Source organism: Methylorubrum populi, assembly GCA_036946625.1.
Classification (GTDB): Bacteria; Pseudomonadota; Alphaproteobacteria; order Rhizobiales; family Beijerinckiaceae; genus Methylobacterium; species Methylobacterium populi_C.
Genome location: JAQIIU010000003.1, coordinates 1,071,246 through 1,126,782 on the forward strand (window position 1 = coordinate 1,071,246; position 55,537 = coordinate 1,126,782).

Below are 55,537 nucleotides of genomic sequence, written 5' to 3' on the forward strand. Positions count from 1 at the left end.
GGGGCGGGCGGAACGCGTCGTCCTGCTGGTCGATCCGGACGACGCCCTGCTCGCGGCCGCGATCGAGGCCCTGGATCCCGACCTGATCCAGCTTCACGGGCGGGAGACGCCGGAGCGGGTCGCGGAGGTTCGGGCTCGGACCGGCCGGCCGGCGATGAAGGCGATCGGGGTCGCCTCCGCCGATGATCTCGCGAGCCTGCCGGCCTATGCGGCGGTGGCCGACCGCCTTCTGCTCGATGCGAAGGCCGCCCCCGGCGCGACGCTCCCCGGCGGCAACGGACGGACCTTCGACTGGGGTCTCTTGAAGTCTGCCGAATTCCCCCTCGGCACGATGCTGTCGGGCGGACTCGACGCCGGCAACGTCGCGGCGGCGCTGGCATCCACCGGACTCACGGCCGTCGACGTCTCCTCGGGCGTCGAGCTTCACCCGGGCGAGAAGGACCCGGCGAAAATCGCCGCCTTCGTCGCCGCCGCCCACGGCCGGACCTGACCCGCCGCGGCTCCCGGGCCGCACCGCGGGCTTCTTTTGACGGCGATTGTCCGGGCATGCCGCATTGCGGCCGCTCCGCCATGGGTCTAGCACGCACCCTGACGACAGATCTTCGCGAAGGACCCGTCCCCGTGACGCCGAACCCCGCTCCCAATTCCTTCCGCACCGGGCCGGACGAGCGCGGCCGCTTCGGCATCTTCGGCGGCCGGTTCGTGGCCGAGACGCTGATGCCGCTGATCCTCGACCTGGAAAAGGCCTATGCCGAGGCCAAGGCCGATCCGTCCTTCAAGGCGGAGATGGAGTCCTACGGCACCCATTACATCGGCCGTCCGAGCCCGCTCTACTACGCCGAGCGGCTGACCGAGCACCTGCGCGGCCACGCACCGACGGGGCAGGGGGCCAAGATCTATTTCAAGCGCGAGGAATTGAACCACACCGGCTCGCACAAGGTGAACAATGTGCTCGGCCAGATCCTGCTCGCCCGCCGCATGGGCAAGCCGCGGATCATCGCCGAGACCGGCGCGGGCCAGCACGGCGTCGCCACGGCGACGCTCTGTGCGCGGTTCGGCCTGAAATGCGTGGTCTACATGGGCGCGGTCGATGTCGAGCGGCAGGCGCCGAACGTGTTCCGCATGAAGATGCTGGGCGCCGAGGTGATCCCGGTGCAATCGGGCACGCGCACCCTGAAGGACGCGATGAACGAGGCCCTGCGCGATTGGGTCACCAACGTCGCCGATACGTTCTACTGCATCGGCACCGTGGCCGGCCCGCACCCCTACCCGGCGATGGTGCGCGACTTCCAGTCGGTGATCGGCATCGAGACGAAGCGGCAGATGCAGGAGATGGAGGGCCGGCTGCCGGACTCGCTCGTCGCCTGCATCGGCGGCGGCTCGAACGCGATGGGCCTGTTCCACCCGTTCCTCGACGACCGCGAGGTCGAGATCTACGGGGTCGAGGCGGCCGGCCACGGCGTTCAGAGCGGCCTGCACGCGGCCTCGCTGACCGGCGGGCGCCCGGGCGTGCTGCACGGCAACCGCACCTACCTGCTGATGAACGAGGACGGCCAGATCGCCGACGCGCACTCGATCTCGGCCGGTCTGGACTATCCCGGCATCGGCCCCGAGCACGCATGGCTGCACGAGATGGGCCGCGTCACCTACCTCTCGGCGACCGATTCCGAGACGCTGGAGGCGTTCAGGCTCTGCTCGGTGCTGGAGGGCATCATCCCGGCCCTGGAGCCCGCCCATGCGCTCTCCAAGGTCCTGGAGCTCGCCCCGACCAAGCCCGCCGAGCACCTGATGGTCCTGAATCTCTCCGGTCGCGGCGACAAGGACATCCCGCAGGTCGCCCAGATTTTCGGCCAGACGCTCTGAGCCGGATAACCTGCGCGGCCCATCGAACAGGCCGTTGACACCCGCGCGCCCTTCTCCCTATATCCGCCCCACCGGACGGTGCCGAGCGGGCGCCCTTCGTGGCGGCGGGGTAGCTCAGTTGGTTAGAGCAGAGGAATCATAATCCTTGTGTCGGGGGTTCAAATCCCTCCCTCGCTACCAATCATTCCGGTATTTCAGCTCGATATATTGAACCGGCTTCCGCGCCATCCGTGACTTGGCTCATGTGGGCGGTCGCAGCGATCGTGCGATGCGCCCCTGGTTCCGATCCCTCGACTTTCGCGTTCAGTCCGTTCGATCGGCCCAGGGCGAAGAGCCCTATCGAGTCGTGTTCCCTGGCGTGGTGTCGCGTCGAGGAGCCACCACGATCATCGGCAGGGCCGGTGGTTTGATCAGGCTGCCAGGGTGGACAGGCTGACAGCGGAGCCGAGGCCGGCATCCCGCCCAAGCGCAGCCGCAAGAGCCCGCGCTCCCATGCTCGCAGCCATCCCCATCCGGTCCGAATATTCAATTCCTCACGGCGCCCTGCGAAGCTTGGCTCTGCTCATCGTTCAGCCGAACTGAATTCGCAGTCAGCCGGTCCGATCGACTTCAGGGCCGAGATCAAGGTCGACTCACCGCTTCTCCGATGCGATCGTCAACTCGCCTTGGATCTCGCAGTCCGATCCACCGAGCGTCGGCGGCATTCGGCGCACCGGCAAGCGCATACCGTCGAACCGGTAAGGCGGCGCCAGAACGTGGGGGGCCGCTTCCGTTCCTTCGCTCTGCGGGACGACAAGACCGGCATCCCTCGCCCGCTCCGAGGTGAGGGCCTCGTGCAATCCCAGCACTTCGCCGCACGGAATGCCGGCTGCCGCGAGCCGGGCGAGGAGGTCAGCCCGGCTCCATTTATCGAGTTCCGCCTCCAGAAGCGGCACGAACGCGGCGCGGTTTCTCGACCGGTCGAGGTTCGTCGCGAAGCGCGGATCGGCGCAGAGATCGGGCCGCTCCAGCACCTGCTCGCAGAAGCGGCGGTACTGTCCGTTGTTGCCAACCGTGAGCACGATCGATCCATCGCGTACCTGAAACACGCCGTAGGGCACGATCGACGGATGCGCGTTGCCGAAGCGGGCCGGATCGTGGCCGCGCACCAGCGCCTCCAACCCGTAGTACGAGGTCAGCGCCACACCGCAATCGAACAGGGCGAGTTCGACGAGGCGTCCGCGCCCCGTGCGCTCGCGCTGGAACAAGGCGGCGAGCACGGCCTGAGCCGCGTACTGGCCGGTGAACAGATCGACCGCCGCGAGACCGAACTTGAGAGGCGGACGCTCGGCCTCGCCATTGAGAGCCATCAGGCCGGCCTCGCCCTGCACCACGAGATCGTAGCCCGGCCGCGTGGCCTCCGACCCGTCCGAGGCGTAGCCCGAAATCGTGCAGTAGACGAGGCGCGGGTTCTCGGCGGAGAGGGCGGCGTAGCCGAGACCGAGCCGCTCGGCACCGCCGGTCTTGAAATTCTGCACCACGATGTCGCTCCGGCGCGCCAGGTCGCGAACCATGGCGAGCCCCTTCGGATCGGTGAGATCGACACGGATCGAGCGCTTGTTGCGATTCACGCTGTCGAAATACGAGGTGCTGGTGGCTCCCGTCCGCAGGCCCCAGTCGCGCGTGTCGTCGCCGCGTTCGGGATGCTCGACCTTGATCACGTCCGCACCGAGATCACCCAGAACCTGGCCGCACCATGGTCCCGCGAGCACCCGGGACAGGTCGAGCACACGGATGCCGGCGAGCGGCAGATCGTCGGGATCGAATTGCGTCAACTCTCTCTCCTCGTTCCAAGCCTCTCCGCCAAGCCTCTCCAATCCCGATCGTGACGAGAGAGGTCCGACGGATGAGCGCCGTTCCACCCGAAGGCGCGGGATGATGGTGCGCCGGAACCGGGCCTCAGGCGCCCATCATCCCTTCGAAGCCGCGCACGGCCTCGATGAGCTTCGGACGCGCCACGTCCATCAGGAAGGCCGCGTCGGTGATGACCGTCGGCGCGCCGCAACTGACCGACATCGGCGGCAGGCCGCCGCCGGGGAGAAAGCCGACGGCGATCGCCGAGGCCGAGGCCTGCCAGTCGCCGAAGGAGGTGCAGCACCCGATCTCGCGGTGCTCCACGACAGCCTTGTCGAGGCCCGCGCGCAACGCCGGCCAAGCCAGCGGATCGTAGGCCTGAAGCTCCGCGTACAGCGCGGAGCGCTCCCCGTCGGAGCAGACCGCCACGTAGGCCCGGCCCAGCGCCGAGCGGCCGAGCGAGATGCGCGAGCCCGTGTCGATGTTGAGCGAGATCGCGGCGGGTCCCCGGTGGCAGTCGATGTAGCGCATGCTCAGCCGGTCCCGGACGCCGAGGGCCACCGAGGCGTTCGTCGCCTGGGCGAGGGAGCGCAGGACCGGCCGGGCGATCTGGCGCACGTCGAGTCCGCCGAGGGCCATGGAACTCAGAGCGATGAGCTGCATGCCGAAGCGGTACTTGCCCGATTCCTCGACGTAGTGCAGGTAGCCGAGCTTCGTCAGAGTGTAGGTCAGGCGCGACACGGTGGAGCGCGGCAGGTTGCAGGCCTCGGCGATGTCGTGGTTGGCCAGCATCCGCCGTTCCCGTCCGAAACAGGCCAGCACCGCGAGGCCTCGGGCCAGGGCCGTGACGAAATGCCGGTCCTCTTTCGGGCCACCCGCGTCTTCGTCGGGATCGATCGAAGGTTCGCTCACCGGTTCGGTCCTCATCGGGAGAAGAAGGCCGCGAAGGCGGCCTGCGCGGCAGGCGCCCGGCGCAGGGCCTGGAAGGTTTCGGCCTCGCTCGCGAAGGCGCGGGCCAACGCCGCCTCGTGGACGGCCCGCAACAGGCGCTTGGTGGCTGCGACCGAGGCAGGCGGCAGCGCGACGAGGGCCCGCGCCCGCTCCAGCGCGGTGCGCAGGACCGTGCCCTCGGCGACCACCGCGTTGACGATCCCGGCCTCCAGCGCCGCCTCGGCCCCAAAGGGCTCGCCCAGCATCAGCAGTTCGGCAGCGCGTTTCTTGCCGGCGACCAGGGGCAGCAGGTAGCTCGACCCCCCTTCGGGACTGAGCCCGAGGCTCACGAAGGGGAGGCGGAACCGGGCGCGCGTCCCCGCATAGGCGAAGTCGCAATGCAGGAGCAGTGTCGTGCCGATGCCGACGGCATGGCCCTCGACCGCGGCGACCACCGGCTTCGGGCAGGCGGACAGCACCCGCAGGAAGGACAGGCCGGGACTCTCCTCACCCGTATCCGCCGTATCGCGGAAATCCGCGAGGTCGTTGCCGGCCGTGAAGCATCCGCCCGCGCCGGTCAGCACGACGACGCGCACGGTGTCGTCCACGCCCGCCTGTCCGACGGCGGCCCTGAGCGCTCCGTAGGTCGCCCGGTCGAGGGCGTTGCGCCGAGCCGGGCGGTCGATGGTGAGGAGGCGCACGCCGTCCGTCGGGTCGGTGATGCGCAGGGTCTCGCTCATGGGTCCGGGTTCCTTCAGGCCGCCAGCCGGGCACGGGCTTCGGCATAGTCCTGCGCGAGGCGCGCCACGACCTCGGCCGTGGGCGGCACGTCGCGGATCGTGCCGACGCCCTGGCCCGCGCCCCACACGTCGCGCCAAGGTTTCACACGATCGCTGGCGAAGCTCATCGCGCTCTTGTCGGCGGCCGGCAGCGCGTCGGGGTCGAGCCCCGCGGCGCGGATGCTCGGGGACAGGTAATTGCCCGGAACGCCGGTGAAGAAGGACGTGTACAGGATGTCCGCGGCGCGGCTTTGCGCGACCATGGCCTTGTAGGCCGAGGCAGCGTTTGCTTCGGCGGTGGCGATGAAGCGGGTGCCCATATAGGCGAGATCCGCGCCCATGACCTGCGCCGCGAGGATCGCGGAGCCCGTCGTGATGGCTCCCGACAGGATCAGCAGCCCGTCGTAGAAGCGGCGCACCTCGCCGACGAGCGCGAAGGGGCTGAGGGTGCCGGCATGTCCCCCGGCCCCGGCGCAGACGAGGATCAGCCCGTCGACACCCGCCTCCAGTGCCTTCCCGGCGTGCTTCACGGTGGTGACGTCGTGGAAGACGAGGCCGCCATAGGCGTGCACCGGCCGCACCACGGCGTCCGGTGCGCGCAGGCTGGTGATGACGATCGGCACCCGGTGGCGCACGCACGCGTCCACGTCCTGCGCCAGCCGGTCGTTCGAGGCATGGACGATCAGGTTCACGGCAAACGGCGCGATCCTGGCGGCGGGGTCCGCCGCGCGCGCCGCGGCGAGTTCGCCGGTGATCCGGGTCAGACAGGCGTCGAGCGTGGCGGCCGGCCGTGCGTTGAGCGCCGGGAAGGAGCCGACGATGCCGGCGCGGCACTGGGCGATCACCAGTTCCGGCCCCGAGACGATGAACATCGGCGCGGCGACCACCGGCAGGGCGAGGTTGTCGCGCAGGATCGGCGGGAGGCGGCTCACGCGTCCTGCGCCTCCCGCGCGAAGTAGAGATCGTGCAGGCGATCGAGATCGACGTCCGCCGCCGGGGCGGTGAGACGCACCTGTCCGCCGCGCAGGAGATGCACGTCGTCCGCGACCGAGAGGGCGACGCGGGTGTTCTGCTCCACCAGCAGGATCGTCGTCCCGGCTGCCTTGAGGCGCGCGATGATGTCGAACACCTCCATGACGATGACCGGCGCGAGGCCGAGACTCGGCTCGTCGATGAGCAGGATCCGCGGCTGCGACATCAATCCCCGGCCCATCGCGAGCATCTGCGCCTCGCCGCCCGAGAGCGAGCCCGCCGCCTGGCCCCGCCGCTCGCGCAGGCGCGGGAAGAGGCCGTAGACCCGGTCGAGGCCGGCGGCGAGGTCGCCGCGGCAGCGCTTCGGGTAGGCGCCGAGACAGAGATTTTCCTCCACGCTCATGTCGCGGAAGACGAGCCGGCCCTCGGGCACCATGACGATGCCCCGGTCCGCAAGCTCCCAGGTCTTGCCGGTGAGCCGCTCGCCCCTCAGGCGAATCTCGCCGTCGTGCGGGATCAGGCCGGTGAGCGTGCGCAGCAGGGTCGTCTTGCCCGCCCCGTTCGGGCCGACGATCGCCGTGAGGGCCCCCTCGCGGAAACGCAGCGAAAGATCCCACAGCACCGTGATGTGGCCGTAGCCGGCCCGGAGATTCCGAAGCTCAAGCATGGACGGCCCCCGTATAGCTCTCGACGACGCGGGGATCGCGGAAGACCTGCGCCGGCGTGCCGTCGGCGATGACCTCGCCGAAGTTCAGGACCACGGCCCGTGAGCAGAGTCCCGAAATCGTTTCGATGTCGTGCTCGACGATGACGATGGTCAGTCCGAAACGCCGATGCAGTTCCCTGAGTTTGGCCGTGAACTGACGCTTGGCCTGGCTCTCCAGCCCCGCCAGCACCTCGTCGAGGAGGAGGAGCTTCGGCTCGGTGGCGAGCGCCTTGGCGATCTCCAGCCGCTTCAGTTCCTGGAGCGCCAGCGCACTCTCGGCCGGGCGGTCCCCCTGTTGCTGCAATTCCAGCACGGACAGGATTTCCTCGATGCGCCCCGGATCGCGGCGGCCTGCGCCGAAGATCTGGGCGACCGCGAGGTTCTCCCGCACGGTCAGGTGCATCATCGGCTTCGGGATCTGGAAGGTGCGGCCGATGCCGAGCCGGGCGCGCCGGTGCAGCGGCAGCTTCGTCACGTCGCGGCCCTGGAACAGGATCCGCCCGCGCACCCGCGTCAGCCCCGAGATGCCGTTGAACAGGGTGGTCTTGCCGGCGCCGTTCGGACCGACCAGGCCCACGATCTCGCCCGGCTCGATCGCGAAGGACACGTCGCGCAAGGCGACCAGCCCGCCGAAGCGGACGGTGACGGCTTCAAGCTGCAGCATCGCGGTCTCCCTTCGCGCGGATCAGACCCAGAAGGCCGTTCGGCGCGGCCAGCACCATGACGACGAGGACGATGCCCAGGATGATCTGGTGGCCGACCGCGATCAGCCCCTTCGCCACCACCTGATCGAACAGATAGATGATCACCGCCCCGCCGATCGGGCCGATCACGGTTCGATAGCCGCCGAAGATCGCCGCGATGATCGGCATCAGGCTCCAGATGCCGGAGAAGGCGTATTCGGGCTCCAGGAAGCCGATGATGTGGGCGTTGAGCGCTCCGAACACGCCGGCGATGAAGGCCGAGAGCAGCAGCATCATCGACTTCAGGAGGATGCTGTTGACGCCCACGACCCGTGTCGCATCCTCGCTCTCGGCGATGGCGCGGAGCGCGAGGCCGACCGGGCTGCGCCGGACCGCGGCATAGGCCAGCGCGCAGAGCGTCACGATCGCAACGAGCAGGAGATAGCTGCCGGTGCGGCTCGCCAGGTCGAGGCCGAACACGCTGGGCAGGCCGGGAATGCCCTGGAGGCCCGCCCCACCGCCGGTGAGCCAGGAGGCTTCGGTCGCGAGGATGCGGAAGATCTGCGCGTAGGCGAGGATCGCGAGCGCGAAGTAGGGACCGGAGAGCCGCAGGGCCGGCAGCATGGCGAGCGAAGCCGCCGCGGCGATCAGGCCGCCCGCCGGCACGGTGAGCAGCACCGGAAGATCGAGCTTGCCCGAGAGGAGGGCCGAGGCGTAGCCGCCGACCCCGAAGAACGCGGCATGGCCGAACGAGACCATGCCGCCGAGGTTGCCGAGCAGCGCCCAGGCGAGCGCGATGCCGGCCAGGATCAGCGCCGAGATCAGGAGGCCGAGCATGTAGTTACTCGCGCCCGTCATCACCGGCAGGAGCGCCAGCACGAGCAGGCCCGCGGCGAGGGCCGCTTTCCCGGGGAGCGCGGCGCGAGAGGCGGCACCGCCGCGCGGCAGGGCCGTGGGTGTGAGAGGGGTCATGCGGGCACCTCAGCCGCGGCGGGCACGGGCGCCGAACAGGCCGTTCGGCAGCAGGAACAGGACGAGGAGGAACAGCACCATGCCGACGAGTTCCTGAAGCGCGGAACTCGCGAGCGTGACGGTGAGCGCCTCGGTGATGCCGAGCAGGATCGCGGCGAGAAACACGCCGGGAATCGAGCCCACGCCGGCCAGTACGGTGACGATGAAGGCCTTGACGGTCAGCGCGTGGCCGAGTGCCGGCTGCACCACGCTCATCGTGAAGAGGGCCACCCCGGCAAAGCTCGCCAGGGCGCCCGCCACGAGGAAGGCGGTGAGTTCCGTGCGCACGGGGCTGATGCCCATCAGCGTGGCGGCCGCCCGGTTCGACGAGACGGCGCGAACGGCCCGTCCATACCAGCTCTTCCTGAGCCACCACCACAGGGCGACCATCAGGACGAGGCTCAAGGCGAAGGCGATCAGCTCGCCGTTCATGGCGTAGATCGGCTCCAGCACCGTCGCGTCCTGCAGGACCGGAGAGGACGTGGTGCGCACGTCGCTCGCGAAGACGAGCAGGATCGCGTTCGTCAGGACGATGCCGACCCCGAAGGTGAGGATCAGCGAGTTCAGCTCGCGATGGTCGCGGATGCGGTCGATCATCAGGAAGACGGCGGTGCAGACGAGCGTCACGACGACGAGTGCCAGCGGGATCGCGAGGTAGGGATCGAGGCCGGCGCGGGCCTCGACGACGTAGGCGCAGTAGGCGGCGAGCAGGACCAACTCGCCGTGGGCGAGATTGATGATCCGCATGGCGCCGAAGGAAATGGCCAGGCCGAGGGCCACCAGGGCGTAGACGCCACCGACGAGGAGGCCCGAGAACAGGGCCTGCAGGAGGAGTTCGATCATGTCGGCCTCACCAGGGGCGTGCCGGAAGGACGAGGTCGCCGGTCGCCGCCGATCGCGGCGAGACCAGCACGATCTTGCCCGCCCGATGCTGACCCATCGCCACCGAGAAGCGCGGGTTGTCGCCGGTCGCATCGAACTGCACGGGGCCGAGCACGGTCTTCCGATCGGTCGTCCGCATCGCTTCGGTCAGGCCGCCCGTCCGGAGCGTGCCGGCCTCGGCGGCCTTCGCGATGGCCTCGGCCAGGATCGTGGTCTCGACGAAGCTGAGGGTCGAGTGGTAATCGACGTCCTTGTCGTAGGTCTTCCTGTAGGCCTCGGCGAAGCCCTTGCCCTCCTCGTCCTCGATCTCGACCGGGAAGGGCAGGAATGACGCCCCGACGACGTTGTTCATCAGGTCGGGGAATTCCTGATACAGCTTCGGCACGGCGAGCGCCCACGCACCGACGATGAGTTTGACCGAGGGTTTCAGGATCCTGGCGGCGCGGATGATGCCGACGTAGTCGTTCTCGTAGGCCGCCATCACCAGGGCATCGGGCCGATCCTGCAGCTTGACCTTGTTGATGATCGGCTTGAAATCGGTGATCGCCGGGTCGAACTCGTGCAGCGTGACCTTGACGCCTTCGGCCGACAGATCCCTCTGAAGGCCCTTGGCGAGCAGCGACGGCGATTCCTTGGTCGAGGCGACGATCGAGACGGAGGCCGGCTTGAGACTCTTCAGCAGGCCGACCATGCCGCGCTGGTATCCGGCGTTGTTGTTGATCCGAAAGAAAGTCTTCAGGCCCCGCTTCGTCAGCTCGTCGCTCGCCGCTCCGGCCGTGATGTAGGTCGTGTCGAGCCGGTTGGCGGCGTCGGAGGCCGGGCCGACGATGTTCGAGCCGTAGCCGCCGATCACCGCCACGGCCCCGTCCGCGACGAGCTTCTCCACCGCCGAGACCGCCTTGGCCGGCGTGCTCTCGTCGTCGATCACTCGGAGACGGAGTTTGTGCGTCCCGGAGCGCGCGTTGAACATCTGAACCGCCACGCGCATGCCCTCGTCGAAGGCTTGACCCGAGCGCGCGAGGGAACCGGTGAGCGGCATGTGGGCACCGACGAGGATGTCGTCGGCGCTGGCCCGGTTCCCGCACAGGGCGGCGAAAGCGATCGTCGCGACCGCGACGGCTCTGCGAAGCATGGCAATTCCTCCCGGCGCAGGTGCGACGACCCGCGCGGCCATCTTTCGTTCCACGCGCGAAATCTTCGGTTCCGCGTCGGTTCCGTCGAATCGCGAGGCGATCCGAAGCGGCTCGTGACTGACACGCCGACTTCGGCTTTGTCAAATCAATGCGAACAGTTATTCTGCATTGCAGAATTATTTATGAGCGGGGGATGGCCGATCTCTACGAAGCGTTCTTGACAAAGCGGCCACAAGTGCGTGAAACGCAACTGAAATATTGATATTGAATTCTGCAATGCAGAACAACATGGAGGATCGCATGACGCGCCAGGAGGCTTCCGGGCAGCCCATCCTCAGGCAAGCGGTGCGGGATGGCGTCGCCGTGCTGACGCTGGTGAGCCCGCCGGTGAACGCGCTCGGCGCCCCCCTGCGCGCGGCCCTCGACCGCGCCCTGATCGACGTCCTCGCCGACGCGGCGGTGCGCGCCGTGGTGCTCGCGGCCGAGGGCCGCGTCTTCGTCGGCGGAGCGGACATCTCCGAGTTCGGCAAGCCCCCGAGCCCACCGCTGCTGACGGATCTCGTCGTCCGGATCGAGGCCGCCTCCAAGCCCGTGGTGGCGGCGATTCAAGGGGCGGCGCTCGGGGGCGGCCTCGAACTGGCGCTCGCCTGCCACGGGCGGGTGGTGGGTCCCGCGGCGAAGCTCGGCCTGCCGGAGGTGAAGCTCGGCCTGATCCCGGGTGCGGGCGGCACGCAGCGCCTGCCCCGTCTGATCGGTCCCGAAGCCGCCTTCGCGATGATGCTCGGCGGCGAGCCGGTGGATGCGCGGACGGCGGTCGCGACGGGCCTCGCCGATGCGCTGGAGCCGGGCGATCTCGTGGGCGGCGCCCGCACGCTCGCCCTGCGGCTGGCGGGAGAGGAGCGGCTGCCGCGGATCCGCGACCGCGCCGAGCGGATGGACGAGCCGGCGCGCACGGGCTTCGAGGCGCGCGCCGCCGAGGCCCTGAAGCGGGCTCCCGGCCAGCCGAACGTGGCGGCTTTGGTCGAGGCCGTGCGCGCCGGGTTCGAGCAGCCCTTCGACGAGGCCGTGAAGACCGAGCGCGCCCGCTTCCTCGCCCTGGTGGACGATCCGCGGTCGAAGGCTCTTCGCTACGCCTTCTTCGCCGAGCGCGAGACCGCACGGGTGCCGGGCCTTGCCAAGGACACGCCGCGCCGCGCGATCGCCTCCGCGGCGGTGATCGGCGCCGGCACGATGGGCGGCGGCATCGCGCTGTGCTTTGCCAATGCGGGCATCCCCGTCACGGTGATCGAGACCGAACAGGATGCCCTCGACCGCGGCCTGGCGCGGATGCGCGCCACCTACGCGGCCTCCGTCAAGCGCGGCTCGCTGACGGAGGCCGCGATGGCGGAGCGGCTGGCCCGCATCGAGGGCCGGGTCGGGCTGGAGCATGCGGCCGGGGTCGATATCGTGGTCGAAGCGGCCTTCGAGGAGATGGGGGTCAAGGAGACGATCTTCTCGGCGCTCGCCCGGATCGCCAAGCCCGGCGCGATCCTGGCGACCAACACCTCCTATCTCGACGTGAACCGGATCGCCGCGGCCACCGACCGGCGCGGCGACGTGCTCGGCCTGCACTTCTTCAGCCCCGCCAACGTGATGCGCCTCGTCGAGGTGGTGCGGGCGGAGGACACCGCGCCGGACACGCTCGCCACCGCCAACGACCTCGCGCGGCGCCTGGGCAAGCTGCCGGTGACGGTCGGCGTCTGCTTCGGCTTCGTCGGCAACCGCATGCTCGCCCGCCGCAGCGCCGCGGGCGAGCGCCTGCTGCTCGCGGGCGCGCTGCCGCACGCGGTCGACGCGGCGGTGACGGCGTTCGGCTTCCGCATGGGCCCCTTCGCGATGGCGGACCTCGCCGGGCTCGACATCGGCTGGCGCACCCGCAAGGCCACCGGCGGCAAGGCCCCGATCGCCGACGCGCTCTGCGAGGCGGGCCGCCTCGGCCAGAAGACGGGGCGGGGCTTCCATCTCTACCCGGAGGGCGCCCGCACGGGTGTCCGCGACCCCGAGGTCGAGGCGCTGATCGCGACCGAGTCCGAGCGCCGGGGCATCGCACGGCGGGACTTCTCGGCCGAGGAGATCGTCGCCCGGCTGATGCTGCCGATGGTCAACGAGGGCGCGCGCATCCTGGAGGAGGGCATCGCGGCACGCCCCGGCGACATCGATACGATCTGGCTCAACGGCTACAACTGGCCGGCCTGGCGCGGCGGCCCGATGCACTGGGCGGACGGGCTCGGCCTGGCCAGGGTCGCCGCCGATCTGGGGCGCTTCGCAGAGGAGGCCGGGGACGAATCCTTGCGCCCCGCGCCGCTGCTCGCCCGCCTCGCCCGGGAGGGCAGGGGGTTTTCCGAGTGGGACGCCCGGTGAGCGCGTCGCTCTCCCTCCCCCCAGGGGGGAGAGGTATCCAGCATCAGCCCATGGAGAGCTTCCGATGACCGACGCCGTGATCGTCGCCACCGCCCGCACGCCCATCGGCAAGGCGCATCGCGGGACGCTGAACCTCATCGGCGGGGCGGACCTCGCCGCCCACGCCATCCGGCACGCCCTCGACCGGGCCGGCGTCGAGCCCGACGCCGTCGAGGAGGTCGTGATGGGCTGCGGCTACCCGGAAGCCGCCACCGGCGGCAACGTCGCCCGGCACGCGAGTCTCGTCGCCGGCATCCCCGTGCGGTCGGCCGGCGTCACGGTCTCGCGCTTCTGCGCCTCCGGCCTCCAGGCGATCGCGGACGCGGCCAAGCGCATCCGGCTCGACGGGGTGCCGGTCGCAGTCGCGGGCGGGGTCGAGTCGATCTCGCTGGTCCAGCCGCAGGTGCGGCGCGAACTCACCCGCAACGCTTGGCTCGAGCAGAACCTGCCGGCGATCTACATGCCGATGATCGAGACCGCCGACATCGTGGCGGAGCGCTATCGAATCTCGCGGGAGGCGCAGGACACGTTCGCGCTTGCCAGCCAGCGACGGACCGCGGCGGCGCAGGCGGCCGGACTGTTCGACGCCGAGATCGTGCCGATCGACGCGGTCCAGGCGGTCACCGACAAGGCGACGGGCGAGACCCGCGAGGTCGCGGTGCGTCTGGCGCGTGACGAGGGCAACCGGCCCGACACCACGCTGGAGGGCCTCGCCAAGCTGAAGCCCGTGCGCGGGGAGGGTGCCTTCATCACCGCCGGCAACGCCAGCCAGCTCTCGGACGGCGCCTCGGCTTCGGTGCTGATGTCGGCGGAGGAGGCCGCACGACGGGGCCTCAAGCCGCTCGGGATCGTGCGCGGCTTCGCCGCCGCCGGCTGCGGGCCGGAGGAGATGGGGATCGGCCCGATCTTCGCGGTGCCGCGCCTGCTCGAACGCAACGGGCTCACCGTGGACGATATCGGCCTGTGGGAACTCAACGAGGCCTTCGCCTCGCAATCGATCTACTGCCGCGACCGGATCGGGCTCGATCCCGAGAAGGTGAACGTCAACGGCGGCGCGATCAGCGTCGGCCATCCGTTCGGCATGTCGGGGGCCCGCCTCGTCGGGCACGCCCTGCTGGAGGGGCGGCGGCGCGGGGTGCGCTACGCGGTCGTCACCATGTGCGTGGCCGGCGGCCAGGGTTGTGCCGGCCTGTTCGAGATCGAGCGGGAGTGAGACCGATGGACCTGCGCTTCACGCCCGAGGAGACCGCCTTCCGCCAGGAGGTGCGCGCCTTCTTCCGCAGCGAGATCCCGGCCGGGATCCGCCGGAAGGTCTCGGAGGGGCGCTCGCTGGCGCGTGAGGATTACGTGTCCTCCCAGCGCATCCTGAACGCGAAGGGCTGGGCGGTGCCGCACTGGCCGAAAGAGTGGGGCGGGCAGGACTGGGACCCGATCCGCCGCACCATCTTCATGGATGAACTGATGCAGGCGGCGGTGCCGCTGCCGCTGCAATTCAACTGCTTCATGGTCGGCCCGGTGATCGCGGCCTTCGGCGACGAGGCGCAGAAGCGGCGCTTCCTGCCGCGCATCGCCAATCTCGACGATTGGTGGTGCCAGGGCTTCTCCGAGCCCGGCGCCGGCTCGGACCTCGCCTCGCTGAAGACGAAGGGCGTGCGGGACGGCGACCACTACGTGGTGGACGGCCAGAAGACGTGGACCACGCTCGGCCAATACGCCGACTGGATCTTCTGCCTCGTGCGCACCGATCCGGCGGCGAGGAAGCAGGCCGGCATCTCCTTCCTGCTCGTCGACATGAAGAGCCCCGGCATCGCGGTGCGCCCGATCGTCACGATCGACGGGCGCCACGAGGTCAACGAGGTCTTCTTCGACTCGGTGCGCGTGCCGGTCGAGAACCTCGTCGGCGAGGAGAACAAGGGCTGGGACTACGCAAAGTTCCTGCTCGCCAACGAGCGCACCGGCATCGCCCGCATCGGCCTCACCAAGGAGCGCGTCGCCCGGGTGAAGCGGCTGGCGCGGGAAACCCCGGCGGGCGCCGGCACGATGTGGGACGACGCCGACTTCCGCGCCCGGGTCGCGACGATCGAGATCGAGCTGAAGGCACTGGAGATCACCCAGATGCGGGTGGCGGCGGCGCAATCCAGGCGCGACGCCTCGAAGCCCGACCCGGCCTCCTCGATCCTCAAGATCAAGGGCTCGGAGCTGCAGCAGGCCGCGACCGAATTGCTGGTCGAGCTCGCCGGCCCCCTGAGCCTGCCGGCGCCCGTACCGGACGACGCGGACCCGCTCGGCTGGGAGGCTTTCGCTACGCCGGCCTACCTCAACACCCGCAAGGTCTCGATCTACGGCGGCTCGAACGAGATCCAGCGCAACGTGATCGCCAAGGCGATCCTGGGGCTCTGAAGGATTTTTCGCGATGGATTTCGATCTCACCGACGAGCAGAGCCTCTTGAAGGACTCGGTCCAGCGCTGGGCCTCCGACCGCTACGGCAGCCTGGAGCAGGTCGAGGCCGCGCGCCGCAAGCCGCTCGGCTTCGACGAGGGGGCCTGGGCCCAACTCGCCGAGCTGGGGCTGCTCGGCCTCCCCTTCGCCGAGGAGGATGGCGGTTTCGGCGGCGGCCCGATCGAGACCGTGATCGCCGTCGAAGCGCTCGGCCGGCACCTCGCACCCGAGCCCTATCTGGCCAGCGTGGTGCTGGGCGGCGGCGCCCTGCGCCTCGCCGGCAGCGCGGCGCAGCGGGAAGCGCTGGTGCCGGGCATCGCGGAGGGGAGTCACCGCCTCGCCCTCGCGCACGGCGAGCGGCAGGCCCGCTACGACCGCGCCGACGTGGCAACGACGGCGCGCCGGGAGGGCGGCGGCTATCGGCTCGACGGCGCCAAATGCGTGGTGCTGAACGCCGACGCGGCGCAGACCCTGGTGGTGAGCGCCCGCACGGCCGGCGGGCGGCGCGACGAGGCGGGAATCAGCCTGTTCCTCGTGCCCGCCGACGCGCCCGGCCTGACCCTGAAGGCCTACCCGACGCAGGACGGCGGCCGGGCGGCGGACCTCACCCTGGAGGGCGTCGCGCTCCCCGCCGACGCCCTGCTCGGCGAGGCGGATGCGGGCCTGCCGGTGATCGAGCGGGTGCTGGACGAGGGAATCGCGGCCCAGAGCGCCGAGGCGGTCGGCGTGATGGAGGCGCTGCATGCGCTCACCGTCGACTACCTCAAGACCCGCAAGCAGTTCGGCACCCCGATCGGCAGCTTCCAAGTGCTGCAGCACCGGGCGGTCGACATGCTGGTGGCGCTGGAACAGGCTCGCTCCATGGCCCTCTACGCCGCCACGATGGGAGCTTGCGCGGACGCGACCGAGCGCGGGCCGGCGGTCTCGGCCGCAAAGGTGCAGGTCAACCGCTCGGCCCGCTTCGTCGGCCAGGAGGCGGTGCAGCTCCACGGCGGCATCGGCCTGACGCTCGAATATCTCGGCGCCCACCTGTTCCGGCGTCTCACCGCGATCGAATATCTGTTCGGCGACACCGCGCACCACCTGCGCCGGGTGAGCGACGCGGGCGGCCTGCCCGGCGCCGCCTGAGACGAGGAATCTCAAGAAGGACATGCGCATGAACGCCCCGACCCGCCCGCCCGGCTCCGCCGGCTTCGTCTGGGACGACCCCTTCCTGCTCGACGACCAGCTCGCCGGGGACGAGCGCGCGATCCGCGATGTGGCCCAGGCCTTCGCCGAGGAGACGCTGCGGCCCGGCATCGTGGAGGCCTATGCCGAGGAGAAGACCGATCCGGACCTGTTCCGGCAGATGGGCGCGCTCGGCCTGCTCGGCGTCACGCTGCCGGAGGAATACGGCTGCGCGGGCGCGAGCTACGTCGCCTACGGACTGGTGGCGCGGGCCGTCGAGGCGGTCGATTCCGGCTACCGCTCGATGATGAGCGTGCAATCCTCGCTCGTCATGTACCCGATCCACGCCTACGGCACCGAGGAGCAGCGCAAAAAGTTCCTGCCCAGGCTCGCGAGCGGCGAGTGGATCGGCTGCTTCGGCCTGACCGAGCCCGATGCGGGCTCCGACCCCGCCGGCATGAAGACGCGGGCGGAGAAGATCGACGGCGGCTACCGGATCTCGGGCGCCAAGATGTGGATCTCGAACGCGCCCTTCGCCGACGTCTTCGTGGTCTGGGCGAAGTCCGACGCGCATGACGGCGCGATCCGCGGCTTCGTGCTGGAGAAGGGCATGAAGGGGCTGTCCGCCCCGGCCCTGAAGGGCAAGCTGTCCCTGCGCGCCTCGCTCACCGGCGAGATCGTGATGGAGGGTGTCGAGGTCGGCGAGGACGCGCTCCTGCCCAACGTCTCCGGGCTCAAGGGACCGTTCGGCTGCCTCAACCGGGCGCGCTACGGCATCTCCTGGGGCGCGATGGGCGCGGCCGAGGATTGCTGGCACCGGGCGCGCTCCTATACCCTGGAGCGCAAACAGTTCGGCCGCCCGCTGGCCCAGACCCAGCTCGTGCAGAAGAAGCTCGCCGACATGCAGACCGAGATCGCGCTGGGGCTCCAGGCGTCCTTGCGGGTCGGCCGCCTGATGGATGCGGGCCGGATGGCGCCCGAGATGATCAGCCTGATCAAGCGCAACAATTGCGGCAAGGCGCTCGACATCGCCCGGACCGCCCGCGACATGCACGGCGGCAACGGCATCATGGGCGAGTACCACGTGATGCGCCACGCCCAGAACCTCGAGACGGTCAACACCTACGAGGGCACCCACGACGTGCACGCGCTGATCCTCGGGCGCGCCCAGACGGGACTTCAGGCCTTTTTTTGAAGGGTTTTTCTCGTGCCGTGATGCTTGGATCGATGGTGGACCGGAAGGAGGGGTCGGCGCGCACGTCGCGCCGATGAAGCGCTCGAGCTTCGGCCTGCGGTCCGTGACGTTGCTCAGCCGAGTGCCGGAGGTGGCACGGACCGCGGCCATGGTCTGCCGGGCGCGCGGCAGGTCGGGCAGGGCCCATGCTCGCGCTGACCACGCGGCCCGCCTGAGCCGTTGCAGGGTTCTTCGTCACTTTGCGTGGCGGCTCAGGCGGCGCCGAGGACGCGCTTCCGCAGCATCTCGAAGCCAGCCCGATCGTACATCTGACGCTTGATCGTCTTTCAGGCGGCTGATCTGGCCCTCCGCCGGGCCGGTCGACCACGGCAGAGCGATGGCGTTTTCGATGCCGTCGGCGAACCGCTTCAGCGCGCTCGATCGCGCCGCGGTCATTCGATCCTTCCTCAGAACGCGTAGCGTACGCGGCAATAGGGCATCCGCTCGGCGAGCAGGGCCTTGAAGCGGGCGAGCCATTGGCCCTTCCAGCCGGTGCGGTAGCGCAGGTTGTCGCCGCCGCCCTCCGAGCGCTTGGTCTCCTGGATGTCCGGGCGCCAGAGCAGCGCCTCGGCCTTGGGGTGCCAGCCGAGATTGACCGCGTGCAGACCGGCATTGTGGGTCAGCATGATGATCTCGCATTTGAGCTGGTTCTTGGCCGCATCCGAGATCGTACCGTCGATCTGCGCGAACAACTCCGCCCAGTCGGCCTCCCAGCCCTCGTAGAGGATGACGGGAGAAAAATTGACGTGGACCTCGTAGCCCGCGGCCAGGAAGTCGTCGATCGCGGCGATGCGCTCGGGGATCGGCGCGGTGCGCACGTCGACGACGCGGGCGACGCGGGCGGGCATCAGCGAGAAGCGGATGCGGGTGCGCCCCTGCGGGTCGTAGGCCAGCAGATCGCGGTTCACCGCCTTGGTCGCGAACGAGCCCTTGGCGTTGGGCAGCCCGCGGAACAGCGCGACGAGATCGCGGACGTTGTCGCAGATCATCGCATCCACCGAGAGATCGCCGTTCTCGCCGAGATCGTAGACCCAGGCTGCCGCGTCGATCTGGTCGGGCTCGGGCAGCGGGCCCTGCTTGGCCGCGTGGCGGGCGATCGCCGCGCCCACCGCCTCGACATTGACGAACAGCGAGATCGGGTTGGAGAAGCCCTTGCGGCGCGGCACGTAGCAATAGGCGCAGGCCATGGCGCAGCCGTTCGAGGTCGAGGGCGCGATGAAGTGGGCGGAGCGGCCGTTGGGTCGCATCGCCAGCCCCTTCTTCACCCCGAGCACCAGGGTCGAGCGCTTGATCCGCACCCAGTCCTCGACCGAACCCGCATTGCCGTGCAGTTCCGGGATGTTCCAATGCGACGGCACCACGATCCGCTCGGCGTTCGGGTAGCGGGCCAGGATCGCGCGCCCGCGCGGAAAATCGGCGACCGCCGGTTCGTGGAAGATGCGGTCGATGTCGATGAGGTCGCGCCGGGCCATGGCCTGGCATCTAGTGCGGCTGCGACGGTCCGGTGGCGCCTGCGGCGACAAGCCGTCGGCCCACGATGTTATCGGGCGCTGCGGCAGCCTCCGTCATCGCGAGCGGCTGCGAAGCGATCCGGCGGCGCGGCCTTTCCGGAGAAGGCGCGCCCTGGATGGCCTCGGCTTCGCCTCGCCACGACGGAGAGGGGGTCAGAGCCGCGCCAGCAGTTCCACCTTCTTCCCCGCGAACTCCGCGTCGGTCAGCACGCCCTTCCTGTGAAGTTCGGCCAAGCGTTCGAGAATCGAGAGGATGTCGGACGAGTCGCCGCCCGATCCGGTCGAACCGTGTCGAAGAGCCGTGGGTTCGGACGGAGCGGACGGCCTTGCTTCCGCCTCACGCTCCGCCGGCTCGAGATCGTCCAGCGAAAAGCTCCCCTGCGGCCCGCTGAACCGGAGCGAGGCCGTGGCGCCCTGCTGCTGCGAGGCGCCGGTGACGATGCGCTCGCCGGTGTCGTAGAGGGCGAAACACCCGTCGGTCTCGACCGCGAGCCGCCGCTTCTCCGGGAAGAAGGCGTAGCGCGTCGCGTTCTGCGCCCCCGCGCTCGACGGAAGCCCGAGTTCCTCGGGCCACCAATGGCCGGAGGCCCCTTCCTCACGGAAGCCGGAGAGAGGCAGCGACGCGGCGAGTTCGGTGCACAGGGCATCGACCCGAGCCTTCAGCGCGTGGTCGTTCATCGATCCGACCATCACCATGCCGCCGCGCGACCATTGCCCGAAGCCGCCGAGATCGGGGTGGTCGAACTGAGCCATGTTGCCCTGGCCCGCCTGGAGGGCGCGCAGCAGGTGGCGCACCGCCTCCAGGCCGACACCGTGGCGGTCCGCCAGGGCCTGGAGCCCGGCCGGGCGACGCTCGGGTTCCTCGATCATGCACGTCTCCGGCTCGAACGCTTCGATGTCGGCGGGCGGCGTTGCAACGCGCGTCCCCGCCGCGAGTTGGGTCCAAGGCCTAGCACATCTGCGTCGGCGCGCCCGCGCCGGGCAAAAATTTGCTGCGGCGCGTCGGACGGAACGGAGCTTAGCCGTCCCGTGCACGTTCAGAGTCCGGCCGGACCCGCGGGGGCCGCCACCAGCGAGAATGGGACGACGATGGCCGATACCGACAGGACCGGGATGCCGAAGCCGCGCACGTCGCGCACGCGAATCCGCGAAGGCTCGCCGCATCCCCGCGGGGCGACCTGGGACGGGCGCGGCGTCAACTTCGCGCTGTTCTCGGCCCACGCCACCAAGGTCGAGCTGTGCCTGTTCGACGATGCGGGCGAGCGGGAGATCGAGCGCATCGAGCTGCCCGAGTACACCGACGAGGTCTGGCACGGCTATCTGCCGGACGCGCGCCCCGGCACGATCTACGGCTACCGCGTCCACGGCCCCTACGAGCCCGAGGCCGGCCACCGCTTCAACCCGAACAAGCTCCTGATCGATCCCTACGCCAAGGGGCTCGTCGGCACGATCCAGTGGAACCCGGCCCTGTTCGGCTACCGGATGGAGACCGGCGACGACCTCACCTTCGACGAGCGCGACTCCGCCCCCTATACCCGCCGCTCCCGCGTGATCGACCCGGCCTTCACCTGGGGCCGCGATGCCAAGCCCCGCGTGCCGTGGGAGCGCACCATCGTCTACGAGACCCACGTGAAGGGTTTCACCAAGCTGCACCCGTCGGTGCCGGAGAAGCTGCGCGGCACCTATGCCGGCATGGGCCACCCGGCCGTGCTCGACTACGTCAAGAGCCTCGGCGTCACCTCGGTCGAGCTGCTGCCGGTGCATTCCTTCGTGCAGGACGATTACCTGCAGCAGAAGGACCTGATCAATTACTGGGGCTACAACACGATCTCGTTCTTCACCCCGGCACGGCGCTACGCCGCGGTGCCGGACTTCGCCTTCTCCGAGTTCAAGGAGATGGTGGCGCGCATGCACGGCGCCGGCCTCGAAGTGATCCTCGACGTGGTCTACAACCACACCGCGGAGGGCAACGAGAAGGGCCCGACGCTCTCGTTCAAGGGCGTCGACAACGCCTCCTACTACCGGCTGCTGCCGAACCAGCCGCGCTACTACATCAACGACACCGGCACCGGGAACACCTTCAACCTGTCGCATCCGCGGGTGCTGCAGCTCGTCACCGACTCGCTTCGCTACTGGGCGACGGAGATGCGGGTCGACGGCTTCCGGTTCGATCTCGCCACCATCCTCGGCCGCGAGCCCTACGGCTTCGACGAGGGCGGCGGCTTCCTCGACACCTGCCGCCAGGACCCCGTCCTCAACGACGTGAAGCTCATCGCCGAGCCGTGGGATTGCGGCCCCGGCGGCTATCAGGTCGGCGGCTTCCCGCCGGGCTGGGCCGAGTGGAACGACCGGTTCCGCGACGACGTGCGCGGCTACTGGAAGGGCGACGAGGGACTCCTGCCGGCGCTCGCCTCGCGCATCACCGGCTCGGCCGACAAGTTCAACAAGCGCGGGCGCCGTCCCTGGGCCTCGGTGAACTTCATCACCGCCCATGACGGCTTCACGCTCAACGACACGGTGTCGTACAACGAGAAGCACAACGAGGCGAACGGCGAGGGCAACCGCGACGGGCACGGCCACAACCTGTCCTACAATTACGGCGTCGAGGGCCCGACCGACGATCCCGAGATCCGCTCGGTTCGCTTGCGCCAGATGCGCAACATGCTGGCGACCCTGTTCCTGTCGAAGGGCACGCCGATGCTCTTGGCCGGCGACGAGTTCGCCCGCACGCAGAAGGGCAACAACAACGCCTATTGCCAGGACAACGAGGTCTCCTGGGTCGACTGGGGCGCCATCGGCGAGGAGGAGCGGGATCTCGCCGAGTTCGCGCAGCGCCTGATCCTGCTGCGCAACGCCCTGCCGATGCTCTCGCGCGGCCGCTTCGTCACGGGGGCCTACGACGAGGAGTTCGGCGTCAAGGACGTGACGTGGCTCACGCCGACCGGCACCGAGATGAGCCCGGAGAACTGGAACGACGGCCATTCCCGGACGCTGGCCGTGCTGCTCGACGGGCGCGCCCAGGCGAGCGGCATCCACAAGCGCGGCGGCGACGCCACCCTGCTCCTGTTCTACAACGCCTATCACGACGTGGTGGATTTCACCTTCCCGGAGGCGCCGGGCGGCACCGCCTGGACCCGGCTCCTCGACACCAACCTGCCGGACAGCCAGGAAGTGGCGAGCTTCGCCGTCGGCGAGAGCTACGCGGTCACCGGCCGCTCGATGCTGATGTTCGTCCTGAAGCCCGTCGAGAGCGGGGACGAGGCGCACAGCGACATGGAGCGCTCCTACCAGTACGTGATGCAGGCCTTCGAGCGGGCGAACGTCGAAAGCGTGAGCTTCGGCATCGACGCGGAGGCCTGACGGTGCGGGCGAGGGACCGCTCTCCGCGGGCGGTCCCTCCCGACTGTGCCGCGCGGCTCCGGGGCCGATTTCCTTCCCGCGGCTTCGTCCTACTCTCTGCATCGAGGATGCGGCGGCGACGCCGGCGGCCTCGTCGAGAAACGCCACGCCGCGGGTTCGCATGACCGACATCCCCGAGAAACGACCCCACGGCAGCCATCCCAGCGCCGAGGCGGGCGCGGCCGGCCACGAGTTCGAGTCCGGCAGCGACATCTTCTTCGCCGCCGTGTCGATGACGCGCATGCCGATGGTGGTGGTCGACCCGAACCGGGACGAGCACCCGATCGTGTTCGTGAACCAGGCCTTTCTGGAGATGACCGGCTACGTCCGGGAGGAGGTGATCGGCCGCAACTGCCGCTTCCTGCAAGGGCCGGAGACCGATCCGGCGACGCGGGCGCAGGTGCGCGCGGCGATCGAGCGGCGCCGGGACATCGCCACCGAGATCCTCAACTACCGCAAGGACGGCTCGATCTTCTGGAACGCGCTGTTCGTGAGCCCGGTCTACAACGCGGCCGGCGATCTCCTCTACTTCTTCGGCTCGCAGCTCGACATCACCCGCCGCCGTCTCGCCGAGGATTCGCTGCATCAGGCACAGAAGATGGAGGCGCTCGGCCAGCTCACCGGCGGCATCGCCCACGATTTCAACAACCTGCTCCAGGTGATCCTCGGCTACGCCGACTCGCTCGCGACCAACCTGGAGCGGCCCGACGCCGACCGGGGCCGCATGACCCGCGCCGTCGGCAACATCCGCGAAGCGGCCGAGCGCGCCTCGACGCTGACGCAGCAACTGCTCTCGTTCGCCCGCAAGCAGCGCCTCGACGGCCGCACCCTCAACCTCAACGATCTCGTGGGCGAGATGAAGGAGCTGGCGGAACGCACGCTCGGCGAGGCGGTGACGATCGAGACCGATCTCGCCCCCGATCTCCTCGTCTGCCGGATCGATCGGACCCAGGCCGAGGTCGCCCTGCTCAACGTGCTGATCAACGCCCGCGACGCCATGCCGGAGGGCGGGCGCGTCACCATCACCACGCGCAACGAGGAATCCGGCCGCCCCGACGGTTCGCGCCTCGTCAGCGTCGCGGTGACCGATACGGGGGCCGGCATTCCCTCCGACGTGCTGGCGCGGGTGATGGACCCGTTCTTCACCACCAAGGAGGAAGGCAAGGGCACCGGCCTCGGCCTCTCCATGGTCTACGGCTTCGCCAAGCAATCGGGCGGCTCGGCGCAGATCGGGTCGGTGGTGGGGGAAGGGACCACCGTGCGCCTGTCCTTCCCGGCGACCGGCGCGGCGGACCCGGCGGCGAGCGGGCCCCCGACGGCGGCCGAGGAGCGGCCGGGCACCGAGACGATCCTGATCGTCGACGACCGCGCCGACGTGGCCGAACTCGCCCGGGCGATCCTGCGCGACTACGGCTACGGCACGCTGATGGCCCGCCACGGCCGGGAGGCCCTGGAGATCTTAGGTGACCACCCGGAGATCGACCTGCTGTTCTCCGACCTGATCATGCCCGGCGGCATGGACGGCCTCTCGCTCGCCCGCGAGGCGCGCCGCCGCCGTCCCGGCCTGAAGATCCTGCTCACCACCGGCTACGCCGAGGCGAGCCTGGAGCGAACCGGAAGCGAGCGTCCGGAGTTCGATATCCTGAACAAGCCGTACCGCCGCGCCGAGCTGATCCGGCGGATGCGGGCGGCCCTCGACGCGGCGGGCAGGCCCTGAGACCTGACCGGCGCAATGGATCGGGAGAGCATCATGGCCCGCGGCGACAAGTCGAAATACACGGACAAGCAGATCCGCAAGGCGGAGCACATCGCCGAATCCTACGAATCCCCCGGCGTGCCCGAACGGGAAGCGGAATCCCGCGCCTGGGCCACCGTCAACAAGGACGACGGCGGCGGCAAGAAGCCCGGCGGCTCGGGCCGCGGCCATGCGAGCGACCATCCCGCCGCGCACAAGGGCGGCCGGACCGGCGGCACGGCCTCCGCCGCCCGCACCAAGGAGCAGCGCTCGGCCTCGGCCAGGAAGGCGGCCGAGACGCGCAGGCGCAACGCGGCGAAGAAGGCGGGTTGACGTTTCCCGCCCCTCCTCCTCTGCGGGAGAGGGGCCGGCTCGGGTCTGTCCGGAGACCGCGCATCCCCTCATCCGCCCCCTTCGGGAGCCACCCTCTCCCGCGGAGGGGAGAGGGATCTTTCCAGCCTCACACGGCCATCGCCGTCTTCAGGTTCTCGTCGACCTTGTCGAGGAAGCCGTCGGTGGTGAGCCACTTCTGGTCCGGGCCGACGAGGAGGGCGAGGTCCTTCGTCATGTGGCCGGACTCGACCGTGTCGACGCAGACCTTCTCCAGCGTCGCGGCGAACGTCGCCAGATCGGCGTTGTCGTCGAGCTTGGCCCGGTGCGACAGGCCGCGGGTCCAGGCGAAGATCGAGGCGATCGAGTTGGTGGAGGTCGCCTTGCCCTTCTGGTGCTCGCGGTAGTGGCGCGTCACCGTGCCGTGGGCGGCCTCGGCCTCGACGGTCTGGCCGTCCGGCGTCATCAGCACCGAGGTCATCAGGCCGAGCGAGCCGAAGCCCTGCGCGGCCGTATCCGACTGCACGTCGCCGTCGTAGTTCTTGCAGGCCCAGACGTAGCCGCCCGACCACTTGAGGCAGGAGGCCACCATGTCGTCGATCAGGCGGTGCTCGTAGACGAGGCCGAGCGACTGGAACTTCGACTTGAACTCCTCGTCATAGACCTTCTGGAACAGATCCTTGAAGCGCCCGTCATAGACCTTGAGGATGGTGTTCTTGGTCGAGAGGTAGACCGGGTACTTGCGCGCGAGGCCGTAGTTGAACGAGGCCCGGGCGAAATCGATGATCGACTGGTCGAGGTTGTACATCGACATCGCGACACCGGCGTCCGGGAACTTGAACACCTCCTTCTCGATGACGGTGCCGTCTTCGCCCTCGAACTTGATGGTCAGGCGGCCCTTGCCCGGCACCTTGAAGTCGGTGGCGCGGTACTGGTCGCCGTAGGCGTGGCGGCCGATCACGAAGGGCTGGGTCCAGCCGGGCACGAGGCGCGGCACGTTCGAGCAGATGATCGGCTCGCGGAAGATGACGCCGCCGAGGATGTTGCGGATGGTGCCGTTGGGCGAGCGCCACATCTCCTTGAGCTTGAACTCTTCGACGCGGGCCTCGTCCGGCGTGATGGTGGCGCATTTCACGCCGACGCCGTGGCGCTTGATCGCCTCGGCCGCATCGACCGTCACTTGGTCGTTCGTCGCGTCGCGGTGCTCGACGCCGAGGTCGTAATAGTCGAGGTCGAGATCGAGGTAGGGGTGGATGAGCTTGTTCTTGATCTCCGCCCAGATGATCCGGGTCATCTCGTCGCCGTCGAGCTCGACGACCGGATTGGCCACCTTGATCTTCGCCATGTCGGTCCCTCGCTTGTCCGGTGCCGCGCGGCCGGCCGGCTGCCCCCCGCGCATCTCTCCGGAACCTTGGTCGCCGCCCCTATAACGCAGCGCAGCAACGCGACAAAGCCGGGGCCGGACGGCCCGTTTCGGATGCGCGATTCTGTTACCGCCCGCTCGACGGCCCTCTGCGCGGCGGCAGGCGGCGAAGGCGAATCCCGAGCCAGACCAGGATCGCCAGGGCGATCAGGTTGAGCGCGAGCGTGAAATCCTCCCGCGGCGCGAGGGTGAGGGCGTAGCCGCCCTTGCGCGCGGCGTCGAACTGCCAGCCCACCAGCACGCCGCCCTCCGCGGGGACGCGCAGGAACGCCTCGGCCAGAAGCCAGCCGCTCGCCGAGACGCGGACGGTCAGGCTCGCGCTCACGAACCAGATCACCTGCGCGAGCTGCACCGGCACGGAGAGGGTGTAGCCCAGGCGCCGGTCCTGCCAGAGCGCCACGCCCGCGACCACGCTCGCCGCGAGCACCAGACCGATGAACAGGACGCCGGGCAGCAGCGTGAGCGGCAGCGCGGGGGCCGTCCGCATCAGGTCTTGCAGGAAGGCCCAGAGGCCCACGAGGCCGCCCTGGATCTCGATCAGCGCCACGAGGGTGCGCAGGCCGTCGCCTTTCACGGATTCCGTCATGGGCGGCGGGCATAGACGAGGCGGCGCGGCCCGGCCACCCTGATCCCCGGCTCTTCGACCGAAGCGAATGTCGGTCCCGCGACGGCGCGCAGGTCGGCGCGGCGCGATCCGGCCTGGACAAACGCGGCCGGCACTGCGACCACCCGCGCATCAACGAGCCAGGAAGGAGACACCATGAGCGACCGCATCGTCCTGCGCGCCGGCGAGGCCCTCGTCGCGGGCGGCCCGCCCAACACCGCCTCCGAGCCGGAGGTCATCATCGGCGAGCTCGACGGCCCGGTCGGCACCGCGCTCGCCACGCTCACCGGCGATCAGGTCGTCGGCCACAGCCGCGTCTTCGCGCTGCTCAACACCGACATCATGGTCCGCCCGGTGACGCTGTGCGTCTCCAAGGTGAGCGTGACCGAGAACAAGTACACCTCGATCCTGATGGGTACGGTGCAGTACGCCATCGCCAACGGCGTGCTCGACGCGGTGCGGGCCGGCTACATCCCGCGGGAGAAGGCCAACGATCTCGGCATCATCTGCTCGGTCTGGCTCAGCCCCGGCGTGATCCAGGCCGAGAGCGTCGACCACAAGGCGCTGTTCGAGATCCAGCGCAAGGGCATGACCGAAGCGATCCGCAAGGCCATGACCCACGAGCCCTCGATCGACTGGCTGCTCGAGAACCAGGACAAGATCACCCACAAATACTACCAGATGGGCCTCGACGGTAAGATCTGAGTTTTTTGGGGGTCCGCGCCGCCGGCTTTGCCGGCGGCGCGCTCCGATGCGTTCGAATGTCGGGAAAGATGAACACCCCCGTCGTCATCCTGGTCGAGCCGCAACTCGCCGAGAACATCGGCATGGCCGCCCGCGCCATGGCGAATTTCGGCCTGTCCGAGCTTCGCCTCGTGGCCCCGAAGAACGGCTGGCCGAAGAAGGGCGTGCGGGAGGCGGCCTCCGGCGCGACGCACGTGCTCGACGGGGCAAAGGTCTACGCCACCCTGCCGGAGGCGATCGCCGACCTGCACCACCTGCTCGCCACCACCGCCCGCGAGCGCGGGCAGATGAAGCGGGTGTTCGCTCCCGAGGAGGCGATGACGGCCACCGCCGGGCGGATCGGGCGCGGCGAGCGGGTCGGGCTGATGTTCGGGCGCGAGCGGGTCGGACTCAGCAACGACGAGGTGTCGCTCGCCGACGCCATCGTCACCTTCCCGGTCACGGAAGAATTTCCCTCGCTCAACCTCGCCCAGGCCGTGCTGCTGATGGGCTACGAGTGGCGCCGCGCCGCCGGGCTCGCGACCTTGCCCTTCTCCGGCGAACTGCTCTCGCCGCCGGCCACCCGCGCGGCGCTGCTGGCGCTGTTCGCGAGCCTGGAGGCGACGCTGGCGCAAGCCGGCTTCTACCCGCCGGAGAAGCAGGAGATCATCGCCCGCAACATGCGCGACATGCTCCACCGCATGGCGATGACCGAGCAGGACGTGCGCACGTTTCGCGGCGCGTTGCGGGCGCTCGACCGGCGCGCGAAGACGGACGAGCCGTAAGGCCGACGGCTTCTCGCCTTGCGTCCCGCCGTCATCGCGGCGCCAGGCCGACGCAGCCCTGGGTCCAGTCCATCAGCCGGCGCAGGCGCGCCCGATTCAGGAGAAGCCGTTCATCAGCCCGTGGAATCCGATGTCGCCGCCGCCTCGTCGGCGGAGGCGGGCACCGACGAGGGTGAGGCGCCCGCGCCGCGTCATGGAACGTCAGCCGATCCGGGCCAGCGCCTGCTCGATATCGGCGATCAGATCCTCGGGATCCTCCAGGCCGATCGAGAGGCGCACCGTCTCGGGACCGACGCAGGCGGCCGCGCGCTCCTCGGGGCGGAGCTGCCGGTGCGTGGTGGTCGCGGGGTGGATCGCCAGCGACTTGATCTCGCCGATGTTCACGAGGTGCGAGATCAGCTCCAGGTTCGCGATGAACCGAAGGGCTGCCGGTTCGCCGCCCTTCAAGGCGAAGGTGAAGATCGAGCCCGGCCCCTGCGGCACGTAGCGGTTGGCGAGCGCCTCGCCGGGCTGGCCGGGCAGGGCCGGATAGCTCACCCATTCGACCGCGGGATGGTCCTTGAGGAAGGCGGCGACCGCCCTCGCGTTCGAGCAGTGGCGCTCCATCCGCAGCGGCAGGGTCTCGATGCCGGTCAGCGTCAGGAAGGCGTTCATCGGCGACAGGCCGGGGCCGAGGTCGCGCAGGCCGAACAGGCGGCAGGCCACGGCGAAGCCGATCTCGGGAAAGCGCTCGCTGACGATCAGGTCGTCATAGTCCGGCCAGGGGTCGTTGATGAGGTTGTAGCGCGAGCCATGGGCCCGCCAGTCGAAGGTGCCGGCATCGCAGATCATGCCGCCGATCACCTGCCCCGAACCGCCCAGGAATTTCGAGGTGGAGTGGACGACGATGTCGGCGCCGTACGCGATCGGGCGGATCAGGGCGGGGGAGGCCAGGGTGTTGTCGATCACGAGCGGCAGCCCGTGGCGCTTCGCGACCGCGGAGATGCCCTCGATGTCCATGACCGTGGCGCAGGGATTGACGATCGACTCGCAGATGATCGCCTTGGTCTGCGGCGTGATCGCCGCCTCGAAGGCCTCCGGCGTCAGGTCGGCGGCGAATTGCGGCGTCAGGTCGTAGCGGCCTTCGAGGCGGCGCATCAGGCCGAGCGAGCCGCCGAACAGTCGTGGCGAGGCGACGTAGGCGTCGCCCGTCCGCATCAGCGTCATCATCACGAGCAGCACCGCCGACTGCCCGGAGGAGACGGCCACCGCCGCCTTGGCGCCCTCCAGCGCGGCGATCCGGCGCTCCAGCGCGGCGACCGTCGGGTTCGAGCCGCGCGAGTAGGAGAAGCCGGTCTTTCGCATCGCGAAGATGTCGGCCGCCTGCTCGGTGGAATCGAAGACGAAGCCGTTGGTGAAATAGATCGGCTGCGCCCGCGCGCCGGTGGCGGGATCGGGTGCGGCGCCCGCATGGACCGCCTGCGTGGCGAGGCGATGGGTTTTTGGCTCGGCGGTCATGGCGGGACCCGGACTGATCGGTCTGAACTCGCGCGTCGCTTGAGGGCGCGTCCTGCACCGCCTTCTGCCGCGAAACGCGCCGCGGCGAAACCCGCGATCCGCCGCTTCGAGGCGCGGCAGCGATGCGTGCGGCGGCGTCGAAGCCTCAGGCCGCGCGCTTGAGGCACGCCTTGAGGGTGCGCACCAGCAAGGTCGGCGCGTAGGGCTTGGGGATGAAGCGGGCGCCCTCCGGCATGTCGCCGGGGCCCGGCGTGCCCATGCCCGACACGATCAGCACCGGGATTTCCGGCCAGCGGTGGGCGACGAGGCGGGCCAGGGCGAACCCGTCCATCGAGCCCATCGGCATGTCGACGTCGGTCATCAGGATGCCGACATCGGGCCGGCCCTCCAGCACGTCGAGGGCCTTGTCGGCATGGGGGGCTTCGAGGACGTCGAACCCGGCTTCCGCCAGCGTATCGGAGGCCTCCATCAGCAGCAGACCGTCATCTTCGACGAGGAGGACGACGGGCGTCTCTGAGGGGTTCTCTGTCATGAAGCTGCAAACGATCTCGGGCCGACGCTGGTTGCGGCCTAATTCGCACCTGCAACGAGGTCAAGGAAGTGCCGGCCGTTAATTGTGCGCGGCGGCAAGAAACGGCTTGACGTCAGGCGCTCACCCGCGCAGGCGCCGAACGGACCGGCAGCCCGGCCAAGGCCTCCGGCCGCGGGCCGCCGGTCGCCCAATCGAGCAGCTCGACCGTGTGCAGGATCGGGATGTCGGTGCCCTTCCCGATCTGGGTGGCGCAGCCGATGTTGCCGGTGGCGATCAGGTCCGGCCGGAGCCGCTCGACATTCGCCACCTTGCGGTCGCGCAGGCGGGCGGCGATCTCCGGCTGGAGGATGTTGTAGGTGCCGGCCGAGCCGCAGCAGATGTGCCCCTCCGGCACGTCCTTCACCGTGAAGCCCGCCTTCTTCAGCAGGGTCTTCGGCTCGGTGCGGATCGCCTGCCCGTGCTGCATCGAGCAGGCGGAGTGGTAGGCGACGACGAGGTCGGTGTCCTCCACCGGCGGCAGCAGGCCGATCTCGGCCATGTACTCGGTCACGTCCCGGGCTATGGCCGACACCCGCGCCGCCTTCGCGGCGTAGGCCGGGTCGTCGCGGAACATGAAGCCGTAATCCTTGATCGTCGTGCCGCAGCCCGAGGCGGTGACGACGATGGCGTCGAGGCCCGGCCCGTCCATCTCGGCGATCCAGGCGTCGATGGTGCGCCGGGCGTGGCCGTGGGCGGAGTCCGCCTTGCCCATGTGGTGGGTGAGCGCCCCGCAGCAGCCCTCGCCCTTGGGCTGGACCACCTCGACCCCGTGGCGGTTGAGCAGGCGGATCGCCGCCTCGTTGAAGTCCGGCCGCAGCACGCTCTGGGCGCAGCCGCGCAGCAGCGCGACCCGGCCGCGGCTCTTGGCCGGGCCCTTGTCCTCGCCGGTCTGGAACAGGTCGCTGATCTCCTGCGCCGCGGTGTCGGCGGGGAAGGTGCCGGGCCGGTCGGTCGGGTTGCGGTTCGGCAACTGCGCGGGGGCGAGGTCGAGCATCGCCGCGAGCCGGTTGCCGACCCGCGGCAGCCGGGCGACGAGCGGGCGCAGCGGCGCGCCGACCTTGGCCGCGAGCAGGGCCAGCCGGAACCGGTTCGGGTAGGGCAGGACAAGGGCGAGCACCGCCCGCAAGAGCCGGTCGGAGAGCGGGCGCCGGTAGGTCTTCTCGATATGGGTGCGGGCGTGGTCGACGAGGTGCATGTAATGCACTCCCGACGGGCAGGTCGTCATGCAGGAGAGGCAGGAGAGGCAGCGGTCGACATGCTTGACCACCTCGCGGCTCGCCGCCTTGCCGCCCTCCAGCATGTCCTTGATCAGGTAGATGCGTCCGCGCGGTGAATCGAGTTCGTCGCCGAGCAGGAGGTAGGTCGGGCAGGTCGCGGTGCAGAACCCGCAATGCACGCAGGTGCGCAGGATCTTTTCCGAGGCCGCCATGGCGGGGTCGGCGAGCTGCGCGGGAGCGAAATTGGTCTGCACGACACGCCTCGACGCGTTTTCTTGCTTGTTCGATTTTCTTAGAACCGTTCGCGCGGGCAGGGCAATCGGGAACGATTCCAAGCTGTTGTTTTGTCGCGCCGCGGACCGCCGGGAGAGGGCGCTGCCCTCAGCGCCCCCGCGACACGGTCAGGACGCGGGCGATCAGCCAGATCGGCACCACCACCGCCGCACCCGCGAGGATCCAGCGGCCGAAATCGTGGAAGGTGTCGAGCCCGAGGTCGATCAGCGAGCGGCCGAGATCGTAGAGCTGCCGGAACAGCAGGCCCGGCGTCAGGCCGAACATCGCCATCACCGCGCCGACCAGCACGGACAGGAACAGTAGCTTCACGAACACCGCGGCGGGCGAGCCGCCGAGGAAGCGGTCGAGGCCGGAACGACGGCGCGGCCCGCCGTCGCGCGGATCGGCCGGGTCGACGCCGTGGTCGGGCGGAGCGCGGCGCCGCGCGTCGTGATCGCCGATCATTCGGTCGGTGTCCTCGCCTGTTCCTCGACGCGCCGTGGCCGCCCCGCCACGGCGTTGCCTGCCGGCCACACTCATGCGAAACCGCCTGCACGCGGCGGCATTCGGCCCGTTCGGGGTCGCAGCCAGATGGCATCCCCGCACGTTCCACTCAAGATGGCGGGCCGCATCGAACCGCGCCCCGCGTGCCGCTCCCACACCCCGCGACCTGAGAAGGGCCATGATCGACCACGCTCTGTTCGACCCGGCGACCATCGATGCCGAGACGAAGGCGCTCAATGCCGAGATCGTGGCCGCGCACGCCGCGCAAGCCGATCCCTGGTCGCTGCCGATCGAGCAGGTGCGGGCCCGCCGCCGCGCCGGCACGCAGGCCTCGCCGGCCATGCCGCGCAGCCCGCGCGCCGAGACCCTGACCATCGAGGGGCCGGGCGGGCCGCTGCCCCTGCGGGTGATCCGGCCCCAGGGCAAGGCGCGGGGCGCCTACCTGCACATCCACCGCGGCGGCTGGGTCTGGGGCGCGGCCGACGAGCAGGACCCGTGGCTGGAGCGCATCGCCGATGCCTGCGGCTTCGTCTGCCTCTCGGTGGAGTACCGGCTGGCGCCGGAGCATCCCTATCCGGCCGCCCTCGAAGATTGCGAGGCCGCCGCGCTCTGGCTCGCCGGACCCGGCAAGGCGGAGCTCGGGGTGCACGCCCTGACCATCGGCGGCGAATCCGTCGGCGCCCATCTCGCGGTGATGACGCTTTTGCGCCTGCGCGACCGGCACGGCCTGCCCCGGGCCTTCCGCGGCGCCAATCTCAACGCCGGCTTCTACGATCTCGGCCTGACCCCGAGCGTGCGGCTCTGGGGCGAGGAACGGCTCGTCATCAACACCACCGACCTCAGGCGCTTCGCCGACGGCTACGTGCGCGAAGGCATCGACCGGCGCCGCCCCGACGTCTCGCCGCTCTACGCCGACCTGCGCGGCCTGCCGCCCGCCCTGTTCACCGTCGGCACCGCCGACCCGCTGTTGGACGACACGCTCTACATGTCGGCCCGGTGGGCGGCGGCCGACAACGGCGGCCACACCGCGGTCTATGCCGGCGGCTGCCACATCTTCGTGCGCTATCCCGGCGCGCTGACGGAGCAGGCCCTGGAGCTGATCGACCGCTTCCTGATGGCGCTGGCGTGACGCGGTGACGCTTGCGGGATCGAAGCCCCACCCGAGAGGCTGTCCGACCCAGGAATCCCATCCACTATCCACTCCCTCATCCCGAGGTGCGAAGCGAAGCGGGGCCTCGAAGGATCTTCCAGCCGGCCGCGTGCTTCCTGGACGACCCTTCGAGGCCGCTTCGCGGCACCTCAGGGTGAGGCACTGGGTGATACCGTTTCCGATTGATCGCTTCGGGTTTGGCCCCCCTCCGTCATCGCGAGCGGCCGCGAAGCGATCCAGGGCGCGACAGGTCCGGAAAGGACGCGCCCTGGATGGCCACGGCTTCGCCTCGCAAGGACGCAGGACAGGCCGAACTCATCAACCGGATATCGTATGAGATGTCCGCATACCAACAGGCTCAAAGCCGGGTGCCAGCCCCTCCTGACCTCCCGCCGCGTTTCTCCGCGTGGTTCGCCTCCCGCGGCTGGTCGCCCCGCCCGCATCAGCTCGAACTGCTGGCGACCGTCCGGGCCGGGCGCTCGGCGCTGCTCGTCGCGCCCACGGGCGCGGGCAAGACGCTGGCCGGCTTCCTGCCGAGCCTGGTCGAGCTGAGCGAACGGACGGGCAAGGCGAAGGGTTTGCACACCCTCTACGTCTCGCCGCTGAAGGCGCTCGCCGTCGACATCGCCCGCAACCTCGGTGCGCCGATCGCCGGGATGGACCTGGCGGTGACGGTCGAGACCCGCACCGGCGACACGCCCGCGCACAAGCGCGCCCGCCAGATCCAGCGCCCGCCCGACATCCTGCTCACCACCCCCGAACAGCTCTCGCTGCTGCTGGCCCACCGCGAGGCGGAAGGCTTCTTCGCCGGCCTGCGCACCATCGTGCTCGACGAACTGCACGCCCTCGTCACCTCGAAGCGCGGCGATCTCCTCTCCCTCGCGCTCGCCCGGGTGCGGCGGCTGGCGCCGCAGGTCCGCGCCATCGGCCTCTCGGCGACGGTGCGCGAGCCGGACGAGTTGAGGAAATACCTCGTCCCACAAAACCCTCCCCCCTCCGCGGGGGGAGGGAAGCCGGCACCGCCCATGGCCGATCTCGTCGTGGTCGAGGGCGGCGCCAAGCCCGACCTGCGCATGCTCGACGTGAACCGGACGCTCCCGCTCTCGGGCCACACCGCCTGGCACTCCATGCCGGCGATCTACGACCTGATCCGGGGGCACCGCACGGTGCTCGTCTTCGTCAACACTCGGCTCCAGGCCGAGTACACCTTCCAGGAGCTGTGGCGGCTCAACGACGACACCCTGCCGATCGCCCTGCACCACGGCTCCCTCGACGCCACGCAGCGCCGCCGGGTCGAGGCGGCGATGGCGGCGGGGCAATTGCGCGCCATCGTCTGCACCGCGACGCTCGATCTCGGCATCGACTGGGGCGACGTCGATCTCGTGGTCAATCTCGGCGCGCCGAAGGGCGCGAGCCGGATCATGCAGCGGATCGGCCGGGCCAACCACCGCATGGACGAGCCGTCGAAGGCCTATCTCGTGCCCGGCAACCGCTTCGAGATGCTGGAATGCCGCGCCGCCCTCGACGCGGTGGAGGAGGCCGCCCAGGACACCCCCGACGCCCGCCTCGGCGCCCCCGACGTGCTGGCCCAGCACGTGCTCGGCATGGCCTGCGCCGACGCCTTCGACCCGCTCGACCTCTACGACGAGGTGACCTCGGCCGCGCCCTACGCGAGCCTCTCCTGGGAGGATTTCGAGGCGGTGGTCGATTACGCCGCCACCGGCGGCTACGCGCTGCGCGCTTACGAGCGCTTCGCCAAGATTCTTCGCGGGACGGATGGGAAATGGAGGGTGCGCGACGCGCGGGTGGCGCAGCAGTACCGCATGAACGCCGGCACCATCGTCGAATCGACCCACATCAGGGTGCGCATGGCCCGCAGCCTGCGCGCCAAGCCCGGCACCGTGCTGCCGAAGGGCGGGCGGACGCTCGGCGAGATCGAGGAGGACTTTGCGGAAACGCTCACCCTCGGCGACACCTTCCTGTTCGCGGGCGAGGTGCTGCGCTTCGAGGGGCTCGCGGAAGACGAATGTCTCGTCACGCGCGCCGGCCCCGGCACCGATCCGGCGATCCCCTCCTATGCCGGCTCGAAGTTCCCGCTCTCGACCTTCCTCGCCGGGCGGGTGCGGGCGATCATCGCCGACCCGTTCGCGTGGGACCGGCTGCCGGCACAGCTCTCGAACTACCTCGCCCAGCAGCGCCGGCACTCCGTCCTGCCCAGCGAGCGCGACCTTCTGGTCGAAACCTTTCCGCGGGCCGGGCGGCACTATCTCACGGCGTTCCCGTTCGAGGGGCGGCTGGCGCACCAGACGCTCGGCATGCTGCTGACCCGCCGCCTGGAGCGCGCCCGGCTGCGCCCGCTCGGTTTCGCCGCCAACGATTACGGCATCGCCATCTGGTGCACGAAGGACGTGAGCGAACGCGCCGCCCTCTCGCCGGGCTTCATGGAGGCCCTGTTCGACGAGGACATGCTCGGCGACGACCTCGAAGCGTGGCTCGAGGAATCCGCGATGATGAAGCGCACCTTCCGGCAATGCGCGGTGATCGCCGGGCTGATCGAGCGGCGCTTTCCCGGCCAGAAGAAGACCGGCCGACAGGTCACGATCTCGACGGACCTGATCTACGACGTGCTGCGCCGCCACCAGCCCGACCACCTCTTGCTGCGCGCCGCGCGCCAGGATGCGGCAACCGGACTCCTCGACGTGACCCGCCTCGGCATGATGCTGAGACGCATCCGGGGGCGAATCACCCACAGGGCGCTCGACCGCGTCTCGCCGCTCTCCGTGTCCGTCATGCTCGAAATCGGGCGCGAGCGGGTCTACGGGGAGGGGGCCGACGAGATCCTGGCCGAGGCCGAAGCCGAGCTTCTGCAAGAAGCCTTGGGCTGATGGGGCGTGCCGCCTCCTCCGCGACACTGAGGATGCGACCTTGGCACTCGGCCAGAGACTCGAGAAGACCGTGAAGGGCACCGACCTCGCGCTCGCCGGCGAGGCGCTGAGCCTCGACCGCACCGGCGCCCTGTGGCTGCCCCGGCACCGCACCCTGGTGGTGTCGGACCTTCACCTGGAGAAGGGCTCGTCCTTCGCCGCCCGCACCAGCCAGTTCCTGCCGCCCTACGACACCCGCGAGACCCTGGCCTGCCTGCACGAGGCGGTCCAGCGCCTCGACCCGGCCCGCGTCGTCGCGCTGGGCGATTCCTTCCACGACGCCCGCGGGCCCGAGCGGATGGAGCCCGGCGACCGCGCCATGATCGCTGCGCTGCAGGAGGGCCGCGACTGGATCTGGATCGCCGGCAACCACGACGCGGCGGTGAGCGAGGGCATCGGCGGGCGCTGCTGCGAGACACTTGCCGTCGGCGGCCTGACGCTGCGCCACGAACCGCTTGCCGGCGCCGGAGAGGGCGAGATCGCCGGCCATCTCCACCCCTGCGGCAAGGTCACCATGCGCGGCCGCTCCGTGCGCCGCCGCTGCTTCGTCGGCGACGGACACCGCCTCGTCATGCCGGCCTTCGGCGCCTACACGGGCGGGCTCAACGTGCGGGACGCCGCCTTCGAACCGCTCTTCCCGCAGGGGTTCACGGCCTACCTGCTCGGCGACGGGCGCGTGTTCGCGATCGGCCGGACGATGCTGGGGCGGGACTGAGACTTTCTCGACCGGCTTCCATCATCGCGAGGCGAAAGCCTCATCCGGCTTGCGTCGCGCTCCTGGATCGCGTCGCCTGACGGCTCGCAATGACGGTGCGGGCCACCCTCTCCGTCATTGCGAGCGGAGCGAAGCAATCCAGGGCGCCGCCCTTTTCGGAAAGGCCGCGACCCTGCCTCGGCCCGCGATGACGCCCATGCGTCACGCCGCCGCCAGCAGCGCCAGCCCGGCAACGCCCGACAGCGCCAGCCGCAGGCGGCCCATCCAGTTCGGGACCATGCCGCGGCGGGCGAGATCCTGATCGACGACGCCCCACAGCAGCACCAGGGCGCCGAGGATGCGCAGATCCCACGGGGCCGGGGCGGCCAGCGCCGCCCAGGCCAGCAGCGAGGGCACGATGGCGAGGCCGTAATCGCGCCAGCCCGCCCCGCGCGCCGCCGCGACGCCCCAGCGGATGCCGCCGAGGAAGGAAGCGATCACCGCACCGTAGGCCGAGAGGATCGTGCGCGGCGACAGGCCGATCGTGCCGAGCCCGACATCGGTGCCGCTGACCGACAGGGCGGCGAAGCCCACGAACGGAATCAGCCCCGCGATGCCGAGGAGGATCGCGCTCGCGGGAACCGTGGTCAGCCGCCCCATACCGTCTCCCCGGCTGCTCGATTCGATCGCACCGGATCGAAGCGTCTCTCGTCCGAACGTCCGCGGCCGGATGGCCGGTGACCGGATCTCGTGAACAAGTCCAGACGCGCAGATCCGGTCCCATCCCGCAACCGGGACCATTTGTTGCAGTGCGGGGCGTCGTCGGCGCCGCGGGCGGCAATCGATGCCGGACGGCCGCGCCGCCGGACCGACGGGGCGTGAAGCGCGACATCGAGGCGTCGAGCCGCGACGAAGCTTCCAGCCGCGACGGAACGCCGCCGGCCCGCGGGAGTTACTGCTCCGCTTTCGTTTCGGAGTGAACCGCCATGACGCTTCTCAAGTGGGCCGCCATCGCCTTCGTCATCTCGCTCGTCGCGGGCGCCCTCGGCTTCACCGGGATCGCGTCGGGCGCGAGTTCGATCGCCCGCATCCTGTTCGGCCTGTTCCTCGTGCTCGCCATCGTCATCGTGGTGATCGCGCTCGCCGTCGGTCAGGCGGTGTTCTGAGCCCGTGAGGCTCGACGGGCGCATCGCCCTCGTCACCGGCGCCTCCTCCGGGATCGGCGCCGAGACGGCCCTCGGCCTCGCGCGCCTCGGGGCGCGGGTCGGCCTCGTCGGGCGCGATGCCGAGCGCACGGCACGCGCCGCCGAACGCGTCCGCCGGGAGACCGGCGGCGCGGCGGACACGTTCCTCGCCGACCTGTCGAGCCAGGCCGGGATCCGCCGGCTCGCGGCGGAGGTGAGGGCGGCCTATCCCGCCCTCGACATCCTCGTGAACAATGCCGGCGCGATCTTTTCGCAGCGCCACGTCACGGTCGACGGGATCGAGCGCACCTGGGCCCTCGACCATCTCGCCTACGTGCTGCTGACGCACGAACTGATCGGCGCGCTGCATGCCGCGCCCCGCGCCCGCATCGTCAACCTCGCCTCGGCCGCCCATACCCGCGGGCGCATCGATGTCGAGGATCTCGGCGGCGAGCGGCGCTATTCGGCGATGAAGGCCTACGCCCAGGCCAAGCTCGGCAACGTGCTGTTCACCTGCGCGCTCGCCCGACGCCTCGCCGGCAGCGGCGTGACGGTCAACGCGGTCCATCCCGGCGTGGTGGCGAGCGATTTCGCCAGGAACACGAACGGCCTCCTCGGCTTCGCCTGGGGCCTGATCCGCCCCTTCCTCATCTCGACCGAGGCGGGCGCCAGGACCTCGCTCCACGTCGCCACCGCGCCCGAACTCGACGGCATGACCGGGCGCTACTTCGCCAAGTGCCGCGAGACACCGTCCTCCGCCCTCAGCCGGGACGAGGCGTTGCAGGAGCGCGTCTGGACGCTGAGCCGGCGTCAGGTCGGGATCGAGGGGTAGGACGATTCGCGGACGGAAGCGCCCTTGGACGGTCCCGCCCTGAAAGGTCGGAGCCGTGCCCGACCCTCCGGATCGGGCACGGCTCCAAGTCTTCGTCCCTCACGCGACCGCCGAGAGCGAACCGGCCTTCCCGACGGCGAGGGGCGGCCCAAGGTCGTGACGCGACAGGATTAAACGGACGCGCCGCACGGTCGAGGCGACTGCCTCACTCCGCATCCTTCTTCGCGTTGTTCTCCTTGCTCTTCTGCATGTGCGCGCGCCGGTTCTCTTCGAACTCGTCGACGCTCGACTGATTCTTCTTCGTCGCGCTCGCGGCTTCGGCCTTGCTTCCCTTGGAGCTCTCGGCCTGCGCACACATCGGCAGGGTCGCGGCCCCAGCCAGGACGGCGGCCGCGAGCAGAAGCTTGTGAACTTGCAACATTATTCATTCATCCCTGATTGGCTCAAAGATAATGCAGGTTTCTCGGGTCCCCGCAACGAAGGCCCGCGGCTTTCCATCGATTTATAAAAATATTATAATTTTATATTGTTCGATACACGCCCGCCATCGCCCGCTCAAGTATAGAGCGCAGGGCGAACGCAATCGCGGGCTGTTCGCCCCCGGCGGCAAAACGGCACGCGGGCCTCAGAAATGGCTGAACGAGGCGCGCGTGAACGCCGTTTCCCGCCCTTGAGCATCGCGAAAGCGGGGCGGTGCGTCTCCGGCCTCCACGACGCCGATCTCGGCAGCGGGGATCCCGGCGGCCCGGGCCTCGGCCAGGAGCGCGGCGACGCGTCCGGGCGGCACCGCGCAGAGGATCTCGTAATCGTCCCCGCCGGTCAGGGCCGTGGCGAGGCGGCTCTCGTCGCGGTCCACCGCCGCCCGCGCGGCCGGCGAGAGCGGCACCGCCCGCACGTCGACCCGCGCGGTCAGGCCGGTGCCGGCCAGCATCTTGGCGAGATCGCCGACCAGCCCGTCCGACACGTCCATGGCGGCGCGGGCATGGCGACGCAGGGCCGGGACCAGGGCCAGACGCGGGCGCGGATGCAGGTAGCGGTCGAGGAGGACGTCGCGCTGCGCCGGTTCGAGCCCGGCATCGGGCGCGAGCCGCAGGGCGAGGCCGAGCGCCGCGTCGCCGATGCTGCCGCTGACGCAGAGCCGGTCGCCGGCCCTGGCCGCCTGCCGCCGCAGCATCGCACCGGCCGGCACCTCGCCGAAGGCGGTGACGCCGATCAGCGCCGGGCCGCCGGAGCGCACGGTGTCGCCGCCGAGCAGGGGGCAGCCGTGGCTGCGGCTCGCATGCCCGAGACCCTCGGCGAAGGCGGCGAGCCACGTTTCCGTCCAATCGTCCGGCAGCGCCAGCGTCAGCAGGAAGCCGCGCGGGCCGGCCCCTTTGGCGGCCAGATCGGACAGGTTGACGCCGAGCGCCTTGACGGCGATCGAGCCCGGCGGGTCGTCGGGGAAGTAGTGCACGCCGGCGACGATCGCGTCGGCGGTCACCACGAGGTCGTGGCCGGGCGTCGGCGTCAGGCTGGCGGCGTCGTCGCGCAGGCCCTCGGCACCGGGGCCGCTGAGCGGCGCGAAGTAGCGCGCGATCAGCGCCTCCTCGCCCGCACGTGCCATTCGCCTCAGCCCTTCTTCGGCGCGGCCGGGATGCCGAACTCGGTGGAGCGCACCTCGCGGCCGACCCGGTCGAGCACGGCGTTGACCATGCCCGGCTCGTCGCCGCCGTAGAAGCTGTAGGCGACGTCGACATATTGCGAGATCGCGGCCCGGGCCGGCACGTCGCGGCGGAACATCAATTCGTAGGCGCCCGCCCGCAGGATCGCCCGCAGCACCACCTCCAGGCGGCGCAGCGGCCAGCCCTTGGCGAGCGCCGCGTCGAGCTTCGGGTCGATGGCGCGCTGCTCCTCCACGGCGCCGCGCAGCACGTCGCGGAAGAAGGCGGTCTCGGCCGGCGGATGACTGATGCCGTCGACCTCCTGGCCGATCCAGAAGGCCTCGAACTCGGCCAGCGCGTCGATCACGCCCTTGTCCGCGACCTCCATCTCGTAGAGCGCCTGCACCACGGCGAGGCGGGCGCCGGTGCGGGTGTTCGGTTTCGGCGGGGCGGGCGCTTTGGCGGGCGTTTCGGCAGATCGTTCGGCCGGTGTTTCGGCGGGCTGGTTCATCGGGCGGGTTCCAGATTGGCGGCGCGCTTGATGGCGAGGAGGCTGAGCGCCGCCTCCGCCGCGCCGCCGCCCTTGTTCATGTCGGAGACCCGGGCGCGGGCCAGCGCCTGCTCCATGGTCTCGACGGTGAGGATGCCGTTGCCGAGCGGCAGGTGCTCGGCGACGGAGAGGTCCATCAACGCGCGGGCGCTCTCGCCGGCGACGATGTCGTAGTGTCCGGTCTCGCCGCGGATCACGCAGCCGAGGGCCACCGCCGCGTCGTAGGGGCCGCCGGCCTTGCGGCCGGCCTCCATCAGGATGGCGATGGCGGCGGGGATCTCGAGGGCGCCCGGCACGGTGAAGACCCGCGCCTCGGCGCCGACCGCCTCGATCGCCGCGCGGGCGCCGGCGAGCAGTTCGTCGGCGATGTCGTCGTAGTAGCGCGCCTCCACCACCAGCACGCGGGTGCCGGCGAGGCTTTCCAGGATGCTGCTCGGAGCGTCCGCGTCGCGGGTGCGGGATACCATGCCTGTGCCGTTCCCTCGACGGGTTCGCGTTCAAGATAGGGGCGGGCCGGAGGGTTAGCCCAAGTGCCGCGCGCTCCACAAGCGGCAGGGCGGATCCCGCGGACGTGGCGCGGCGGCGCGGACGCGAGTCGGCGCATCCAGCGGACGCCATCCGGAAAGTTTGAGCGAAATGCCGGAGGAGCGGATCATCGAGTCTCGTCGAAGCACAGGCAGGCGGGAAACACGGCGGCAACAATTAACCCGCCGGAAGCGGCGCGACCGATAGACTGCTCATCGCAGTATCCCGGCGATCGAACCGCGATCCCGGGGACGAACGAGGGCGGCAGGCATGGCGATGGCACGGGTTCGGGAGGCCGGGACGACGGCGGCTTCATCCGAGGCATCGACGACTGCGCCGGTGCCGCTGGTGATCGATCTCGACGGCACGCTGCTGCGCACGGACCTGCTGCTGGAGGGCGTCGTCGCGCTGCTGCGGCACAACCTGCTGACCCTGTTCGCGCTGCTGCTCTGGCTGCCGCGGGGCCGCGCCCATTTCAAGCGCCGCGTCGCGGAACACGCGCCCCTCGACCTCGCGACGCTTCCGGTCAACGAGGCGTTGCTCGCCCATATCGAGGCGCAGAAGGCGGCAGGCCGCGAGATCGTGCTCGCCACCGCCGCCGACGAGCTGATGGGCCTGCGCGCCCTGCGGCGCTTCCCCGTCTTCGATCGCGTCGTGGCGAGCGACGGCGTGCGCAACCTCAAGGGCGAGGCCAAGGCCGCCCAGCTTCGGACGCTCTACCCGCAGGGCTTCGACTACGCGGGCGATGCCGCGGCCGATCTCGCCGTCTGGGCGGCGGCACGCCGGGTGATCGTGGTGGAGGCCTCGGGCGCCGTCCGGCGCGCGGCCCGGGCGCTCGGCAAGCCGGTCGAGGAGTTTCCGGCGGCCGCGCGCCCGAAGGCGCTGCTCGAGGCCCTGCGCCTGCACCAATGGGCCAAGAACGCCCTGGTCTTCCTGCCGCTGGTCCTCGGCGGCCGGGCGGGGGAAGCGGCCGCCTGGGGAAGCGCGCTGATGGCCTTCCTGGCGCTCGGGCTCGTCGCCTCGGCGAGCTACCTCCTGAACGACCTGCTCGACCTCGCCCACGACCGCGCCCACTGGTCGAAGCGCGAACGCCCGCTCGCCAGCGGCCGCCTGCCGCTCGCCGCGGGTCTGGCCGCCCTCGGCCTCGGCCTCGCGGGCGGCCTCGCGGTGGCGGCCCGGGCCGGGCCGGCGGTGCTCGTCGGCGTGCTGGCCTACCTCGCCCTGACCCTGACCTACTCGGCGTGGCTGAAGCGGGTGCCGATGCTCGACGCGCTGACGCTGGGGAGCCTGTTCACCCTGCGCATCGCGGTCGGCGTCGCGGCGGTCGCGGTGGCGTGGTCGCCCTGGCTCATGACCTTCTCGATGTTCCTGTTCACCTCCCTGTCCTTCGCCAAGCGGCACACGGAGCTGCGCGGCGCGGCCCGGCGCGGCCGGTCCGGCGCCATCGCCGGGCGCGGCTACGAGCCGGCGGACGAGGCGGTGGTGCTTGCCTTCGGCATCGCCTCGGGGCTGGCCAGCGTCGTCATCTTCATCCTGTATCTGGCCAACGAGGCGTTCCGGCACGCGGTGCTCGCCGCGCCGCTGGCGCTGTGGTGCTTCCCCCTGATCCTTGTCCTGTTCATGGGCCGGGTCTGGCTGCTGGCGGGCCGCGACGCGCTCCACGACGATCCGGTCGCCTTCGCGCTCAAGGATCGCCCGAGCCTCGTGCTGGCGGGGATCGCCGGCCTCGCCTTCGCCGTCGCCGCCTTCGGCCTGCCGCGAGGATTGCTGTCTTGAGGGCAGGTGAGAGGGCAAGCGGCGTGCCGGGCCACGAGGCCGTCCGCTTCCTGATCGCCGGCGGCTCGGCCGCAGCGATCAACTGGCTCGCGCGGATCCTGCTCTCGCCCGTCCTTCCCTTCGGCGCGGCGCTGCTCGCCGCCTACGCCGTCGGCATGGCCGCGGGGTTCTGGCTCTACCGCCGCTTCGTGTTCCGGGAGGCGTCGAAAGGATCGGTGCGCGGGCAACTCACGCTGTTCCTCGCCGTCAACGCCGTCGGCGCGGGCGTGGTGCTCGCGGTCAGCACGCTGGCGATCGCCGGCCTGGACGCCCTGCGGCCGGGCCTGACGCCGTCCGCGATCGAGGCGCTCGCGCACGGCCTCGGCATCGCCGTCGGCGCCGTGGCGAACTATCTCGGCCACCGGCTCCTCACCTTCGGCTCGCCCCTGCGCGGGACACCTCGGAGGGTGCCTCAGAGCCTGTAGACGGAGACCAGCACCGCCACGGCGAGGTTGACGACCACGCCCCAGGTGACGAGGAGCGGCAGGGCGGCGAAGGCGGGCGGGCGCTCGCCCCGCACCATCAGCACGATCAGGATCGGCAGCCAGTCGAGGACGTAGCGCTGGGTGGCGATCTGCTCGGCACCGTTGGAGTGATAGAACAGGGTGATGCCGGCGATGACCGCGATCACCGCCGCGCCCGCCGCGAACACACGGTCGAGCCGCGCGTAGGCCGCCAGCAGCAGCCAGGGGCTGGCGACGAGAATCGCCGTGCCGGCCTTGTCGAAGCCGGTAAGCGTGGTCAGTTGCGCCCCGCCGAACTCGAAATGGATGCCCTGCAGGAACAGGTAGAGCGCGTTGAACGGCAGGTAGTCGCGCGAGAACAGGCCGCTCCCGGTGATGCGCCGCCAGATGAAGCTCTCCTGGCCGGGATTGTGGATGAAGGCGTAGCCGGTCTCGAACGGGCTGCCGAACCGCGCGGCGTTGTAGGCGCAGTAGACGGCGATGGCCGCCGCGACCGGCAGGCCGGCCAGCAGCGCGGACTTCGCGACGGAAGCCGGGTTGGCAAGCAGCGGGCGTCCGCGGGGCAGCGCCAGAACCAGCAGGAAGAGAGGATAGAAGATCGCCATCTGCCGGCACAGGAAGGCGAGTCCGACGAACAGCCCGGCGAGCGGCAGCGAGACCCGGCCGATCACCGCCCACAGGCTCAGGCTCATCATCAGGAAGCCGACGGTCTGCGAGAAGAACCAGACGCCGTCCGAGCGCAGGGTGACCTGATAGAGCGGGCTGGCGAAGGCGAGCGCCGCGAGCAGCCACAGCGCCTCCGTCCGGCCAAGGTCGAGGGCGCGGAAGATCCTGTCCCAGACGAGCAGGCTCAGGCCCGACAGGCACAGGCCCAGCAGCACGAAGCCCTTGAAACCGGGAAAGCCGAACAGGGCCACGAACGGCGTCAGCAGGAGTGCGGGCAGGGGCGGGAAGATGATGTAGGTGCGCCCGTCGAACAGCGCGCAGTCGATCTCCGGACACGTTTCGACCCAGAGCCGGCCGTGCAGGAAGGCGTCGGCCAGGGCACCGTGGGCGTTGATGCCGGCATCGCGCAGGGCACCGCGCCCGAGCAGGAGGGCGAACAGGAGGAACCCTGCGAGCGCCGTCAGCGCCGCGAGCACCCTGTCGCGCCGCCTGGAGAGCGTTTCCGTCATGACATCCGCCGCGTCGACGAGGCCCGTCTCGAATCGCCGCGTCAGATTCGGACGGAACGGTTAATTGTCCCTGACGGACAACCCGTTTGCCCCCATCGGCACGACAGATGGGGGCAGGCTCTCACGTGTTCCGGCATCGGGCTTCGGGAAAGACAGGAATGCCTCTGCCGACCTCGTTCGGAGGCGTGGGAGAGGCGGGACATCTCCGGCTCGCCTCCTTCCGGCACCGTCGCGGTGCTGGATTGCTTCGCCTGACGGCTCGCAATGACGGTGTGGGTGACCCTCTCCCTCATTGCGAGGCTTCAACCTAAGCAATCCAGCGCGCGAGCCCCTCCGGAAAGGTCGCGGACTTGGAACGCCTCGCCCCCGCGGCAGACCGTCCGGCGAGAGCATCGTCCCGAAAGGTGGCTGCCGGCTTGTCTGAAAAGACGATGCTCTGGAAACCGTCAGCGCTGCAACAGCCCCCGCGTCTCGGCAAGGCGCGCGGCGTAGCGGGCCAGGAGATCGACTTCCAGGTTGATTCGGTCGCCCGCCCGGCGGTCCTCCCAGGTCGTGACCGAGAGGCTGTGCGGGATCAGCAGCACCGAGAAATCGGCGCCCGAGACCGCGTTGACGGTGAGCGAGGTGCCGTCGAGGCAGATCGAGCCCTTCGCGGCGACGAAGCCGGCGAGCGCCGCCGGGGCCCGCAGGGTGAAGCGCTCGCTCGCGCCCCAGGGGTTGTCCTCGCCGGTCACGGTCTCGCGCTCCAGGATCTCGGCGATGCCGTCGACATGGCCGGTGACGAGATGGCCGCCGAGTTCGTCGCCGAGCTTGAGCGAGCGTTCGAGGTTGACCCGCGTGCCCTCGCGCCACGCGCCCACGGTGGTGCGCTCCAGCGTCTCGGCGGCGGCGTCCACCGCGAAGCGGCAGCCCGTCCCGTGCGGCTCCACCGCGACCGCGGTGAGGCAGGGGCCGGAACAGGCGATCGAGGCGCCGAGCGCGATGCCGGCGGGATCGTAGGCGCTCTCGATCACGATCCGGCGCAGGCGGTCCGAGCCCTCCGTCGAGACGACCCGGCCGACATCGGTGACGAGCCCGGTGAACATGTCAGATCCTCTCGTAGGTGACCGCCGTGTCGGGGCCGAGCACGCGGGCCTCGATCTCGGCGAAGGAGCCGTCCGCCAGACGGCGGGCGAGATTGGCCCCGAGCGCCGGCAGGCCGCCGGCCGCGCCCAGCACCGCGGAGCCGGTGACGAGCGTGCAGGCATCGACGAGATCCTGCGCGGCGAGCGCGTCGGCCAGCGCCGGCCCGCCCTCGCTGCAGATCCGGGTGAGGCCGCGCCCGGCGAGCGTCGCGAGGGCGGCGGAGAGATCGATGCGGCCCTGCGCGTCGGTCGGCACGAACACGATCTCGACGCCGAAGGAGGCGAGCATCCGCCGGGCATGGGCCGGAGCGCCGCGCCCGGTCAGCACCAGGGTCGGCAGGTCGCGGGCACCGCGCACGAGGTGGCCGGCGGGGTTGAGGCGCAAGGTCGAGTCGAGGACGATCCGCACCGGCGAGCGCTCGGCGAGCCCCGGCAGCCGCACGGTGAGCGAGGGATCGTCCGCCCGCGCGGTGCCGATCCCGACCATGATCGCGTCGGCATGGGCCCGCCACAGATGCACCGCCCCGTCGGCGACCGGCCCGGTGATCTTCAGCCGCTCGCCGGTCGAGGGCGCGGCGAAGCCGTCGCGGGTGCGGGCGAGCTTGAGATGCAGGCTCGGGCGCCCGCGCGTGACGCGGGAGACATGGCCGCGGTGGTCCCGGGCGGCCTCCTCGCGCAGCAGGCCCGTCTCCACCGCGATGCCGGCGGCGCGAAGCTGCGCATGGCCGCGGCCGGAGACGCGGGGATCGGGATCCTCGATCGCGGTGACCACGCGGGCGACGCCCGAGGCGATCGTCGCCTCGGTGCAGGGCGGCGTGCGGCCGTGATGCGAGCAGGGCTCCAGGGTGACGTAGAGCGTGGCGCCGACGGCCGCCTCGCCGGCCATGTCCAGCGCAAGCGGCTCCGCGTGCGGGCGCCCGCCGATGGCGGTCACCGCCTGACCGACGATGCGGCCGTCGGCGGCCACCACCACGGCGCCGACGCTCGGATTGGGCCAGGTGCGGCCGAGATGGCGCCGCCCGAGCGCGAGGGCGAGGCGCATGGCGCGCCGGTCGCGCGCCCGCTGGGAGGAAGCGTCCACGATCGCGCCCGTCACGCCCGCGGCCGGGCCGGCCGGCGCCGACGCGGCGCGGCGGCCTCCTCCTCGGGCGGCGCGGGCGCAGGCACTCGGTCCTCGGGCAGCAGCGCCTCACCCTCCAGCCGTCCGCCGAGGGTGCCGAGCAGATCCTGGAAGTCCTGGGCCTCGCGGAAATTCTTGTAGACCGAGGCGAAACGGACATAGGCCACGTCGTCGAGGCCCTTGAGACCTTCCATCACCGCCTCGCCGATCGCCTCGCTGGTGACCTCGCCCTCGCCGCCGCTCTCCAGGCGCCGGGTGATGCCGCTGACCAGCCGCTCCACCCGCTCGGGATCGACCGTGCGCTTGCGCAGCGCCACGTCGATCGAGCGCTGGAGCTTGTCACGGTCGAACGGCACGCGCTTGCCCGAGCGCTTGAGCACGACGAGTTCGCGTAGTTGCACCCGCTCGAAGGTGGTGAAGCGCCCGCCGCAATCCGGGCAGACGCGGCGGCGGCGGATCGCGGAGGAATCCTCGCTCGGCCGCGAATCCTTCACCTGCGTGTCGGGTCCCCCGCAGAACGGACACCGCATCGCGCGCTCACCTCGTCATCCCATCGGCCCCGCGGCCGTGACGCCTCTGTGCCCCAGCCGCGGCTCAATTGCCAGGAGGGTCGGAGGGTTCGCCGGAGCCGGGCCGGACGAGGTCGTCCGGCACCGCTTCGGCCACCGTCATACGACATCCGGTCGATGACTTCGGCCTCTCCTGCGTCATCGCGAGGCGAAGCCGTGGCGAACCAGGGCGCGACCTTTCCGGACAGGTCGCGCCCTGGATCGCTTCGCGGCCGCTCGCGAGGACGGCGCGGGGCCAAACCCGAAGCGATCAAGTGGAAACGGTATCGGGGGCATCGGCAGGCGAAGGCTGTAATCCGTGTGCGGGGAGAGACGCGGGAACCGCCCTCCCGAACGATGCCGCGGACGATCGGACGATCGCCCGTTCGAGCTTCGTCATCATTCCAAGAATGGAACGCGGAAGTACACGGCCGTGCACGGAAAACCTGACATGGATGGACTTCAGGGCCGATCGCACGCGCAAAAACGGCCGCGGATCCTGAAGATCCGCGGCCGCGCCGGCCCTCGACAGCGAGGGGCGTCCCGGAAGGCCTACCCGTAGATCGGGAAGCGGTCGGTCAGGACGTGGACCTTCTCCTTCACCGCCGCCTCGACCGCCGCGTCGCCGCCCTCGCCCTTGTCGGCGAGACCGTCGAGCACCTCGACGATGAACGAGCCGACCTGCTTGAACTCGGCGACGCCGAAGCCGCGGGTGGTGCTGGCCGGGGTGCCGAGGCGGATGCCGGAGGTGACCGTCGGCTTCTGCGGATCGAACGGCACGCCGTTCTTGTTGCAGGTGATGTCGGCCCGCGACAGCGCCGCCTCGGCGGCCTTGCCGGTGAGGTCCTTCCGCTGGAGGTCGACCAGCATCAGGTGGTTGTCGGTGCCGCCCGAGGTGATGTCGTAGCCGCCCGAGACGATGGTGTCGGCCAGCGCCCGGGCGTTGTCGATCACCTGACGGGCGTAGATCTTGAACTCGGGCTTGAGCGCCTCGCCGAACGCCACCGCCTTGGCGGCGATGACGTGCATCAGCGGACCGCCCTGGAGACCGGGGAAGATCGCCGAGTTGAACTTCTTGGCCAGCGCCTCGTCGTTCGTCAGGATCATGCCGCCGCGGGGCCCGCGCAGGGTCTTGTGGGTCGTCGTGGTGGCGACATGCGCGTGCGGGAAAGGCGACGGGTGCAGGCCCGCCGCGACGAGGCCGGCGAAGTGGGCCATGTCGACGAAGAAGAAGGCGCCGACGGAATCGGCGATCTCACGGAACTTCGCGAAGTCCCAGTGGCGCGGATAGCCCGAGCCGCCGGCGATGATCACCTTCGGCCTGTGCTCCTGCGCGAGGCGCTCGACCTGCTCCATGTCGATGCGCTGGTCCTCGCGGCGCACGGTGTAGGAGACCGGCTTGAACCACTTGCCCGACACGTTCGGCGGCGCGCCGTGGGTGAGGTGGCCGCCCGCGGCGAGGTCGAGGCCGAGGAAGGTGTCGCCGGGCTGCATCAGGGCCATGAACACGCCCTGGTTCGCCTGGGAGCCGGAATTCGGCTGCACGTTGGCGAAGCCGCAACCGAACAGGCGCTTGGCGCGGTCGATGGCGAGTTCCTCGGCGATGTCCACGAACTGGCAGCCGCCGTAGTAGCGCCGGCCCGGATAGCCCTCCGCGTACTTGTTGGTCAGCACCGAGCCCTGCGCTTCGAGCACGGCGCGCGAGACGATGTTCTCGGAGGCGATCAGCTCGATCTCGTGCTTCTGACGGCTGAGTTCCTGCGAGATGGCCTTGGCGATCTCGGGATCGGTCTCGGCCAGACGAGACGAGAAGAAGGTGTCGAGGGCGGTGGTGTCGGTCGCAGTTCCGGCGCTCATGAGCGTGGCCTCTTTGTCGTTGTTTACGGGTGACCCCACCCGTTCTCCCGTCGGCGTTCACGGGGGTATATTTTCAGGCACTCTTCGTACACGGCGGAGACGAACAGGCCAAGCACAGGTGATTTTTCGCCGGTCTTGAAAATTTTTCATCGGAACGGTCCAAGCCGCCGCACAGCAAGACCGGCGGGGGTCGCGAGCGGACACGAAAACACCCGGCGCGGGGGCCGGGTGTCGGTCGCTCGTGAGGCGGGTCGGTATCGCCCGGAGGCGGCTCAAGCCTGGAGGCGGCTCTTCACGTCGCCGAGGCTGGCGCGGACGAGATCCTGGGCCGCATTGCCCTGGAGGCGCTCGCGCAGGAGCGTCTCGGAGACCTTGACCGCCGCGTCGGCGGCGGCGGCCCGAACCTGGGCGGCGGCCTGCGCCTCGGCCTGGGCGATCTTGGCCTCGGCCGCCTTGGTGCGGCGGGCGACGAACGCGTCGAGGCGGGCATGGCCCTCGGCGGCGATCCGCTCGGCATCCTCGCGGGCGCCGGCGACGATCGCTTCGGCCTCGCGCTCGGCCTCCGTGCGGCGGCGCTGGTAGTCCGCGAGCACGGCCGCGGCCTCCTCGCGCAGGCGGCGGGCCTCGTCGAGCTCGTGGCGCACGCGCTTGGCGCGGCGGTCGAGCCCGCCGGTCATCATCGAGAAGCCGCCGACCCGCCAGACGATGGCCAGGAACGCCACGAAGGCGACGGCGACCCAGAATTCGGCGGTCAGCAGCATGTCGGTCTCAAGCTCTCGGTCGGCCGGCGGCCCGGGCGGGGTCGGTTCAAACGGGCGGGGCCGGCGCGCACGCCGGCCCACGGTATCAGTGGACGGCGGGCGTCGCGTCGAGGGCGCGGTCCAGGCTCGCCCGGTCGGGCGCCTGGCCGGTCAGCCGCTCGACGATGGCCGAGGCCGTCTCGCCGGCGATGGCGCGGACGTTGCCCATGGCCTCCGCCGTGCGGCCGCGGATGATCGCCTCGGAGGCGGCGAGCCGCTGGTTCAGCTCGGCTTCCAGGCTCTTGCGCTTGGCATCGGCCTCGGCCGAGAGGGCGTTGCGGGTGTCCTGGGCGATGCCTTGCGCCTTGGCCTGGGCCGCGCGCAGGGACTTCTCGTAGGCCTCGCCGGCGGCGTCGGCCTCGGCCTTCATCCGCTGCGCCTCGCCGAGGTCGGCGGAGAGTCGGTTGGAGCGTTCACCGAGGATCGCCTCGATGCGCGGCAGCGCGACCTTGGACATCAGGGAGTAGAGCAGGCCGAAGGCGAGAGCGAGCCAGATCAACTGCGAGAGGAAGGTCTGGCTCTCGAAGGGCGGGAACACGCTGCCGTGGCCGCCGGGGGTATGCTCGGTATGGGTATGGGGGCTTCCCGGCGGAACGATCGTCGTGTCCGCGTTCGGCGAGGGGGTCGTGAGGGGATTCTGCTCGGCCATGGCCCTGTCCGGTAACGTCGGAAGGCCGGCTCCGAGGGCGGAGCGGCCGGATCAACGAGCGGGGGAGCGCGAGGCGGACCCCATGGGATGAACCCTTGGGCCGGCCCGCACGCCCCCGAAAAACGCGTCAGAGTGCCTCACAAAACGCCCGGTCACCGGTCGTTTCCCTTCGGGCGCGTCGGCGCAGCGGGCGTTTCGTGAGAGACACTCAGACGGCGAAGAGGAGCAGCAGGGCCACGAGCAGCGAGAAGATGCCGAGCGCCTCGGTGAGCGCGAAGCCCAGGAGGAGGTTGGTGCGCTGGCTGTCGGCGGCCGACGGGTTGCGCAGGGCGCCCGAGTAGAACTGGCCGAACAGGTTGCCGAGGCCGATGCTGGCGCCCGCCATGCCGAGGCAGGCGAGGCCGGCGCCGATGTACTTCGCAGCGACGGGATCCATGAAACACTCCTGAAGTTCGAACGGGGTTCGTCGAGGGCGGAAGGGTCCGGCCGGAAAGGATCAGTGGCCGGGGTGGAGGGCGTCGGCGAGATAGACCGCCGTCAGCGTCGCGAAGACGTAGGCTTGGAGGGCCGCGACGAGGAACTCGAGGGCCGTCAGCGCGACGGTGAGCGCGAGCGGCAGGGGCGAGAGCACGCCCCAGGCGCCGGCGACGAGGAGCTGCACCACGAAGAAGGCGAAGATCTTCAGGGCGATGTGGCCGGCCAGGATGTTGGCGAAGAGACGGACCGAGAGGCTGATCGGCCGCGACAGGAACGACACGATCTCGATCGGCACCATGATGAGCAGCAGCGGCTTGGGCACGCCCGACGGCACGAACACGCCGAGAAAGTGGGTGCCGTGCCTGGCCACGCCGTAGATCACCACGGTCAGGATCACCACCAGCGCGAGGCCGAAGGTGACGATGAGGTGGCTGGTGACCGCGAAGGCGTAAGGGATCATCCCGAGCAGGTTCAGGATGAGCACGAACATGAACAGCGAGAACACGAGCGGCAGGAAGCGCTTGCCGTCGGCGCCGGTCGCCTGGTGCACCGTGTCGGCGATGAACTCGTAGAGCGTCTCGGCCAGCGCCTGGAGCCGGCCCGGGACGACGGAGCGGCCGGAGGTCGCGACGATGGTCAGCAACGCGATGATGCCCACCGCGGCGAACATGTAGAGAGCCGATTGCGTGAACGCGAGCTGTTGGTTGCCGATGTGACCCAGCGAGACGAGCGGCTGCAGCTCGAACTGGTGGATCGGGTCGATACTGACCGCCATGTGCCCGCTTCCGCCCCTCTTGTGTGCCGCGCGGGGGAGCCCGGCGGCTCCCGTCCGTCGCGCGTCGCCCTTACACGATGCCGGGCGAGTCTCAAGACCCCTGAAGTCCCTTGGAGACCCTTGCCGGCGATCTTTCTCAGTTTTTGCGGCCGCCGAAGCCGCTGACCCGCATGACGTTGTAGATGCCCGTCACGAAGCCCAGCATCAGCAGCACGATCATCCCCCACGGCTTGGTGCCGAAGAGATGGTCGGCGATGTATCCGAGGATACCGCCGGCGATCACGCCCGCGATGAACTCGGTCGAGAGCCGCATGGCCTGGCCGAGCGGGGCTGGCCCGCCGGATGCGCCGGTGCGCGCAGGCCCGTCGGGAGCGGCTTTCGGCCGCTTGCCCTCGAGCTGCGTCTCGAGACGTTTGAGCCTCGCGGAGAGATCGCCGTCGGCGGGAGCCTTTTCCGGCCCGCCCCCCGTCCCGGCCGGGTCACCGCTCACGGGCGACCCCACACGTCGTCGGGAGCGGAGGGAAGCGGCCCAGCCCCTCGGCGCGGCGCACCATAGTTTCGCCAACCTTGGGTGTCAAGGCAGCCTTGATATGCACCAAGTCTTTGATACGACAGCATAATTCTTTGCCTTTCCACCGCCTTTCCGGCGACCGGTCAGGCCCCCAGCATCGGCTTGATGATCTTCTCCATCTCCTCGATCGAGAGGGCGCCGGCGCGCTTCTCGCCGTTGATGAAGAAGGTCGGCGTCGATTCGACCTTGAGCGTCTCCAGGCCGCGGGTCTTCACCGCGTTGATGGCGGCGTAGGTCTTCTGGTCCTTCAGACAGGCCTCGAACTTCTCCTTCGAGAAGCCGGCCTGGCGCAGCAACTGCTCCATGGCGTCGACCGGCGATTGCGGCTTGCGCACGAAGGCCCAGTTCGGCTGCTGGTCGAACAGCAGATCGGTGATCGGATAGTACTTCGCATCCCCGTCGCAGCGCGCCAGCATGAAGGCGGCGGTGGCGAGCGGGTCGAGGGGGAACTCGCGCAGGGTGAAGCGCACCTTGCCGGTGTCGACGTAGCGCTCCTTCAGCACCGGCCAGGTCGTGGCGTGGAAATGCGCGCAGTGCGAGCAGGTCATCGAGGCGTATTCGATGATCGTGACCCTGGCGTCCGCCGGCCCGAGCCACACGTCGCCGAGGGGGCCGGGCTGCATCAGGGCGGCCGTGTCGGCCGACTGCGCCAGGGCTTCGAGGGTCAGGCGGGGCAGCAGGGCGGCGGTGCCGATGGCAAGGCCGGTCAGTGTCAGGGCGTCGCGCCGGGTGATCATGGCAGGGGCGGGCTCCGTTCGCGGGCCGCGCTCGGCCCGATACCGCGCAGGATGGGACGGAACCGCTCCGTCCGGCCGAGGGACGCGTCGCCGCACGGCCTTTCGCGAGCCGCTTATCACGGCGCGAAGCGGCCCGCACGCCCCCGATGTCCCCTTTAGCTAGAGCATCGTCCTGGATATCGGATCCAGGACGATGCTCTAGATTCTTGTTTTCGCATCGTCTTTTTCCGAAAGCCGGAGGCCACCTTTCGGGACGATGCACTACCGCCGCGCCACCACCGCGATGCCGAGCCGGTCGAGGGCCTCGCGCAGGTGGTCCTCGTCGATGCGCGAGACTGCGAGCGCCACCTCGCCGCGCCGGGCCGGGTCGAGGGCCTTTTGCGGAGCGCGGCGGGCCGCCCGGTGCAGGCGGTCCTGGCGCAGGGCGATCCTGCCGATGCAGGCCCAGCCGTAATGCGCGTTGACGCGCTGGATCACCACCGGCGCGAGGTGCTGGAGTTCGAGGGCGAAGGCGCCCTCCACCCGCACCACCAGGGTGCCGGGCTCGGGCCGCCCCTCCGCGTCGCGGCGGGCGCGGCGCGGCCATTCGAGCTTGACCGGCTGGCAGGCCCCGGCGAGCCGCGCACCGACGATGTCCGGCCACGCGGCCAGGATGTCGGACGAGGCGAAGCCCTGCGCGGCAAAGGCCGGGCCGATGCAGCCCTCGATCAGTTCGCTCAGCGGTTTGACGCGCGCCATCGGCACCCCGGAACACCGGGACCGCGCGGCGGCGCCGTCCCTCTCGACAGGCTAACCGAAATACGGCCCGCGCGGGAGTCGGGACCGGGGTCCGGCGGACCGAGGGCACGGCCGCGTCGCTTTTCGGCAAGGCGCTTTTTGGCAAGACGCTTTTTGGCAAGACGCTTTTCGGCAAGACGCTTTTCGGCAAGACGCTTTTCGGCAAGACGCTTTTTCCGTCCCCGCGCTCCCGCTATGGACAGGCCATGCCCGCCGCCTCGGCCGCCGACCTCCTCGCTTGGTACGACCGCCACCGCCGGGTGCTGCCCTGGCGGGCCCTGCCGGGCGTGCGGCCCGACCCCTACCGGGTCTGGCTCTCCGAAGTGATGCTGCAGCAGACCACGGTGACGGCGGTCAAACCGTACTTCGAAAAGTTCCTGGCGCTGTTTCCCAGCGTGAGGGCGCTCGCCGCCGCGCCGGAGGAGGCGGTGATGTCGGCCTGGGCCGGGCTCGGTTACTACTCGCGCGCGCGCAACCTGCACGCCTGCGCCAAGGCGGTCGCCGC

Annotated in this window: 55 protein-coding genes and 1 tRNA gene (2 of these 56 only partly in view); 21 read left to right on the forward strand and 35 right to left on the reverse strand. The window is 70.3% G+C overall.

Annotated features, from left to right (window positions below):
* From PGN25_16425 to PGN25_16435, 3 genes are all read left to right on the forward strand, one after another.
* Window positions 1-490, forward strand: the 3' portion of a protein-coding gene (locus PGN25_16425; GenBank protein MEH3119122.1) for a phosphoribosylanthranilate isomerase. It extends 158 nt beyond the left edge of the window; 490 of the gene's 648 nt are visible here — the last part of the coding sequence; the start codon falls outside the window, past its left edge; the stop codon is at window positions 488-490.
* Between the two features lie 131 nt (window positions 491-621).
* Window positions 622-1,863, forward strand: coding sequence for a tryptophan synthase subunit beta (gene trpB / locus PGN25_16430; GenBank protein MEH3119123.1), 1,242 nt, complete (start codon window positions 622-624; stop codon window positions 1,861-1,863).
* A gap of 103 nt (window positions 1,864-1,966) precedes the next feature.
* Window positions 1,967-2,043: transfer RNA gene (locus PGN25_16435), tRNA-Met, on the forward strand.
* Window positions 2,044-2,495: 452 nt separating this feature from the next.
* Here the strand turns inward: PGN25_16435 and PGN25_16440 are convergent.
* The 9 genes from PGN25_16440 to PGN25_16480 form a co-directional block, all read right to left on the reverse strand.
* Window positions 2,496-3,677, reverse strand: coding sequence for a CoA transferase (locus PGN25_16440; GenBank protein ID MEH3119124.1), 1,182 nt, complete (start codon window positions 3,675-3,677; stop codon window positions 2,496-2,498).
* A 124-nt stretch (window positions 3,678-3,801) separates the two neighbouring features.
* Window positions 3,802-4,608 (reverse strand): IclR family transcriptional regulator, encoded by an 807-nt coding sequence (locus tag PGN25_16445; GenBank protein ID MEH3119125.1) that lies wholly within the window; start codon window positions 4,606-4,608, stop codon window positions 3,802-3,804.
* 11 nt (window positions 4,609-4,619) lie between these two features.
* Window positions 4,620-5,366, reverse strand: a complete 747-nt coding sequence (locus PGN25_16450) for an enoyl-CoA hydratase-related protein (GenBank protein ID MEH3119126.1) — start codon at window positions 5,364-5,366, stop codon at window positions 4,620-4,622.
* Between the two features lie 14 nt (window positions 5,367-5,380).
* The gene (locus PGN25_16455; GenBank protein MEH3119127.1) at window positions 5,381-6,337 is read right to left on the reverse strand and encodes a nitronate monooxygenase family protein; all 957 of its coding nucleotides are present in this window, start codon (window positions 6,335-6,337) and stop codon (window positions 5,381-5,383) included.
* Window positions 6,334-7,044 (reverse strand): ABC transporter ATP-binding protein, encoded by a 711-nt coding sequence (locus PGN25_16460; protein MEH3119128.1) that lies wholly within the window; start codon window positions 7,042-7,044, stop codon window positions 6,334-6,336. The genes PGN25_16455 and PGN25_16460 overlap by 4 nt, the downstream gene beginning before the upstream one ends.
* Complete coding sequence (locus PGN25_16465; protein MEH3119129.1) at window positions 7,037-7,747, reverse strand: ABC transporter ATP-binding protein; 711 nt, start codon at window positions 7,745-7,747, stop codon at window positions 7,037-7,039. Before PGN25_16465 ends, PGN25_16460 begins: the two co-directional genes overlap by 8 nt.
* On the reverse strand, window positions 7,734-8,738 hold the full coding sequence (locus tag PGN25_16470) for a branched-chain amino acid ABC transporter permease (GenBank protein ID MEH3119130.1): 1,005 nt from the start codon (window positions 8,736-8,738) through the stop codon (window positions 7,734-7,736). The genes PGN25_16465 and PGN25_16470 overlap by 14 nt, the downstream gene beginning before the upstream one ends.
* Before the next feature lie 9 nt (window positions 8,739-8,747).
* On the reverse strand, window positions 8,748-9,620 hold the full coding sequence (locus PGN25_16475; protein ID MEH3119131.1) for a branched-chain amino acid ABC transporter permease: 873 nt from the start codon (window positions 9,618-9,620) through the stop codon (window positions 8,748-8,750).
* Window positions 9,621-9,627: 7 nt separating this feature from the next.
* Entirely contained in the window at window positions 9,628-10,791 is a 1,164-nt protein-coding gene (locus tag PGN25_16480; protein ID MEH3119132.1) for an ABC transporter substrate-binding protein, read from the reverse strand.
* Between the two features lie 301 nt (window positions 10,792-11,092).
* Between PGN25_16480 and PGN25_16485 the strand changes: the two genes are divergently transcribed.
* From PGN25_16485 to PGN25_16505, 5 genes are all read left to right on the forward strand, one after another.
* Window positions 11,093-13,192, forward strand: coding sequence for a 3-hydroxyacyl-CoA dehydrogenase NAD-binding domain-containing protein (locus PGN25_16485; protein ID MEH3119133.1), 2,100 nt, complete (start codon window positions 11,093-11,095; stop codon window positions 13,190-13,192).
* Between the two features lie 64 nt (window positions 13,193-13,256).
* A complete protein-coding gene (locus PGN25_16490; protein MEH3119134.1) occupies window positions 13,257-14,444 on the forward strand; it encodes an acetyl-CoA C-acyltransferase in 1,188 nt (395 codons plus the stop codon).
* A gap of 5 nt (window positions 14,445-14,449) precedes the next feature.
* Window positions 14,450-15,631: an acyl-CoA dehydrogenase family protein gene (locus PGN25_16495; protein ID MEH3119135.1), complete on the forward strand. Its 1,182-nt coding sequence runs from the start codon at window positions 14,450-14,452 to the stop codon at window positions 15,629-15,631.
* Between the two features lie 13 nt (window positions 15,632-15,644).
* The gene (locus tag PGN25_16500; GenBank protein ID MEH3119136.1) at window positions 15,645-16,799 is read left to right on the forward strand and encodes an acyl-CoA dehydrogenase family protein; all 1,155 of its coding nucleotides are present in this window, start codon (window positions 15,645-15,647) and stop codon (window positions 16,797-16,799) included.
* 28 nt (window positions 16,800-16,827) lie between these two features.
* On the forward strand, window positions 16,828-18,033 hold the full coding sequence (locus PGN25_16505; protein ID MEH3119137.1) for an acyl-CoA dehydrogenase: 1,206 nt from the start codon (window positions 16,828-16,830) through the stop codon (window positions 18,031-18,033).
* 234 nt (window positions 18,034-18,267) lie between these two features.
* On the opposite strand, the gene PGN25_16510 is transcribed toward PGN25_16505, so the two are convergent.
* From PGN25_16510 to PGN25_16520, 3 genes are all read right to left on the reverse strand, one after another.
* Window positions 18,268-18,468, reverse strand: coding sequence for a hypothetical protein (locus PGN25_16510; GenBank protein ID MEH3119138.1), 201 nt, complete (start codon window positions 18,466-18,468; stop codon window positions 18,268-18,270).
* Window positions 18,469-18,479: 11 nt separating this feature from the next.
* Window positions 18,480-19,544, reverse strand: coding sequence for a spore photoproduct lyase family protein (locus tag PGN25_16515; protein MEH3119139.1), 1,065 nt, complete (start codon window positions 19,542-19,544; stop codon window positions 18,480-18,482).
* Window positions 19,545-19,736: 192 nt separating this feature from the next.
* Window positions 19,737-20,453 carry an SHOCT domain-containing protein gene (locus PGN25_16520; protein ID MEH3119140.1) on the reverse strand — a complete coding sequence of 239 codons (717 nt, stop codon included), beginning with the start codon at window positions 20,451-20,453 and terminating at the stop codon, window positions 19,737-19,739.
* Between the two features lie 219 nt (window positions 20,454-20,672).
* On the opposite strand from PGN25_16520, the gene glgX reads away from it, so the two are divergent.
* From glgX to PGN25_16535, 3 genes are all read left to right on the forward strand, one after another.
* Complete coding sequence (glgX, locus tag PGN25_16525; GenBank protein ID MEH3119141.1) at window positions 20,673-22,943, forward strand: glycogen debranching protein GlgX; 2,271 nt, start codon at window positions 20,673-20,675, stop codon at window positions 22,941-22,943.
* A 160-nt stretch (window positions 22,944-23,103) separates the two neighbouring features.
* Entirely contained in the window at window positions 23,104-24,699 is a 1,596-nt protein-coding gene (locus tag PGN25_16530) for a histidine kinase famiy protein (GenBank protein MEH3119142.1), read from the forward strand.
* A gap of 33 nt (window positions 24,700-24,732) precedes the next feature.
* Window positions 24,733-25,050, forward strand: a complete 318-nt coding sequence (locus tag PGN25_16535) for a plasmid stabilization protein (GenBank protein MEH3119143.1) — start codon at window positions 24,733-24,735, stop codon at window positions 25,048-25,050.
* A 127-nt stretch (window positions 25,051-25,177) separates the two neighbouring features.
* Here PGN25_16535 and PGN25_16540 read toward each other — a convergent pair whose 3' ends face one another.
* Together PGN25_16540 and PGN25_16545 are read right to left on the reverse strand one after the other, a co-directional pair.
* Complete coding sequence (locus tag PGN25_16540; protein MEH3119144.1) at window positions 25,178-26,392, reverse strand: NADP-dependent isocitrate dehydrogenase; 1,215 nt, start codon at window positions 26,390-26,392, stop codon at window positions 25,178-25,180.
* Window positions 26,393-26,537: 145 nt separating this feature from the next.
* Window positions 26,538-27,056, reverse strand: a complete 519-nt coding sequence (locus tag PGN25_16545; protein ID MEH3119145.1) for a hypothetical protein — start codon at window positions 27,054-27,056, stop codon at window positions 26,538-26,540.
* A 174-nt stretch (window positions 27,057-27,230) separates the two neighbouring features.
* Here PGN25_16545 and PGN25_16550 point away from each other — a divergent pair, with 174 nt between their 5' ends.
* A complete protein-coding gene (locus PGN25_16550; protein MEH3119146.1) occupies window positions 27,231-27,779 on the forward strand; it encodes a formaldehyde-activating enzyme in 549 nt (182 codons plus the stop codon).
* A gap of 68 nt (window positions 27,780-27,847) precedes the next feature.
* Window positions 27,848-28,582 (forward strand): RNA methyltransferase, encoded by a 735-nt coding sequence (locus PGN25_16555; GenBank protein MEH3119147.1) that lies wholly within the window; start codon window positions 27,848-27,850, stop codon window positions 28,580-28,582.
* Window positions 28,583-28,783: 201 nt separating this feature from the next.
* Here PGN25_16555 and PGN25_16560 read toward each other — a convergent pair whose 3' ends face one another.
* The 4 genes from PGN25_16560 to PGN25_16575 all read right to left on the reverse strand — a co-directional run bounded on the left by PGN25_16560 (window position 28,784) and on the right by PGN25_16575 (window position 32,605).
* Window positions 28,784-30,079, reverse strand: a complete 1,296-nt coding sequence (locus PGN25_16560) for an O-acetylhomoserine aminocarboxypropyltransferase/cysteine synthase (GenBank protein MEH3119148.1) — start codon at window positions 30,077-30,079, stop codon at window positions 28,784-28,786.
* A 145-nt stretch (window positions 30,080-30,224) separates the two neighbouring features.
* Window positions 30,225-30,611, reverse strand: coding sequence for a response regulator (locus PGN25_16565; GenBank protein ID MEH3119149.1), 387 nt, complete (start codon window positions 30,609-30,611; stop codon window positions 30,225-30,227).
* Between the two features lie 112 nt (window positions 30,612-30,723).
* Window positions 30,724-32,121 (reverse strand): heterodisulfide reductase-related iron-sulfur binding cluster, encoded by a 1,398-nt coding sequence (locus PGN25_16570; GenBank protein MEH3119150.1) that lies wholly within the window; start codon window positions 32,119-32,121, stop codon window positions 30,724-30,726.
* Window positions 32,122-32,248: 127 nt separating this feature from the next.
* Window positions 32,249-32,605 (reverse strand): DUF6460 domain-containing protein, encoded by a 357-nt coding sequence (locus PGN25_16575; protein ID MEH3119151.1) that lies wholly within the window; start codon window positions 32,603-32,605, stop codon window positions 32,249-32,251.
* Window positions 32,606-32,822: 217 nt separating this feature from the next.
* Here PGN25_16575 and PGN25_16580 point away from each other — a divergent pair, with 217 nt between their 5' ends.
* The 3 genes from PGN25_16580 to pdeM all read left to right on the forward strand — a co-directional run bounded on the left by PGN25_16580 (window position 32,823) and on the right by pdeM (window position 37,433).
* On the forward strand, window positions 32,823-33,773 hold the full coding sequence (locus PGN25_16580; GenBank protein ID MEH3119152.1) for an alpha/beta hydrolase: 951 nt from the start codon (window positions 32,823-32,825) through the stop codon (window positions 33,771-33,773).
* 359 nt (window positions 33,774-34,132) lie between these two features.
* The gene (locus tag PGN25_16585) at window positions 34,133-36,679 is read left to right on the forward strand and encodes a ligase-associated DNA damage response DEXH box helicase (protein MEH3119153.1); all 2,547 of its coding nucleotides are present in this window, start codon (window positions 34,133-34,135) and stop codon (window positions 36,677-36,679) included.
* Window positions 36,680-36,719: 40 nt separating this feature from the next.
* On the forward strand, window positions 36,720-37,433 hold the full coding sequence (gene pdeM, locus PGN25_16590; protein ID MEH3119154.1) for a ligase-associated DNA damage response endonuclease PdeM: 714 nt from the start codon (window positions 36,720-36,722) through the stop codon (window positions 37,431-37,433).
* Between the two features lie 201 nt (window positions 37,434-37,634).
* Here the strand turns inward: pdeM and PGN25_16595 are convergent, their stop codons facing one another.
* A complete protein-coding gene (locus PGN25_16595) occupies window positions 37,635-38,072 on the reverse strand; it encodes a DUF3429 domain-containing protein (GenBank protein MEH3119155.1) in 438 nt (145 codons plus the stop codon).
* 326 nt (window positions 38,073-38,398) lie between these two features.
* On the opposite strand from PGN25_16595, the gene PGN25_16600 reads away from it, so the two are divergent.
* Window positions 38,399-38,578 (forward strand): DUF1328 domain-containing protein, encoded by a 180-nt coding sequence (locus tag PGN25_16600; GenBank protein MEH3119156.1) that lies wholly within the window; start codon window positions 38,399-38,401, stop codon window positions 38,576-38,578.
* A gap of 4 nt (window positions 38,579-38,582) precedes the next feature.
* The gene (locus PGN25_16605) at window positions 38,583-39,428 is read left to right on the forward strand and encodes an SDR family oxidoreductase (protein ID MEH3119157.1); all 846 of its coding nucleotides are present in this window, start codon (window positions 38,583-38,585) and stop codon (window positions 39,426-39,428) included.
* A gap of 205 nt (window positions 39,429-39,633) precedes the next feature.
* Here PGN25_16605 and PGN25_16610 read toward each other — a convergent pair whose 3' ends face one another.
* From PGN25_16610 to ribH, 4 genes are all read right to left on the reverse strand, one after another.
* Entirely contained in the window at window positions 39,634-39,849 is a 216-nt protein-coding gene (locus PGN25_16610) for a hypothetical protein (GenBank protein ID MEH3119158.1), read from the reverse strand.
* A gap of 204 nt (window positions 39,850-40,053) precedes the next feature.
* Window positions 40,054-41,031 (reverse strand): thiamine-phosphate kinase, encoded by a 978-nt coding sequence (thiL, locus tag PGN25_16615; GenBank protein MEH3119159.1) that lies wholly within the window; start codon window positions 41,029-41,031, stop codon window positions 40,054-40,056.
* 5 nt (window positions 41,032-41,036) lie between these two features.
* Complete coding sequence (gene nusB, locus PGN25_16620) at window positions 41,037-41,579, reverse strand: transcription antitermination factor NusB (GenBank protein MEH3119160.1); 543 nt, start codon at window positions 41,577-41,579, stop codon at window positions 41,037-41,039.
* Window positions 41,576-42,085, reverse strand: coding sequence for a 6,7-dimethyl-8-ribityllumazine synthase (gene ribH, locus PGN25_16625; GenBank protein ID MEH3119161.1), 510 nt, complete (start codon window positions 42,083-42,085; stop codon window positions 41,576-41,578). Before ribH ends, nusB begins: the two co-directional genes overlap by 4 nt.
* Window positions 42,086-42,413: 328 nt before the next feature.
* On the opposite strand from ribH, the gene PGN25_16630 reads away from it, so the two are divergent.
* Entirely contained in the window at window positions 42,414-43,919 is a 1,506-nt protein-coding gene (locus tag PGN25_16630) for a UbiA family prenyltransferase (GenBank protein MEH3119162.1), read from the forward strand.
* Window positions 43,920-43,942: 23 nt separating this feature from the next.
* The gene (locus tag PGN25_16635) at window positions 43,943-44,383 is read left to right on the forward strand and encodes a GtrA family protein (protein MEH3119163.1); all 441 of its coding nucleotides are present in this window, start codon (window positions 43,943-43,945) and stop codon (window positions 44,381-44,383) included.
* On the opposite strand, the gene PGN25_16640 is transcribed toward PGN25_16635, so the two are convergent.
* The 12 genes from PGN25_16640 to PGN25_16695 all read right to left on the reverse strand — a co-directional run bounded on the left by PGN25_16640 (window position 44,371) and on the right by PGN25_16695 (window position 54,993).
* Window positions 44,371-45,597, reverse strand: a complete 1,227-nt coding sequence (locus tag PGN25_16640; protein ID MEH3119164.1) for a hypothetical protein — start codon at window positions 45,595-45,597, stop codon at window positions 44,371-44,373. The two genes, PGN25_16635 and PGN25_16640, sit on opposite strands and share 13 nt — an antisense overlap.
* A gap of 446 nt (window positions 45,598-46,043) precedes the next feature.
* Window positions 46,044-46,682 carry a riboflavin synthase gene (locus PGN25_16645; GenBank protein ID MEH3119165.1) on the reverse strand — a complete coding sequence of 213 codons (639 nt, stop codon included), beginning with the start codon at window positions 46,680-46,682 and terminating at the stop codon, window positions 46,044-46,046.
* A 1-nt stretch (window position 46,683) separates the two neighbouring features.
* Window positions 46,684-47,763 (reverse strand): bifunctional diaminohydroxyphosphoribosylaminopyrimidine deaminase/5-amino-6-(5-phosphoribosylamino)uracil reductase RibD, encoded by a 1,080-nt coding sequence (gene ribD, locus PGN25_16650; GenBank protein ID MEH3119166.1) that lies wholly within the window; start codon window positions 47,761-47,763, stop codon window positions 46,684-46,686.
* 50 nt (window positions 47,764-47,813) lie between these two features.
* The gene (nrdR, locus tag PGN25_16655; protein ID MEH3119167.1) at window positions 47,814-48,371 is read right to left on the reverse strand and encodes a transcriptional regulator NrdR; all 558 of its coding nucleotides are present in this window, start codon (window positions 48,369-48,371) and stop codon (window positions 47,814-47,816) included.
* A 570-nt stretch (window positions 48,372-48,941) separates the two neighbouring features.
* A complete protein-coding gene (locus tag PGN25_16660; GenBank protein MEH3119168.1) occupies window positions 48,942-50,246 on the reverse strand; it encodes a serine hydroxymethyltransferase in 1,305 nt (434 codons plus the stop codon).
* A gap of 272 nt (window positions 50,247-50,518) precedes the next feature.
* Complete coding sequence (locus tag PGN25_16665) at window positions 50,519-51,004, reverse strand: ATP F0F1 synthase subunit B (protein MEH3119169.1); 486 nt, start codon at window positions 51,002-51,004, stop codon at window positions 50,519-50,521.
* A gap of 88 nt (window positions 51,005-51,092) precedes the next feature.
* Window positions 51,093-51,695 (reverse strand): F0F1 ATP synthase subunit B', encoded by a 603-nt coding sequence (locus PGN25_16670; protein MEH3119170.1) that lies wholly within the window; start codon window positions 51,693-51,695, stop codon window positions 51,093-51,095.
* Between the two features lie 208 nt (window positions 51,696-51,903).
* Window positions 51,904-52,131: a F0F1 ATP synthase subunit C gene (locus PGN25_16675; protein ID MEH3119171.1), complete on the reverse strand. Its 228-nt coding sequence runs from the start codon at window positions 52,129-52,131 to the stop codon at window positions 51,904-51,906.
* A gap of 60 nt (window positions 52,132-52,191) precedes the next feature.
* On the reverse strand, window positions 52,192-52,947 hold the full coding sequence (locus PGN25_16680; protein ID MEH3119172.1) for a F0F1 ATP synthase subunit A: 756 nt from the start codon (window positions 52,945-52,947) through the stop codon (window positions 52,192-52,194).
* A gap of 136 nt (window positions 52,948-53,083) precedes the next feature.
* Window positions 53,084-53,437 carry an AtpZ/AtpI family protein gene (locus tag PGN25_16685; GenBank protein MEH3119173.1) on the reverse strand — a complete coding sequence of 118 codons (354 nt, stop codon included), beginning with the start codon at window positions 53,435-53,437 and terminating at the stop codon, window positions 53,084-53,086.
* 164 nt (window positions 53,438-53,601) lie between these two features.
* Complete coding sequence (locus PGN25_16690) at window positions 53,602-54,255, reverse strand: DsbA family protein (GenBank protein MEH3119174.1); 654 nt, start codon at window positions 54,253-54,255, stop codon at window positions 53,602-53,604.
* Window positions 54,256-54,516: 261 nt separating this feature from the next.
* Window positions 54,517-54,993, reverse strand: coding sequence for a DciA family protein (locus tag PGN25_16695; GenBank protein MEH3119175.1), 477 nt, complete (start codon window positions 54,991-54,993; stop codon window positions 54,517-54,519).
* A 245-nt stretch (window positions 54,994-55,238) separates the two neighbouring features.
* Here PGN25_16695 and mutY point away from each other — a divergent pair, with 245 nt between their 5' ends.
* A protein-coding gene (mutY, locus tag PGN25_16700) for an A/G-specific adenine glycosylase (GenBank protein ID MEH3119176.1) crosses the window boundary here: on the forward strand, window positions 55,239-55,537 show its 5' end (the start). 916 nt of this gene lie beyond the right edge of the window; only the first 299 of its 1,215 coding nucleotides appear in the window; the start codon lies at window positions 55,239-55,241; the stop codon falls past the right edge of the window.

Bases quoted from the DNA above. Each gene is read 5' to 3' on its own strand.
- PGN25_16450 (MEH3119126.1), bottom strand. From the start codon at position 5,366: ATGAGCGAGACCCTGCGCATCACCGACCCGACGGACGGCGTGCGCCTC.
- PGN25_16460 (MEH3119128.1), bottom strand. From the start codon at position 7,044: ATGCTTGAGCTTCGGAATCTCCGGGCCGGCTACGGCCACATCACGGTG.
- PGN25_16465 (MEH3119129.1), bottom strand. From the start codon at position 7,747: ATGCTGCAGCTTGAAGCCGTCACCGTCCGCTTCGGCGGGCTGGTCGCC.
- PGN25_16470 (MEH3119130.1), bottom strand. From the start codon at position 8,738: ATGACCCCTCTCACACCCACGGCCCTGCCGCGCGGCGGTGCCGCCTCT.
- PGN25_16475 (MEH3119131.1), bottom strand. From the start codon at position 9,620: ATGATCGAACTCCTCCTGCAGGCCCTGTTCTCGGGCCTCCTCGTCGGT.
- PGN25_16480 (MEH3119132.1), bottom strand. From the start codon at position 10,791: ATGCTTCGCAGAGCCGTCGCGGTCGCGACGATCGCTTTCGCCGCCCTG.
- PGN25_16485 (MEH3119133.1), top strand. From the start codon at position 11,093: ATGACGCGCCAGGAGGCTTCCGGGCAGCCCATCCTCAGGCAAGCGGTG.
- PGN25_16490 (MEH3119134.1), top strand. From the start codon at position 13,257: ATGACCGACGCCGTGATCGTCGCCACCGCCCGCACGCCCATCGGCAAG.
- PGN25_16495 (MEH3119135.1), top strand. From the start codon at position 14,450: ATGGACCTGCGCTTCACGCCCGAGGAGACCGCCTTCCGCCAGGAGGTG.
- PGN25_16500 (MEH3119136.1), top strand. From the start codon at position 15,645: ATGGATTTCGATCTCACCGACGAGCAGAGCCTCTTGAAGGACTCGGTC.
- PGN25_16505 (MEH3119137.1), top strand. From the start codon at position 16,828: ATGAACGCCCCGACCCGCCCGCCCGGCTCCGCCGGCTTCGTCTGGGAC.
- PGN25_16510 (MEH3119138.1), bottom strand. From the start codon at position 18,468: ATGACCGCGGCGCGATCGAGCGCGCTGAAGCGGTTCGCCGACGGCATC.
- PGN25_16515 (MEH3119139.1), bottom strand. From the start codon at position 19,544: ATGGCCCGGCGCGACCTCATCGACATCGACCGCATCTTCCACGAACCG.
- PGN25_16520 (MEH3119140.1), bottom strand. From the start codon at position 20,453: ATGATCGAGGAACCCGAGCGTCGCCCGGCCGGGCTCCAGGCCCTGGCG.
- glgX (MEH3119141.1), top strand. From the start codon at position 20,673: ATGGCCGATACCGACAGGACCGGGATGCCGAAGCCGCGCACGTCGCGC.
- PGN25_16530 (MEH3119142.1), top strand. From the start codon at position 23,104: ATGACCGACATCCCCGAGAAACGACCCCACGGCAGCCATCCCAGCGCC.
- PGN25_16535 (MEH3119143.1), top strand. From the start codon at position 24,733: ATGGCCCGCGGCGACAAGTCGAAATACACGGACAAGCAGATCCGCAAG.
- PGN25_16540 (MEH3119144.1), bottom strand. From the start codon at position 26,392: ATGGCGAAGATCAAGGTGGCCAATCCGGTCGTCGAGCTCGACGGCGAC.
- PGN25_16545 (MEH3119145.1), bottom strand. From the start codon at position 27,056: ATGACGGAATCCGTGAAAGGCGACGGCCTGCGCACCCTCGTGGCGCTG.
- PGN25_16550 (MEH3119146.1), top strand. From the start codon at position 27,231: ATGAGCGACCGCATCGTCCTGCGCGCCGGCGAGGCCCTCGTCGCGGGC.
- PGN25_16555 (MEH3119147.1), top strand. From the start codon at position 27,848: ATGAACACCCCCGTCGTCATCCTGGTCGAGCCGCAACTCGCCGAGAAC.
- PGN25_16560 (MEH3119148.1), bottom strand. From the start codon at position 30,079: ATGACCGCCGAGCCAAAAACCCATCGCCTCGCCACGCAGGCGGTCCAT.
- PGN25_16565 (MEH3119149.1), bottom strand. From the start codon at position 30,611: ATGACAGAGAACCCCTCAGAGACGCCCGTCGTCCTCCTCGTCGAAGAT.
- PGN25_16575 (MEH3119151.1), bottom strand. From the start codon at position 32,605: ATGATCGGCGATCACGACGCGCGGCGCCGCGCTCCGCCCGACCACGGC.
- PGN25_16580 (MEH3119152.1), top strand. From the start codon at position 32,823: ATGATCGACCACGCTCTGTTCGACCCGGCGACCATCGATGCCGAGACG.
- PGN25_16585 (MEH3119153.1), top strand. From the start codon at position 34,133: ATGTCCGCATACCAACAGGCTCAAAGCCGGGTGCCAGCCCCTCCTGAC.
- PGN25_16595 (MEH3119155.1), bottom strand. From the start codon at position 38,072: ATGGGGCGGCTGACCACGGTTCCCGCGAGCGCGATCCTCCTCGGCATC.
- PGN25_16600 (MEH3119156.1), top strand. From the start codon at position 38,399: ATGACGCTTCTCAAGTGGGCCGCCATCGCCTTCGTCATCTCGCTCGTC.
- PGN25_16610 (MEH3119158.1), bottom strand. From the start codon at position 39,849: ATGTTGCAAGTTCACAAGCTTCTGCTCGCGGCCGCCGTCCTGGCTGGG.
- thiL (MEH3119159.1), bottom strand. From the start codon at position 41,031: ATGGCACGTGCGGGCGAGGAGGCGCTGATCGCGCGCTACTTCGCGCCG.
- nusB (MEH3119160.1), bottom strand. From the start codon at position 41,579: ATGAACCAGCCCGCCGAAACACCGGCCGAACGATCTGCCGAAACGCCC.
- ribH (MEH3119161.1), bottom strand. From the start codon at position 42,085: ATGGTATCCCGCACCCGCGACGCGGACGCTCCGAGCAGCATCCTGGAA.
- PGN25_16630 (MEH3119162.1), top strand. From the start codon at position 42,414: ATGGCGATGGCACGGGTTCGGGAGGCCGGGACGACGGCGGCTTCATCC.
- PGN25_16640 (MEH3119164.1), bottom strand. From the start codon at position 45,597: ATGACGGAAACGCTCTCCAGGCGGCGCGACAGGGTGCTCGCGGCGCTG.
- PGN25_16645 (MEH3119165.1), bottom strand. From the start codon at position 46,682: ATGTTCACCGGGCTCGTCACCGATGTCGGCCGGGTCGTCTCGACGGAG.
- ribD (MEH3119166.1), bottom strand. From the start codon at position 47,763: ATGCGCCTCGCCCTCGCGCTCGGGCGGCGCCATCTCGGCCGCACCTGG.
- nrdR (MEH3119167.1), bottom strand. From the start codon at position 48,371: ATGCGGTGTCCGTTCTGCGGGGGACCCGACACGCAGGTGAAGGATTCG.
- PGN25_16660 (MEH3119168.1), bottom strand. From the start codon at position 50,246: ATGAGCGCCGGAACTGCGACCGACACCACCGCCCTCGACACCTTCTTC.
- PGN25_16670 (MEH3119170.1), bottom strand. From the start codon at position 51,695: ATGGCCGAGCAGAATCCCCTCACGACCCCCTCGCCGAACGCGGACACG.
- PGN25_16675 (MEH3119171.1), bottom strand. From the start codon at position 52,131: ATGGATCCCGTCGCTGCGAAGTACATCGGCGCCGGCCTCGCCTGCCTC.
- PGN25_16680 (MEH3119172.1), bottom strand. From the start codon at position 52,947: ATGGCGGTCAGTATCGACCCGATCCACCAGTTCGAGCTGCAGCCGCTC.
- PGN25_16690 (MEH3119174.1), bottom strand. From the start codon at position 54,255: ATGATCACCCGGCGCGACGCCCTGACACTGACCGGCCTTGCCATCGGC.
- PGN25_16695 (MEH3119175.1), bottom strand. From the start codon at position 54,993: ATGGCGCGCGTCAAACCGCTGAGCGAACTGATCGAGGGCTGCATCGGC.